58 protein-coding genes and 2 pseudogenes (2 of these 60 cut by a window edge) are annotated in these 57,671 nt (G+C 47.1%); 30 read left to right on the top strand and 30 right to left on the bottom strand.

The window, feature by feature from the left end; translation table 11 throughout:
• From NQX30_00845 to NQX30_00830, 4 genes are all read right to left on the bottom strand, one after another.
• On the bottom strand, positions 1–1,328 hold the 5' portion of the coding sequence (locus tag NQX30_00845) for a hypothetical protein (GenBank protein MDM5146936.1). 565 nt of this gene lie to the left of the window's left edge; the window shows 1,328 of its 1,893 coding nt (coding positions 1–1,328); its start codon is at positions 1,326–1,328; the stop codon falls past the left edge of the window.
• Positions 1,329–1,347: 19 nt separating this feature from the next.
• Positions 1,348–2,001, bottom strand: a complete 654-nt coding sequence (locus NQX30_00840) for a 2OG-Fe(II) oxygenase (GenBank protein MDM5146935.1) — start codon at positions 1,999–2,001, stop codon at positions 1,348–1,350.
• Between the two features lie 15 nt (positions 2,002–2,016).
• The gene (locus NQX30_00835; protein ID MDM5146934.1) at positions 2,017–2,952 is read right to left on the bottom strand and encodes a mitochondrial fission ELM1 family protein; all 936 of its coding nucleotides are present in this window, start codon (positions 2,950–2,952) and stop codon (positions 2,017–2,019) included.
• Positions 2,953–3,294: 342 nt separating this feature from the next.
• Positions 3,295–4,857 (bottom strand): dihydrolipoyllysine-residue acetyltransferase, encoded by a 1,563-nt coding sequence (locus NQX30_00830; protein MDM5146933.1) that lies wholly within the window; start codon positions 4,855–4,857, stop codon positions 3,295–3,297.
• Between the two features lie 379 nt (positions 4,858–5,236).
• On the opposite strand from NQX30_00830, the gene NQX30_00825 reads away from it, so the two are divergent.
• Entirely contained in the window at positions 5,237–6,265 is a 1,029-nt protein-coding gene (locus NQX30_00825) for a thioredoxin fold domain-containing protein (protein ID MDM5146932.1), read from the top strand.
• Between the two features lie 118 nt (positions 6,266–6,383).
• Here NQX30_00825 and nadC read toward each other — a convergent pair whose 3' ends face one another.
• The 6 genes from nadC to NQX30_00795 all read right to left on the bottom strand — a co-directional run bounded on the left by nadC (position 6,384) and on the right by NQX30_00795 (position 14,302).
• Entirely contained in the window at positions 6,384–7,220 is an 837-nt protein-coding gene (nadC, locus tag NQX30_00820; GenBank protein MDM5146931.1) for a carboxylating nicotinate-nucleotide diphosphorylase, read from the bottom strand.
• Positions 7,207–8,058, bottom strand: a complete 852-nt coding sequence (locus tag NQX30_00815; GenBank protein ID MDM5146930.1) for an aminotransferase class IV — start codon at positions 8,056–8,058, stop codon at positions 7,207–7,209. Before NQX30_00815 ends, nadC begins: the two co-directional genes overlap by 14 nt.
• Positions 8,033–9,187: a D-alanyl-D-alanine carboxypeptidase gene (locus NQX30_00810; GenBank protein ID MDM5146929.1), complete on the bottom strand. Its 1,155-nt coding sequence runs from the start codon at positions 9,185–9,187 to the stop codon at positions 8,033–8,035. Before NQX30_00810 ends, NQX30_00815 begins: the two co-directional genes overlap by 26 nt.
• A 235-nt stretch (positions 9,188–9,422) precedes the next feature.
• Positions 9,423–12,074, bottom strand: coding sequence for a DNA polymerase I (polA, locus tag NQX30_00805; GenBank protein MDM5146928.1), 2,652 nt, complete (start codon positions 12,072–12,074; stop codon positions 9,423–9,425).
• Positions 12,075–12,274: 200 nt separating this feature from the next.
• The gene (locus NQX30_00800) at positions 12,275–13,489 is read right to left on the bottom strand and encodes an IscS subfamily cysteine desulfurase (GenBank protein MDM5146927.1); all 1,215 of its coding nucleotides are present in this window, start codon (positions 13,487–13,489) and stop codon (positions 12,275–12,277) included.
• Positions 13,490–13,573: 84 nt separating this feature from the next.
• The gene (locus tag NQX30_00795; protein MDM5146926.1) at positions 13,574–14,302 is read right to left on the bottom strand and encodes a GNAT family N-acetyltransferase; all 729 of its coding nucleotides are present in this window, start codon (positions 14,300–14,302) and stop codon (positions 13,574–13,576) included.
• A 238-nt stretch (positions 14,303–14,540) separates the two neighbouring features.
• Between NQX30_00795 and ubiA the strand changes: the two genes are divergently transcribed.
• The 4 genes from ubiA to NQX30_00775 are packed head-to-tail and all read left to right on the top strand — an operon-like array spanning position 14,541 to position 17,063.
• Entirely contained in the window at positions 14,541–15,392 is an 852-nt protein-coding gene (gene ubiA / locus NQX30_00790) for a 4-hydroxybenzoate octaprenyltransferase (GenBank protein MDM5146925.1), read from the top strand.
• 10 nt (positions 15,393–15,402) lie between these two features.
• On the top strand, positions 15,403–15,957 hold the full coding sequence (ampD, locus tag NQX30_00785) for a 1,6-anhydro-N-acetylmuramyl-L-alanine amidase AmpD (protein MDM5146924.1): 555 nt from the start codon (positions 15,403–15,405) through the stop codon (positions 15,955–15,957).
• Positions 15,941–16,591: an alpha/beta fold hydrolase gene (locus tag NQX30_00780; protein MDM5146923.1), complete on the top strand. Its 651-nt coding sequence runs from the start codon at positions 15,941–15,943 to the stop codon at positions 16,589–16,591. The genes ampD and NQX30_00780 overlap by 17 nt, the downstream gene beginning before the upstream one ends.
• A gap of 10 nt (positions 16,592–16,601) precedes the next feature.
• Positions 16,602–17,063 (top strand): peroxiredoxin, encoded by a 462-nt coding sequence (locus NQX30_00775; protein MDM5146922.1) that lies wholly within the window; start codon positions 16,602–16,604, stop codon positions 17,061–17,063.
• 197 nt (positions 17,064–17,260) lie between these two features.
• Here the strand turns inward: NQX30_00775 and pssA are convergent, their stop codons facing one another.
• The 3 genes from pssA to ilvC form a co-directional block, all read right to left on the bottom strand.
• Positions 17,261–18,013, bottom strand: a complete 753-nt coding sequence (pssA, locus tag NQX30_00770) for a CDP-diacylglycerol--serine O-phosphatidyltransferase (protein ID MDM5146921.1) — start codon at positions 18,011–18,013, stop codon at positions 17,261–17,263.
• On the bottom strand, positions 18,010–18,630 hold the full coding sequence (locus NQX30_00765; protein ID MDM5146920.1) for a phosphatidylserine decarboxylase: 621 nt from the start codon (positions 18,628–18,630) through the stop codon (positions 18,010–18,012). The genes pssA and NQX30_00765 overlap by 4 nt, the downstream gene beginning before the upstream one ends.
• Positions 18,631–18,705: 75 nt before the next feature.
• On the bottom strand, positions 18,706–19,722 hold the full coding sequence (ilvC, locus tag NQX30_00760) for a ketol-acid reductoisomerase (GenBank protein ID MDM5146919.1): 1,017 nt from the start codon (positions 19,720–19,722) through the stop codon (positions 18,706–18,708).
• Between the two features lie 82 nt (positions 19,723–19,804).
• Between ilvC and NQX30_00755 the strand changes: the two genes are divergently transcribed.
• The 3 genes from NQX30_00755 to NQX30_00745 all read left to right on the top strand — a co-directional run bounded on the left by NQX30_00755 (position 19,805) and on the right by NQX30_00745 (position 22,655).
• Positions 19,805–21,118: a Xaa-Pro peptidase family protein gene (locus NQX30_00755; GenBank protein ID MDM5146918.1), complete on the top strand. Its 1,314-nt coding sequence runs from the start codon at positions 19,805–19,807 to the stop codon at positions 21,116–21,118.
• 90 nt (positions 21,119–21,208) lie between these two features.
• Positions 21,209–21,712 (top strand): GNAT family N-acetyltransferase, encoded by a 504-nt coding sequence (locus NQX30_00750; protein ID MDM5146917.1) that lies wholly within the window; start codon positions 21,209–21,211, stop codon positions 21,710–21,712.
• 1 nt (position 21,713) lies between these two features.
• Entirely contained in the window at positions 21,714–22,655 is a 942-nt protein-coding gene (locus tag NQX30_00745) for an L-threonylcarbamoyladenylate synthase (GenBank protein ID MDM5146916.1), read from the top strand.
• Positions 22,656–22,697: 42 nt separating this feature from the next.
• Here NQX30_00745 and NQX30_00740 read toward each other — a convergent pair whose 3' ends face one another.
• Positions 22,698–22,865 carry a hypothetical protein gene (locus NQX30_00740; protein ID MDM5146915.1) on the bottom strand — a complete coding sequence of 56 codons (168 nt, stop codon included), beginning with the start codon at positions 22,863–22,865 and terminating at the stop codon, positions 22,698–22,700.
• 284 nt (positions 22,866–23,149) lie between these two features.
• Here NQX30_00740 and coaBC point away from each other — a divergent pair, with 284 nt between their 5' ends.
• The 9 genes from coaBC (at position 23,150) to NQX30_00695 (ending at position 35,070) form a co-directional block, all read left to right on the top strand.
• Entirely contained in the window at positions 23,150–24,355 is a 1,206-nt protein-coding gene (coaBC, locus tag NQX30_00735) for a bifunctional phosphopantothenoylcysteine decarboxylase/phosphopantothenate--cysteine ligase CoaBC (GenBank protein ID MDM5146914.1), read from the top strand.
• On the top strand, positions 24,352–24,624 hold the full coding sequence (locus NQX30_00730) for an oxidative damage protection protein (GenBank protein MDM5146913.1): 273 nt from the start codon (positions 24,352–24,354) through the stop codon (positions 24,622–24,624). Before coaBC ends, NQX30_00730 begins: the two co-directional genes overlap by 4 nt.
• On the top strand, positions 24,621–25,040 hold the full coding sequence (locus NQX30_00725; GenBank protein MDM5146912.1) for an OsmC family protein: 420 nt from the start codon (positions 24,621–24,623) through the stop codon (positions 25,038–25,040). The genes NQX30_00730 and NQX30_00725 overlap by 4 nt, the downstream gene beginning before the upstream one ends.
• A 139-nt stretch (positions 25,041–25,179) precedes the next feature.
• Positions 25,180–26,853 carry a formate--tetrahydrofolate ligase gene (locus tag NQX30_00720; protein MDM5146911.1) on the top strand — a complete coding sequence of 558 codons (1,674 nt, stop codon included), beginning with the start codon at positions 25,180–25,182 and terminating at the stop codon, positions 26,851–26,853.
• Entirely contained in the window at positions 26,822–27,412 is a 591-nt protein-coding gene (locus NQX30_00715) for a 5-formyltetrahydrofolate cyclo-ligase (protein MDM5146910.1), read from the top strand. Before NQX30_00720 ends, NQX30_00715 begins: the two co-directional genes overlap by 32 nt.
• Before the next feature lie 5 nt (positions 27,413–27,417).
• Entirely contained in the window at positions 27,418–28,749 is a 1,332-nt protein-coding gene (dnaA, locus tag NQX30_00710; protein ID MDM5146909.1) for a chromosomal replication initiator protein DnaA, read from the top strand.
• 235 nt (positions 28,750–28,984) lie between these two features.
• Positions 28,985–30,121 carry a DNA polymerase III subunit beta gene (dnaN, locus tag NQX30_00705; GenBank protein MDM5146908.1) on the top strand — a complete coding sequence of 379 codons (1,137 nt, stop codon included), beginning with the start codon at positions 28,985–28,987 and terminating at the stop codon, positions 30,119–30,121.
• Between the two features lie 16 nt (positions 30,122–30,137).
• Positions 30,138–32,567, top strand: coding sequence for a DNA topoisomerase (ATP-hydrolyzing) subunit B (gene gyrB, locus NQX30_00700; protein MDM5146907.1), 2,430 nt, complete (start codon positions 30,138–30,140; stop codon positions 32,565–32,567).
• 10 nt (positions 32,568–32,577) lie between these two features.
• Positions 32,578–35,070 carry a DNA topoisomerase III gene (locus NQX30_00695; GenBank protein MDM5146906.1) on the top strand — a complete coding sequence of 831 codons (2,493 nt, stop codon included), beginning with the start codon at positions 32,578–32,580 and terminating at the stop codon, positions 35,068–35,070.
• Positions 35,071–35,173: 103 nt separating this feature from the next.
• Here the strand turns inward: NQX30_00695 and NQX30_00690 are convergent, their stop codons facing one another.
• The 5 genes from NQX30_00690 to NQX30_00670 all read right to left on the bottom strand — a co-directional run bounded on the left by NQX30_00690 (position 35,174) and on the right by NQX30_00670 (position 40,915).
• Complete coding sequence (locus NQX30_00690; protein MDM5146905.1) at positions 35,174–36,274, bottom strand: ABC transporter ATP-binding protein; 1,101 nt, start codon at positions 36,272–36,274, stop codon at positions 35,174–35,176.
• A gap of 41 nt (positions 36,275–36,315) precedes the next feature.
• Complete coding sequence (gene accC / locus NQX30_00685; protein MDM5146904.1) at positions 36,316–37,659, bottom strand: acetyl-CoA carboxylase biotin carboxylase subunit; 1,344 nt, start codon at positions 37,657–37,659, stop codon at positions 36,316–36,318.
• Between the two features lies 1 nt (position 37,660).
• Positions 37,661–38,110 (bottom strand): acetyl-CoA carboxylase biotin carboxyl carrier protein, encoded by a 450-nt coding sequence (gene accB, locus NQX30_00680; protein MDM5146903.1) that lies wholly within the window; start codon positions 38,108–38,110, stop codon positions 37,661–37,663.
• A 129-nt stretch (positions 38,111–38,239) separates the two neighbouring features.
• A complete protein-coding gene (locus tag NQX30_00675; protein MDM5146902.1) occupies positions 38,240–38,776 on the bottom strand; it encodes a TlpA family protein disulfide reductase in 537 nt (178 codons plus the stop codon).
• Between the two features lie 12 nt (positions 38,777–38,788).
• Positions 38,789–40,915 carry a V-type H(+)-translocating pyrophosphatase gene (locus tag NQX30_00670; protein MDM5146901.1) on the bottom strand — a complete coding sequence of 709 codons (2,127 nt, stop codon included), beginning with the start codon at positions 40,913–40,915 and terminating at the stop codon, positions 38,789–38,791.
• A gap of 567 nt (positions 40,916–41,482) precedes the next feature.
• Between NQX30_00670 and groES the strand changes: the two genes are divergently transcribed.
• Both groES and groL read left to right on the top strand, forming a co-directional pair.
• The gene (gene groES / locus NQX30_00665) at positions 41,483–41,797 is read left to right on the top strand and encodes a co-chaperone GroES (GenBank protein MDM5146900.1); all 315 of its coding nucleotides are present in this window, start codon (positions 41,483–41,485) and stop codon (positions 41,795–41,797) included.
• A gap of 44 nt (positions 41,798–41,841) precedes the next feature.
• Positions 41,842–43,464 carry a chaperonin GroEL gene (groL, locus tag NQX30_00660; GenBank protein ID MDM5146899.1) on the top strand — a complete coding sequence of 541 codons (1,623 nt, stop codon included), beginning with the start codon at positions 41,842–41,844 and terminating at the stop codon, positions 43,462–43,464.
• A gap of 266 nt (positions 43,465–43,730) precedes the next feature.
• On the opposite strand, the gene soxB is transcribed toward groL, so the two are convergent.
• From soxB to NQX30_00610, 10 genes are all read right to left on the bottom strand, one after another.
• Entirely contained in the window at positions 43,731–45,482 is a 1,752-nt protein-coding gene (gene soxB, locus NQX30_00655; GenBank protein ID MDM5146898.1) for a thiosulfohydrolase SoxB, read from the bottom strand.
• Complete coding sequence (locus tag NQX30_00650) at positions 45,479–45,802, bottom strand: hypothetical protein (GenBank protein MDM5146897.1); 324 nt, start codon at positions 45,800–45,802, stop codon at positions 45,479–45,481. The genes soxB and NQX30_00650 overlap by 4 nt, the downstream gene beginning before the upstream one ends.
• Before the next feature lie 45 nt (positions 45,803–45,847).
• Positions 45,848–45,982, bottom strand: a complete 135-nt coding sequence (locus tag NQX30_00645) for a hypothetical protein (GenBank protein MDM5146896.1) — start codon at positions 45,980–45,982, stop codon at positions 45,848–45,850.
• A gap of 49 nt (positions 45,983–46,031) precedes the next feature.
• A complete protein-coding gene (locus NQX30_00640) occupies positions 46,032–46,340 on the bottom strand; it encodes a hypothetical protein (protein MDM5146895.1) in 309 nt (102 codons plus the stop codon).
• The gene (gene soxA, locus NQX30_00635; protein ID MDM5146894.1) at positions 46,337–47,182 is read right to left on the bottom strand and encodes a sulfur oxidation c-type cytochrome SoxA; all 846 of its coding nucleotides are present in this window, start codon (positions 47,180–47,182) and stop codon (positions 46,337–46,339) included. The genes NQX30_00640 and soxA overlap by 4 nt, the downstream gene beginning before the upstream one ends.
• Positions 47,179–47,475, bottom strand: coding sequence for a thiosulfate oxidation carrier complex protein SoxZ (soxZ, locus tag NQX30_00630; GenBank protein ID MDM5146893.1), 297 nt, complete (start codon positions 47,473–47,475; stop codon positions 47,179–47,181). Before soxZ ends, soxA begins: the two co-directional genes overlap by 4 nt.
• 28 nt (positions 47,476–47,503) lie before the next feature.
• A complete protein-coding gene (gene soxY, locus NQX30_00625) occupies positions 47,504–47,950 on the bottom strand; it encodes a thiosulfate oxidation carrier protein SoxY (protein ID MDM5146892.1) in 447 nt (148 codons plus the stop codon).
• Between the two features lie 13 nt (positions 47,951–47,963).
• A complete protein-coding gene (gene soxX / locus NQX30_00620; GenBank protein ID MDM5146891.1) occupies positions 47,964–48,320 on the bottom strand; it encodes a sulfur oxidation c-type cytochrome SoxX in 357 nt (118 codons plus the stop codon).
• Between the two features lie 186 nt (positions 48,321–48,506).
• Entirely contained in the window at positions 48,507–48,992 is a 486-nt protein-coding gene (locus tag NQX30_00615) for a YbaK/EbsC family protein (protein MDM5146890.1), read from the bottom strand.
• Positions 48,989–49,453, bottom strand: a complete 465-nt coding sequence (locus NQX30_00610) for a CBS domain-containing protein (protein ID MDM5146889.1) — start codon at positions 49,451–49,453, stop codon at positions 48,989–48,991. The genes NQX30_00615 and NQX30_00610 overlap by 4 nt, the downstream gene beginning before the upstream one ends.
• Before the next feature lie 154 nt (positions 49,454–49,607).
• Between NQX30_00610 and ruvB the strand changes: the two are divergent.
• The 11 genes and pseudogenes from ruvB to NQX30_00555 all read left to right on the top strand — a co-directional run bounded on the left by ruvB (position 49,608) and on the right by NQX30_00555 (position 56,882).
• Positions 49,608–50,582, top strand: a pseudogene (ruvB, locus tag NQX30_00605) (Holliday junction branch migration DNA helicase RuvB).
• Positions 50,564–50,986 (top strand): tol-pal system-associated acyl-CoA thioesterase, encoded by a 423-nt coding sequence (gene ybgC / locus NQX30_00600; GenBank protein MDM5146888.1) that lies wholly within the window; start codon positions 50,564–50,566, stop codon positions 50,984–50,986. The pseudogene ruvB and the gene ybgC overlap by 19 nt, the downstream one beginning before the upstream one ends.
• A complete protein-coding gene (gene tolQ, locus NQX30_00595) occupies positions 50,983–51,648 on the top strand; it encodes a protein TolQ (protein ID MDM5146887.1) in 666 nt (221 codons plus the stop codon). Before ybgC ends, tolQ begins: the two co-directional genes overlap by 4 nt.
• Positions 51,645–52,073: a biopolymer transporter ExbD gene (locus NQX30_00590; protein MDM5146886.1), complete on the top strand. Its 429-nt coding sequence runs from the start codon at positions 51,645–51,647 to the stop codon at positions 52,071–52,073. Before tolQ ends, NQX30_00590 begins: the two co-directional genes overlap by 4 nt.
• Before the next feature lie 3 nt (positions 52,074–52,076).
• Positions 52,077–52,889 (top strand): cell envelope integrity protein TolA, encoded by an 813-nt coding sequence (locus tag NQX30_00585; GenBank protein ID MDM5146885.1) that lies wholly within the window; start codon positions 52,077–52,079, stop codon positions 52,887–52,889.
• Between the two features lie 18 nt (positions 52,890–52,907).
• Positions 52,908–54,203 carry a Tol-Pal system protein TolB gene (locus NQX30_00580; protein MDM5146884.1) on the top strand — a complete coding sequence of 432 codons (1,296 nt, stop codon included), beginning with the start codon at positions 52,908–52,910 and terminating at the stop codon, positions 54,201–54,203.
• Between the two features lie 30 nt (positions 54,204–54,233).
• Complete coding sequence (gene pal / locus NQX30_00575; GenBank protein MDM5146883.1) at positions 54,234–54,785, top strand: peptidoglycan-associated lipoprotein Pal; 552 nt, start codon at positions 54,234–54,236, stop codon at positions 54,783–54,785.
• Positions 54,730–55,578, top strand: coding sequence for a tol-pal system protein YbgF (gene ybgF / locus NQX30_00570; protein ID MDM5146882.1), 849 nt, complete (start codon positions 54,730–54,732; stop codon positions 55,576–55,578). Before pal ends, ybgF begins: the two co-directional genes overlap by 56 nt.
• Positions 55,579–55,580: 2 nt before the next feature.
• On the top strand, positions 55,581–56,147 hold the full coding sequence (rsmD, locus tag NQX30_00565; protein MDM5146881.1) for a 16S rRNA (guanine(966)-N(2))-methyltransferase RsmD: 567 nt from the start codon (positions 55,581–55,583) through the stop codon (positions 56,145–56,147).
• Positions 56,144–56,619 (top strand): annotated as a pseudogene (gene coaD, locus NQX30_00560) (pantetheine-phosphate adenylyltransferase). The gene rsmD and the pseudogene coaD overlap by 4 nt, the downstream one beginning before the upstream one ends.
• A gap of 11 nt (positions 56,620–56,630) precedes the next feature.
• Entirely contained in the window at positions 56,631–56,882 is a 252-nt protein-coding gene (locus tag NQX30_00555) for a YfhL family 4Fe-4S dicluster ferredoxin (protein ID MDM5146880.1), read from the top strand.
• A gap of 4 nt (positions 56,883–56,886) precedes the next feature.
• Here the strand turns inward: NQX30_00555 and lysA are convergent, their stop codons facing one another.
• Positions 56,887–57,671, bottom strand: partial view of a diaminopimelate decarboxylase gene (gene lysA, locus NQX30_00550; GenBank protein MDM5146879.1) — the 3' portion only. 523 nt of this gene lie beyond the right edge of the window; 785 of the gene's 1,308 nt are visible here — the last part of the coding sequence; its start codon lies off the right edge, out of view; its stop codon occupies positions 56,887–56,889.

Raw genomic sequence — 57,671 nt, 5'->3', positions numbered from 1 at the left:
CGAGTATGATTGCGCGGCAGATTGCCTAAAGCTTCGCGGGCGATTTCATTACCGTCAGCATCATAGGCAACGGTAATAATAGGCAAAGAGGTTTGCGCCGTAGACATCGGCGTGGGCAAACACTCACTAACGAATTCATCTGGCGGCAAAATCGGTGCAGGCAAGATAAAACCTTTACCCAAGTGTGCGGTCAAACGGCGAATGTTCTCATCGTGCTGCAAGTCATTGCGCTCTACATTGGGATGATTAATACGACTCCGACCCGCTTTAATAATTTCATAACGTGGACGCACAAACCACTTGCCAGCTTGAATTTCCAATTGCTGTGGCCAGCGCGCGTTAGGTAGCAAAGATGACACGTCTACAGCACAGCTAGCAAAGGGAGCAATTTCTTCGTCCAGCCAAGCAATATTGTTATCACCCATCAGATTTAACCCGATTTCACTTGCAGCAATCGGAACGGGATGCGAATTTTGCACCCACAGCAACACCTTTTCATCCGCCATGGGCGCAGGCAACCCAGCGTACAAATCCGCCGGCCAAGCGTTAGCATCATGCGTACAACTAACTTCTTCTTCGCCGCCGCCCGTATCAATTACATACTTGACGATATCGTGCCCGGCACCATTAACCACTGAAATAAATAATTGTCCACAAAAATCGGACAACCCATGCTCAGCACGCAATTGGCGACTATCAATCACCACGGTTTGATTAGCGTGTTGCAGCGGCACTTCAAAATCCAGCAACACGTCACCGCTACCTGCAAACAAGCGACACCATAAAAATGTACCTTTTGCACCATAGCCTCCCCAATAGTTGGCGGTGACCAGCCGCGAATGTTTACCCGCTTCATCACGAAAGAAAGCAAAATTGGTGGCGAAATTAAGTTTGTCTAAATAATTGCGTTTGTTGGTGAGCAATCGCCCAGGAATGCGCATCTCGTCCAGCGTCACCGTAACGCAACCGGCAGGCAACAGCCCGCTGATTTGATCTAACAGCAACCCGGCGTCAAAAACCGGCATAAACAATACATCTATATCCGCGTGCGCAAGCTCGGTAACTGGACGATGGTCATGCCCCAGCGTTTGTTCATTAAGTAAAAACGTGTCACGGACGAAACAATCAGTAAAATCATCGGTTCGCAAGCCGTGCAATGCGGAAAAAGCCGTTAACTGCCCCAGTGGGTCATAGACGGCAGCTCGCCGAGCTGTGCGAATTTTTTTCAAAATAGCGGCTCCACCAGTAACCGCCAAAGGATGACCAAGCGCCTTAAAATAAGAAAATCCGCCGGATTGATTGCTAAACGTTTGGATGGGCAATGCCATTATTGTTTTACCAGTCGAATCAAGTCTTTTTTTGCAGCCTAAAAAAACGGCTTACTTTTTTGAGTGCGGCACTAACAGTATGACGCTGGCGTTCGCGGCGTAGGTAGCGCTCATCCCGCACCCAGTTAAGTTGAATGGCACGACGCCGACCAGAAAAACTTTTGTGTCCGTGCCAAGCATTATCAGCGCAAGCAAAAGCCAGCATCGTTCCTTGTGACGGCGGTGTCTCTGCAAAATAATCTTCAATATCATCAGGTCCGTTGAGTAATCGCAAACGACCACCGTCGGATTCCCACGGACCATTCATATAAATCAATATGGTAATAAGCTTGCCTTTTGAATCTAGATGAATTTTGCCATCGGTGGAACGACACTGACCACGCACAGTAATCATGGTTTCACGATCACCAAGTTCCATACCAAATTTTTCGCCTATTAAAGTCGCCAAGCGCGCCCCTCGTAATTCCTCCAACAAACCTGAAAAAGCATCACCACAGTGCAACGTAGCCGCGGGAAAAGAACCCGGTGATTGAATGTCAGGAAAATCGCGGTTAACCACATCCTTCTGTGCCGCTGCAATAAAACCTGGAACAATGAGATGCGGAAAAGGAGATTTTTGCACCGAAGTTTGCTGCAAAACATCCCAATCTATAGCGCTGACGACGGCGTTCATATGAAAATAATTATATCATCCGCGTTGGCACCACTCATGATAGCGGCGCAAAACAAAGTCAGCCGCACGCGCAGTTTCGTTGAATGCGGGCGAACTCCATTCATCAAACCGTTTTTCCCATAAGCGGGCATAACCATTATCAATAAGCAGGTGATGAAACCGATGAAATTTAGCGGCAGTGACGCATATAAATTTTTTCCGCAGCGGAAAAATATAAGTCGGCTTGCCCGCGGTGCAAGCTTCACTAAGCATGTTAACTGAGTCACCGGTCACTACAAAACGGTCGGCAACGGCCAACATGTCGGTATAAGGATTGTCACCGTTGCCGTTGAAAAAAAAATGCTTGCTACCAGCAAAAGCCGTATCAAAAATTGCGGTGTTTTGTTTTCCGGTACGACGGGAAACACTCACCAACAACCCGCTGTCGCCAGCTGTTTCTTTAATTTCTGCCGCCAGTTGTCGGCAATCTTCTGGAGTAAAATTAAAAGCGCGGTTGCTGCCGCCAATAAGTACAGCGGTACGCGGCTCTGGCACTGCCGCAAATATTTTTTCGGCAGCGTGGCGACGATGTACCAGAGTATTAGCACAAAAACCGCCAACGGAACCAATAATCGGCAGCACATTGTCACCAGTTAAATTGTCATGTAATCCGCAGACAACAGCGTCAAAAGCGTTAGCCTTCGGTGGACGCTGGATGTACACAGTAAAGGCGCCATGTCGGCGTTTAGCCGCTAATGCCGGAACAACAGCAGCACGACCGCAGGCAATCACTACGTCGGGTCTATCCTTATCGGGCAACGACGCTGATAAAAACAACCGCGGCCACAATCGAGACGAAACCGTTATTGTGGTTATTGCCGTTTGTGGATGGCGGGCGGCAATGGCATTGCCAAGTCCTGCCGTTTGTGCGCGAAAACCAGCACCACCGCTGTCCATCAGCCATATGCGCACAGCGAAAGTGCTATTTATCGGCGGTACGGGTCAGGAGAGTCAACTCGGCAGTTAGCGTTCAACTTAGAATTCTGGTTGCCGTGTGCTGACACTCCGCCGGCACCTTTGAGAAAGCATGTCAAATACATTTAATTAGAAAACCCCACGAGCTGGTGGTTTTTTGTTTGCTTTCGGTTAGCTGGTTAATCTGCATAGAAGATTTTTCCGAACTGGTTCATAACTATAACATGGCACTACGGTTGCGTACGTAGTCACGAATTTGTCTCCATAATTGATTTTAATAACGCTCCATTGAGTTGTATGACTGATGGTTGCGACAACACCTCCCGTCCACCTTGTTGTTTACAGTGCCAGTCGCCGAATATCACTCAATAACTCAGAATAATACATGATAAAGCGAGCACCATCAGCACCATCTATAACCCGGTGATCATATGACAATGACAATGGTAGCATCAAGCGCGGTACAAACGCCTTGCCGTCCCAATGCGGGCGTGTGGCGGCGCGTGACACCCCCAAAATTGCTACCTCTGGCAAATTCAGTATCGGAGTAAAAAACAAACCACCAATACCACCCAGTGACGAAATGGTAAAACAACCGCCTTGCATTTCTTCAGCTTTAATTTTTCCTTCACGGGCACGAGCGCTGATTTCTGCCAACTCACGGGCAATATCAGCGAGCCCTTTTTTATCAGCATTGCGCAACACCGGCACCAGCAAACCGCTGGGAGTGTCTACCGCCACGCCAATATTGAAATATTTTTTGTACACCAAACATTTTTCATCTTCGTGCAGAGAAGCGTTGAAATGCGGGAATTGTTTAAGTGCCATGACTGCCGCGCGAATAAAAAAGGCCAGCGGTGTCATACGATAGCCCTCTTTTTTTGCTTCCTCGGCAAGCGATTGGCGGAAATCTTCCATGTCGGTAATGTCGGCTTCAATAAACTGTGTTACGTGCGGCGCAACTACCCAATTACGGTGCAGATAGCTGGAGGATAACTGGCGAATACGCGACAGTGGGTGCAACTCAATATCGCCAAATTGCGAGAAATCAATCGGTGGCACTTTAGGTAAGCCGCGACCACTGCTTTCGTCACCACTTTTTAGTACTGCTTTTACGTAAGCTTGTACATCACTTTTGAGAATACGCCCACGCGGACCGCTGCCTTTAATTTTACTCAAATCCGCGCTCAACTCACGCGCAAAACGGCGAACAGAAGGGCTGGCGTGAGGCTTACTGCTGATTGCAGGCTCCACTACCGGCGGTAGAGGCGCATTGCGCAATTCCGGAACAGGCCCCGATGGTGCCGGTGATATGGGCGGCTCTTCAGCTACTTGCAGAGCAATAATAGGCGCATCGGTGACGGTAACGCGAGCAATTAAGTCACCCATGTTGATCTTGATTCCGGTTTTAACTAGCACTTCTTGCACTATGCCAGCAAAAGGCGCCGGCACCTCCATGGTTGCTTTGTCCGATTCTAAGGTAAGCAACGGAGCCTCTGCGACAATGGCATCGCCCGGCTGCACTAATACTTCAATAATCGCTACATCATTAAAATCACCAATATCCGGCACTCGCACTTCCATTACTTCTCCTGATGTTGATGCGGCGGGCGGCGGCGATACAGGAACTACAGACTCCCCCACGGGACTTTTCGTTTCCGAGCTTGACGTGGCAGCATCTTCCAAATCAACAATGTGGGAGCCCATACTAACTTTGTCACCTGCTTTCACATGCACAGCGGCAATTCGCCCAGCAACTGGAGACGGCACCTCCATAGTAGCTTTGTCCGATTCCAAGGTAAGCAGTGAGGTTTCAACAGCAACGGTATCGCCCGGTTGCACTAACACTTCAATAACGGCTATATCTTGAAAATCGCCGATGTCGGGAACAGTTATTTTCATTTTTTATGATTTTACTAACTTTCAAGATAAAAAACGTAGCCAATAAATTTTTCTGCGCACAGACACTGTAACAGAAACGATGTTATTTAAGCTGCAAAATATTTTAATGCGATTATCTTTAATATCTAAAATTGAAACAGATTTTTTATATTATAGACAGCTATGGCAGTTAACAAATACAACACCTTACTGGATATTCAAAAACAGCTAAAAACTGCGCCATAAGGCAAGAAGCAATAATACAAAACATCGTCACTTTTTACTTTATATTTGAGTCAACATAATTTTTATGCCACGTTGAAAACGTGTATATTTATTTTTTCTCCTAATCAAAAAAATCAAATATCAATGATAAGCAATATCGGCAAGCAAAATTAAAATGAACGCCCATAATTTTTTATCTCTGCAACGGCTGTTTGCCGTTATAGCTCTGTTCACCGTTACGATAGGAGGTCACGCCGACGGACGTATCATAGGAACAAAAAATTACGATATTCCTAATTGGTTTAAAGACAGTTTTTTGGACATTAACGAAGACTCCGCTGAAGCAGCACTAGCAGGACGTCATTTGTTGGTATTTTTTCATCTAAAAGATTGTCCTTATTGTGCCAAAATGCTAGAAGACTCATTTGCTGATGGTGCCGCCAATCAAATTTTTAGCCGCTCTCATTTTGACATCGTGGACATTAACATTCGTGGTGCTCGAGAAGTGACTATCAACGGCAATACCATGACTGAAAAAAAGTACGCCCGTTATGCAAACGTACAATACACTCCTACTTTGTTATTTATGGCCGCCAACGGCAATACCGTACTGGAAATTAACGGCTACCGTTCGCCGCCGGCACTAAGGCAAGCGCTAGAATACGTCCACAACGGCGCCTACAAAACCATGTCCTATAACGATTACCGTGTACGCGACACAAGCGAACCGGTGTACCATTTACGTGATGACCCACTCTTTACCAAAAACGATGATTTATCTGTCCGTCATCATCCGCTCATGGTATTAGTAGAAGATAATAATTGTCATGGCTGTAACTGGCTACACGATAATATTTTGAATCTTGTTGACGTGCGAGAACAGATGCAACAACTAACGGTGGCGCGGGTGGATGCGTTATCGGATGCGCCACTCATCACACCATCAGGAAAAAAGACGACGGCCCGACAATTTGCAGCAGATTTAAATTTACATTACCGCCCTGGCGTTGTTTTTTTTGATGAAATGGGTGCGGAAATTTTTCGTATCACTGGTTTGTTAAATCATTATCATTTCCGCGAGGCGGTACGCTACGTGACCATCGGCGGGCGCAAAGCTTACCCAACTTATAGCGCTTATCTACGCGAACGTCGCCGCGAATTATTGGAAGCCGGTGAAAACGTAGATTATTCTATCCCCAACTAATCAATATTTTATTTCGTTTATTACGAAGCACTATTTTGAAAACATAGATTTTTAATGTAAAACAAGATAACAATCCATATTTTGGAAAAACAGTGTCTTCAAAATAACTCGCCATTAATTAGTTAATCAGAAAAGAAAAATCAACGGCCTGCACATTTTTAGTAAGCGCGCCGACAGAAATTCGATGCACGCCCGTAGCAGCTATAGCGGCAAGTTTATCTTCTGTGACATTGCCAGAAGCTTCCAGTTCGGCTTGTCCACTACACCGCTGCACGGCATCTTTCAGCAACGGCAAAGAAAAATTATCTAACAACACACGGCGCGCACCCGCCGCTAAGGCGATGTCCAAATCAGCAAGCGAACGAACTTCAATTTGAATATTTTTTATATCCGTCAGCGTGCACGCTTTTGTCAGCGCCGCTTTTATGCCGCCTGCCGCAGCGATATGATTTTCTTTGATGAGAATTTCGTCAAACAAGCCCATGCGATGATTAGTACCACTGCCTACTCGCACCGCATATTTTTGTGCCACCCGTAGGCCGGGCAATGTTTTTCGGGTATCGGTAATGACAACATCGCCCACAAGCGCCTGCCAGCGATGAGTGAGAGTTGCTGTCGCTGACAACGTTTGAACAAAATTAAGCGCACTACGTTCCGCCGCTAGCAAGGCACGAATTTGTGCCTGCACTTCGCACACAACGATATCCGATGACAGCTGCTCCCCGTCTTGTAGCCGCCAGTCAAAAATGGCTTTATCATCTAATTGACAAAAACACGCCTCAAACCACGACTGCCCGCAAAACACGGCTTCTTGGCGGGCATAAAGCACACCACAACGCCGCTCATTCTCCAGTGCCAACGGAGCGCTAATATCACCGCTACCCACATCTTCTTTCAATGCCGCCACCACATCTACTGTGACTTGTTCGCTCAAAGAAATATCAAAAGCCCCCATTTTCAATATGCCGTCGCAACGCCGCATACACTTTTTGAAAAACCGCACCCGGTTTTCCACTCCCAATAGCGACTCCGTCTAATTCTGTCACCGGTAGCACTTCGCGAGTAGAAGACGTAATCCAAACTTCGGGCGCTACCGCCAATTCAGCGCGCGTGACGTCTCGCTCCACTACCTCAATATCCAGACTGCGCGCAATCTCCAGTACAACGTCGCGAGTAATACCGCGCAAAATACGTTCATCAGCAACCGGTGTGACAACATGATTTTTATCTTGTACGACAATAATATTACAGGCGGCCGCTTCAGTGACTACACCGTCGCGCACAAATATTGTTTCTTCATAACCGCCAGCAGTCGCTTCTTCAGAGACAAGCACAGCACCCAACAACGATATGGATTTAATATCACCGCGCTGCCAACGAAAATCTTTTTCACTTCTGCAACAAACGCCGTTTTGAATTTTTTCCGCTGCTACCGGCGCTAGCGGCGTGGCCATCATAAACACCGTAGGCGAAGGAGCAGGGCGGGGAAAAAAGTGTTTTCTTGTTGCCGCTGCACCACGGGTAATCTGGATATACAATGCTAGATAGTCGCTGTCAGCACGGGAAATAAGCTCTTGTACGGACTGCTCTAATAACTCCGTTTTGGCTTCAATTCCGGTTTTTTTTAAGCTCCGCGCCAGCCGCTCCATGTGCCGCTCCCAGTAAAACGGCTTGCCCGCATATACGGGCACCACTTCATACACACCATCACCAAAAAGAAAACCGCGATCTAAAACCGATACTCGTGCGTCTTTCAGATGCTCAATTTCACCATTCAGATAACACAAAGTCATGATCTTTATCCCCTGAAAAATAACTTTTGGCAATATCAGCCCACCGTTTGAACCGTCCTACCGCTGCCACATCTGTTACCGCCGCCACAGTGACGGTACCCACCACCGCATTATCCACACTAATTTCAATAAAGCCCACCACCATGTCTTTATTGATAGGAGCAATTAGCGGAGTAACCGGATGAAATAAAGCTTTCACTTTCTGCCCACGCTCTATGGTCATTAGTACCGGAACGGTCGGCTTTGCTGTAACCATTTTCTCAACTCCCTCTGCCACAGGTAATTTGCGCGTTTTTTTGTCGTCAAAAGGGCGCTCTTGTTTGAAATGGTTGAATCCATATGCTAACAACTTGCTGCTGGCAATTTCACGCTTACGGATGGATGCAGTTTTCATTACCACTGAAATTAAGCGCTGTCCGTTGCGCACTGCAGATGCTGCCAGACAATAACCGGCCGCCTTGGTATAACCGGTTTTAACGCCGTCAGCGCCAGCAAAACTATCAAGCAGTCCGTTGCGATTTTCTTGGCGAATGTTGTTGTAGGTGTACTCCGGCTCGGCGTACATTTTATAAAAGTCCGGAAAATCCAACACAGTGCGACGCACCAGCAATGCCATATCTCGTGCAGAAGAATAATGCTGCTCGTCCGGCAAACCCGTAGCGTTGACAAAATGACTATTTTTCAACTCTAACTTTTCCGCCTGCTCATTCATCCACTGTGCGAAAGCAGCTTCATCACCGACAAGCGATTCTGCCAAGGCAATGGAAGCATCATTACCAGATTGAATAATGATACCTCTCAATAATTCTTCAATGCGCACATCAGTGTCTACCTCTAAAAACATCTTTGAACCCGCAACACTTTGTGCCCAAGCATTACGTGATACTCGTACCTGTTGCTGCAATTCGGCACGTCCTTCGGAAATTGCCTTAAAGCCCGCATACGCGGTCATGATTTTGGTTAAGGACGCTGGTGGCAACCGCAAGTCGGGATTTTTTTCGGCCAGCACAACTCCCGTATCGGCATCCATTAAGATATACGATTCCGATTCAATTTCTGGCAATGGCGGTGCCGCAGCTGCTGGAAATGACAAACACAATAATAGGGTAATTAATTTTTTACGAATCATTTATAGTTTTCCATCTAGTATGGGAGTTAACGGTAAGTTGACCAAATAATAAGAGGTGCATTTTAACATTGTGTTTGGTAGCGCAGGAATGTGATCGATAGATTAGCGAGAAAACGACTTAATCAACGGCATGTTGCAATAGGCCTCTAAAATTCGTAACTGCATTATCTTTTTATCTTTTCACTCGTTTATTTAACATTATCTGTGGCATTTTCTGATGTCACACACAACGTCTTTAATGTGCAATATCCCAATTTTTACCAGCGCTAATACTCACTTTCAATGGTACGCGCAGTTCAACAACACCGCACATAATTGATGGTAGTTTTTCTAACACTTCATCCACTTCTGTCTTTGGCGCTTCCAGCACCAATTCATCGTGCACTTGCAAAATTATGCGCGTTTGCATATTGTTGCCGTGCAACCACTGGTGGGTTGCTAACATCGCAAGTTTGATAATGTCAGCAGCACTGCCTTGCATGGGAGCGTTGATGGCGGCACGCTCCGCCGCCTGCCTGTCAACGCCGGCAAGTGTCGGAATACGGCGACCAAACAAAGTTTCTACAAAGCCTTGTTCCATCGCGCAGGCACGAGTTTGCGCCATAAATTTTGCTACTTGCGGATAACGGCTGAAATAACGGTCTATGTAGTGTTGAGCCTGCTCGCGTGTAGCATCTATGCTGCGCGACAAACCAAATGCCGACATGCCATAGATGAGCCCAAAATTAATTGCTTTGGCAGCGCGCCGCTGCTCACCGCTAACCGCATTTTCGGCAATGCCAAAAATTTCCGCTGCCGTGCGCCGATGAATGTCAGCATCAGCGGCAAACGCATCAATTAATGCGGCATCATTGGCGATATGCGCCATGATTCGCAATTCAATTTGTGAATAATCAGCGCTAATGATGAGTGCGCCCGGCGATGCCACAAATGCCTGACGGATACGCCGCCCCTCTGCTGTGCGAATGGGAATATTTTGCAGATTAGGTGTTGAGGAAGATACTCGTCCGGTAATCACCCAAGTCTGATTGAAATCGGTATGTACTCGTTTAGTATTTGGATTAATCATGCGCGGTAGTTTTTCGGCATATGTGCCGGTAAGTTTGGCCAGCCCGCGATATTCCAGCACAATCCGCGCCAACGGATAATCCGCCGCTAATTTTTCCAACGTCACTTGGTTGGTGGAACGCGCCTTACCGCCCGTGGTTTTACGCAAAGGCAAAGCCTTAAGTTTGTCGAACAACAACGTCTCTAGTTGACGCGGTGAATTAAGGTTGAATGGTTCGCCGGCAGCACGATGCGCTTCTGTTTCTAATTCTTTCATGCGCGCCCGCATAGCGTTGGCAAAATTGTTGAGCGCCGCCTCATCAAGCCGCACACCAGCACGCTCTACCTCCATCAGCACGCCGATGAGTGGCCGGTCAATATTTTTATACACATCCGCTTGGTTGCCGGTTAAGCCGTCAATAATTGGCTTACGTAATTTCCAAGTGACTTCGGCATCTTCGGCGGCATAGCGGCTGGCAGTTTCAATATCGGTTTGGGAAAAATGCTTAAGTGTTTTGCCATCCACTACATCACGGTAACTAACGGTTTTAATATCCAAGTAATGAGCAGCCAGTGCGTCCATATTCGTTGCCTTGTCCGGCGATAGCACATAAGCGGCAACTTTGGTGTCTTCCACCACGCCACACACTTGCAAATTGTAATTAGCCAAAACATGCAAATCGTACTTTGCGTTGTGAAAAATTTTTACTGTGTTTTTGTCTTCAAGTAACGGTTTTAATATTGCCAGTGTCGTTTTAATGGCCAATTGCGTGCTGTCGCTTCCCAGCTCAACACGATGCGCCAGCGGCACATACGCGGCACGGTTATCGTCCAATGCCAGCGAAAACCCCACCAATGTGGCCTGCATAACTGGTGAGCCATCAGTTTCGGTATCTAATGCTACAGCCCGATTGCGACGTGCCGCATCTACCCATGCTTGCAATTCGGTAATTGTCGTAATTGTTTTCACAACGGCACGAGCACTAAGTGTTGTCGTTTCCGTCAGCGCCGCAAAGTGGCGAAATTCATATTGTGTACACAATTCCCGCCAACGTGTCGCGTCAGGAGGGCGTGGTGATAGAGAATCGGCTCGGCTCGGTAACGGCACATCAGTCTTGAGCGTGACTAACCGTCGTGCCAAATCCAATGTGCCATCAGTAATAGCCGTTCGCAGATTATCACCAACAACACCTTTAATTTCATCAGCGTGGGAGATAAGATTATCCAGTGAACTATAGATGTTAAGCCACTTAGCCGCCGTTTTGGCGCCGACCTTGGTAACGCCACGAATGTTGTCCGATGAATCGCCCGTGAGCGCCAAATAATCGGCCATTTGCTCTGGCAATACGCCAAATTTCTCCCGCACACCATCACTATCGTACGACTTATCTTTGAATCCGTCAAAAAGGCTTACTTTTTCATTTACTAGTTGCATGAGATCTTTGTCGGCGGAAGCGATGACAACTTCCATACCAGCAGCCTGTCCTTGCAAGACAAGGGTAGCAATAACATCATCCGCTTCTACACCGGTTTCGCACAGCAGCGGCCAACCCAGCGCCGCAATAAAATGTTTGGATGGTTCTATTTGCGTTCGCAAATCAGGATTGAGCGGCGGCCGATTAGCTTTGTAATCACTGCTCATCTTGTGGCGAAACGTTTTGCCCGCCGCATCCATGACACAAGCAACGCGCTGCGCCGGCCAATCTCGCTGCAATTTATCCAGCATGTTCACCAAGCCGTAAATGGCACCGGTTGGCACGCCTTCTTTGGTACGAAAGTCTCCCATGGCGTGAAATGCACGAAATAAATAGCCCGTGGCATCAACAATGAGCAGGCGCATGAGCGAATTATGCCCGCTTTCATGCGAAAAAAAATTCATCGTACCATCACAAGTTATTCGGTATCTGGTAACGAAAGATACCTTTTGTACGTCCGGTAAAATACAAACAGGACTACGACATACAGGATGCCGCAGAGAAACCGTAGTCGATTACCGCGACTACCTTTACGAGTGACGGACGATCAAACTCATACGGAAAATTAGTGCGCCGCCCATTCCACAGTGTCAAGATCAATACCTTCTTTGTGCATTTCCCACAATGGTGACAAATCACGCAACCGCTGAATTTTGTCGTGCAACAAATCAATCAAAAAATCCACTTCTTCTTCGGTGGTAAAACGTCCGATAGTAAAGCGAATAGATGAATGGGCAAGTTCGTCGTTTCGCCCCAACGCCCGCAACACGTAAGACGGCTCTAGAGATGCTGAAGTGCAGGCAGAACCACTGGAAACGGCTACGTCTTTAATTGCCATAATCAATGATTCTCCTTCAACAAAATTAAATGATACGTTGAGATTGTGTGCAACCCGATGTTCCAGATCACCATTGACATAAATTTCTTCCATGCTTTCCACGCCCTGCAACAGCTTATTACGCAACGCCAACACACGGGCGTTTTCGGCCTCAAATTCTTCTTCTGCCAAACGAAAAGCCTCGCCCATGCCCACTAGTTGATGTGTTGGCAAAGTGCCAGAACGCATGCCACGCTCATGACCGCCGCCGTGTATTTGCGCTACTAAACGTACTCGCGGTTTGCGCCGCACGTACAGCGCGCCGACACCTTTAGGACCGTACACTTTGTGCGCACACAGTGATAATAAATCAATATTGGCGTCATTGACATTCATTTTAATTTTGCCCGGAGCTTGCGCCGCATCCACGTGAAAAACAATACCTCGTTCACGACAAATTTTTCCGATTTCGGCGATAGGCTGAATAACACCGATTTCATTGTTCACCCACATAACGGAAATAAGAGTAGTATCTTCTCGAATCACCGCTTTAAGTTTATTTAAATCTAACAGGCCGTTTGTCTCCGGCTCTAGGTAAGTCGCCTCAAACCCTTCCCGCTCTAGTTCGCGTACCGTGTCCAGCACCGCCTTATGTTCGGTTTTTAATGTAATAACGTGTTTGCCTTTTTTGTGATTGAAATGAGCACTCCCCTTAATAGCAAGATTGTTAGATTCGGTTGCTCCTGAAGTCCAAACAATTTCTCGTGAATCAGCGCCGATAAGCGTGGCGACCTGTTTGCGAGCGGTTTCAACGGCTTCTTCGGCTTCCCAACCAAAAGCATGTGACCGAGAGGCTGGATTACCAAAATTTCCTTCGGTTGTAAGGCATTGCATCATTTTTTCGGCAACACGAGAATCAACAGGCGTAGTCGCAGAATAATCAAAATAAATAGGGGTTTTCATGTTTTATACTCCAGTACGGTGGAATTTACGGCAGAAAATAATCATATCACATTCACCATCCATAAGCGTGTTTTGCCCGCCAAATTAAACGGTTTTGCTAACCGCCCATGCGTCATGCGCCGGCAACGACCATTTGACCAATGGCAAATTGCATTCCGTCAACGAAATTTCACCCAAGGGTGCTTCCAACCATTGTTCCATGTTTTGCTGCGCCACCAACCAATCCACGTCCAATAAGGCAAACCACGCTGTATCACGATTTTTGCCTTTGACGACAGTACATTGACGAAACACACCTTCAAAAGCCAATCCCAATCGCAACGCTGCCTGTCGTGAGCGCACATTAAGTGCGTTACATTTCCATTCCAATCGCCGGTATCCGAGCGCAAAAGCGTTTTTTATCAACAAAAATACCGCTTCGGTATTAGCGCGACCACGCTGGCGTGCCGTGGCGTGCCATATGTGCCCGATTTCTATGCTGCGCGCCGCCGGCTGAATGCGCAAGTAACTTACTATTCCCGCCACTTGCTCATCATCATGATGACGTACCGCATAAAACATCGGGTCTTTACCGCTGGACAGCTCCACATAATGACACCGCATCTCTTTGGCGCTAGCAAAAGAACCATACGGCAAAAAATACCACACCTTTTCGCGAGTGACATCACCGTGTGACACGTCGTACAAACGTTCAAATAACGCACCATCATTGGTCAGAGGCTCAAGCGTGATGTATTTTCCCCTTAGTATGGTAGGTGCGGGAGCGGATGGCGGCGGCGACGTAACAACGACACTGTTGAGTTGATATGTCATTCTAGAAAAAAGCCCTCTCTCTCCGCACGAATGAGAGAAACATGCACAGTAAAAGCATTTTTTTCATAATACAAAAGTCCATAATGAAAAGAAGACGGCGATGCTTGGCAAACAAGACTTTATATCATGCGCGGCACAGTTGATGCAAAGCACCCACCGCAAAGCGGGTACAATGCGTTGCCTGTTTATGCCATACTAGTAATGACACATTTTCTTGCAATATTATTTCCCAATCGCCATGTTACGACTGTTGGATTATCTATCACTTGCTCGCTTTGACAAACCGATTGGCTCACTGCTACTACTGTGGCCGACTCTGTGGGGACTATGGCTCGCGGCAGAAGGCTGGCCAGGCTCACGCTGGCTGGTGATTTTTGTTACCGGCGTCTTCGCCATGCGCGCCTTTGGTTGCGCCGTCAACGACATTGTTGACCGAAAACTGGATGCGCAAGTGGCGCGTACCCGCACTCGACCATTGGCAGCAAGGCGTATTAGCGTAGCGGAAGCAGCAATGGTCGCCGCATTTTTTTTACTCATCGCGGCGGCGTTATTTTTACAATTACCCGCTATTGCTCAATTGTGGGCTCTGGCTGGACTAGCACTGGCGGCGGCGTATCCGCTGGCCAAACGAATATTTGCTGTGCCGCAAATGGTCTTGGGTGCGGCTTTTAGTTTCGGCATCCCCATCGCTTATGCCGCCGTGCGTGGAGAATCACCACCACTGCAAGCGTGGCTGTTTGTGGTCGCTAATTGGCTTTGGGTACTCGCTTATGACACCATTTACGCTATGTGTGACCGCGACGATGACATTAAAGCCGGGGCCAAGAGTAGCGCGGTATGGCTAGATAACAATGATGTCACGGCAATAAGTTTATTGTATGCAGCGGCGGTGCTGTGGCTGTCCTTTCTTGGTGTCTGGTATGTGCTGGGTACGGCTTATCAAGTGGCGTTAATCGCTGCCATGTCGTTGGTTTTTCGCTTTTGGCAGTTATATCGTACCCGCCAACCCGCTGCTTGCTTGTCAGCTTTTCGCGCCAATCATTGGTTTGGTGCTTTTGTTTTTGCTGGGTTAGCGGCGGCTTTTGCATAATTATTCCATTATGAATTTAGATAACAACGGCTGGATGAGCGACACCGTTCATTTGTACAGCCCCAATCAAGACGATCGTTCCGATAAAGCTGTTCGCTTGCTGGTAGTGCACGGTATTTCGCTACCTCCGGGAATGTTTGATGGTGATGCTATTGAACATTTGTTCAGAAACACTTTGGACTGTGACTCTCATCCGTTTTACAATACCTTACGAAATTTGCGAGTCTCAGCACATTTTTTGTTGCGGCGAGACGGACAATTAACACAATTTGTATCTTGCAACCGCCGCGCTTGGCATGCTGGTGAATCGTGTTGGCGCGGGAAAACAAAAGTTAATGATTTTTCCATCGGCGTAGAATTGGAAGGCACTGATGACATTCCTTACGAAACCGTGCAATATACAAAGTTGACCACACTCATTCAGTCTCTTGCCGCCTGCTACACACCATTAGCGGTAGCCGGGCACGAACATATTGCTCCCAAACGAAAAACCGATCCCGGTCCAGCATTTGATTGGGAAAAATTATTCAAACTAATAGGAACCCATTGTGACGGACGCCCTTGAATACAACCCGCCGAAACCTATAGGCAGCTTAATTTTGCTGCACGGATTAGGCTCCAACGGTGCCGATTTGCATCCTCTAGCACAGCAACTGGCGGGTGGACGCTTGCGCGTAATATCTCCAACCGCTCCAACACGGGCGATAACCGTCAACGGCGGCTGGCAAATGCCGGCTTGGTACGACATTGTCGGTGCCGACTTAGCGTCGCGACAAGATGCCGTCGGAGCACGTGAAGCAACCGCCTTTATAGAAAATCTACTAGCCGTAGAAAAAAGCCGTGGCGTAGAGTCGCACCGCCTATTTCTTGCCGGTTTTTCGCAAGGTGCCGCCATATCGCTGTATGCAGGGTTACGTCATACCGAATCACTAGGTGGCGTAGCGGCACTATCCGGCTATCTACTGTTGGAAAAAACACTGGAAAAAGATGCAGCAGCGGCCAATCGAAAATTACCGATTTTTCAAGCACACGGAACGCTTGATCCAGTGGTGTTGCCGAAGTGGGCGACGCAGTGCCGAGACTGGCTGATAGCTGGCGGCTGGCCGATAACTTATAAAGAATACCCTATCGCACACGCCATTTCGTCTGAAGAATTGCAAGATTTAAACGAGTGGCTTAATATTCGCCTACTTGATTGAGGAAAAACTTATGAATATTGGCAACGCCGTTGATGATTTTACTTTAGCTAGCACTGGCGGAGACTTTCAATTATCTGCCCTGCGTGGCGGGAGTGTCGTGCTATTTTTTTACCCACGCGATGACACCCCGGGATGTACGATTGAAGGCAACGAATTTTCAACGCTATTACCAAAATTTGCTGCAGCTAACGCCACAGTGTTGGGTATCTCACGCGATACGTTAAAAAAGCACGAAAAATTTCGCGCTAAATACGCCTACAGCCACCACCTGTTAGCCGACCCTGATGAAACGATATGCAATCAATTTGACGTAATGAAAAATAAAACAATGTACGGCAAACCCGTTCGAGGCATCGTGCGCAGTACTTTCGTGATCGACAAAGAAGGTCGGTTAGCGCATGAATGGCGCAATATCAAATCTATTGAAAATCACGCTGCTACAGTATTGACGGCAGTGCTGGAAATGCGTTGATTTTGACGTCTTTCTTGTTTGATCAAAAATAACTTTCGCGTTTTTTTACGCCGATATCAAACACTAATGGCTAGTGGGAAAAACCACTTTTCACTTTTTCTAGACAGTAATAATTTCTTTGTTTTTATTTATCGCATTCACCGCAATCAAATTTAAACCTCCGTTAAATGTAAGTTTACAACAGCCTTATTGAGCATTCATTCTCGGCGCGGCGGATGAGTGGCTTGCTTGCGAATTAATTTTTTCCAAAACAAAATACCGTAGCCGGAAGCAAAATAACCACCTAGCAAAACAGACAATACTTCCATTAAATTATCGGCAATCTGGTACACGCCGGCGGCGGCGAGAAAGAAAAATACCACATAACGAAAAGGAATACGTTTTTTTATATTGACATCTTTAAAACTGTAAAACAACACACCGCTTACCATTGTTCCGGCAAGCAATATTGCCAACACCGCTGTCCCCACACTTACGATGTAATCAACCCCGTAGACAGCATCAATGGTAGCCACGACCGACACCGACAATATCGCTGCCGCCGGCGACGGAAAGCCAATAAAAAACCGTTTGTCGCCGCCACTTTGAACGTTAAATCGTGCCAATCGCAAAGCCGTCGCTGCGCAATAGCAAAACGCCGCACCCAAACCAATTTTCCCCAACGCCATCAAAGACCATTGATACATAATCAACGCTGGCGCCACACCAAAAGAAATAACGTCTGCTAGCGAATCATATTCTGCACCAAAGGAGCTTTGAGTTCCGGTCCAACGCGCCACACGTCCGTCACAAGCGTCTAGTACTGCCGCCACCACCACGGCCAGTGCTGCCGCCTGCCAGTTTCCCTGCACAGCTTGTAAAATAGCAAAAAAGCCGGCAAATAGCGCCGCCGTCGTAAACGCATTGGGCAACAAATATACTGCATGCCGCGGTCGACGAATAGCGCTCACGCCACTGTTGCCATGCAGGTAATGCCTGCTTTCACACTATCACCCAACGCCACCAACGGCACGCAATGCGGCGGCAAATATAAATCTGCACGGGAACCAAAACGGATAAAACCGTAACGTTGTCCCGCTTTAACGGTATCGCCGGTCTTCAAATAACACAGCACGCGACGCGCTAACAAGCCCGCTACCTGCACACAAACAACGCGTCCATGAGGGCTGTTAATTTCAATCAGATGTCGCTCATTATTGTGAGACGCTTTATCTAATGCGGCGTTAAAAAAACTGCCCGCAAAGCGTTCGGATTGCAAAATAATACCTGCTACCGGACTACGGTTGGAATGTACATTAAACACACTCATAAATACGCTAATTTTGACCGCCGGCGAACCGTCAATAGGAGATTTTTCCTTGCCCACAAAAACAACGTGTCCGTCGGCAGGCGAAAGAATTGCATCATTGTCCGCGTTGATATGACGCGCAGGTTCTCGAAAAAATTGGATAATTACAATTGACGGCAGCCACAAAGGCCAAGACGCCCATCCCCATATCCAAAAACACGCAACAGCCAGCGCGACTACGCCGCTAACAATCCATCTACCCTCTGGTGCAATCGTCATGCCACGTTCCGACGGCACTTCACAAACCGCTGGAATAAAAATACAGTTAATGCCGCTTTCGCGGCAAACAGCGAATTAATTTTTATCTCGGTCAACAAGACGGTTTTGGCTAATCCACGGCATCATCGCGCGCAAGCGCTCGCCCACTTGCTCTACTGGTTGAGCAGCAGTGCGGCGGCGAGTGGCTTTGAGTGTCGGGCTGTTGGCGCGACATTCGGTAATAAACTCACGAGCAAAAGAACCGTTTTGAATTTCGGTCAAAATCTTTTTCATTTCCGCTTTGGCTTGCTCATTGACAATGCGTGGGCCACGGCTAATCGCACCGTATTCCGCCGTGTTAGAAATGGAATATTGCATGTTGGCAATGCCCCCCTCGTATAACAAATCAACAATTAACTTAAGTTCGTGCAAACATTCAAAATATGCCATTTCCGGAGCATAGCCAGCCTCGTTCAACGTTTCAAAGCCAGCCTCTAGTAGCGACACCATACCGCCGCACAAAACGACTTGCTCACCAAACAAATCCGTTTCAGTTTCATCGCGAAAGGTAGTCTCAATCACGCCTGCTCGTGTACCACCGATAGCGGCAGCGTAAGCAAGTGCGATGTCGCGCCCGTTACCGCTTTTATCCTGTGCCATAGCGATAAGACAGGGCACACCACCGCCACCAACGTAAGTGGAGCGCACTAAGTGCCCGGGACCTTTCGGTGCTATCATAATAACGTCTAAATCTTCACGCGGCTCTATCTGGTTATAGTGAATGTTGAAGCCGTGCGCAAAAGCCAGCGCGGCACCTTCTTTGATAACGCCGTGTATGTGCTCACGATACATATCTCCCTGCAGTTCATCAGGCATGAGAAGCATTACTACATCGGCAGCAGCGGCGGCAGCTGAAATTTCCGCTACTTCCAATCCCGCAGCTTTTGCTTTTTTCCATGATGCACCATCTTTACGCAAGCCGACAACAACAGAAATACCGCTTTCTTTCAAATTGTTAGCGTGTGCGTGCCCCTGCGAACCGTAGCCGATAACGGCAACTTTCTTCTGTGCCAACAGTTCTAAATTGGCGTCTTTTTGGTAATATATATTCATGCAATTTACCTTTCTAAAAAAAGATATTAAAGCCGCAATAATATCATTAACCGACTTAGATGAACGGTAAGGAATTACGTTCATGACTGAAATAACAGCTCGGCACCAAGCAAAAATAGGCGCTCGCCAAAAGCCTACCATTCCTTATGATTACGATTCCGCTCTCAACATGCACTTGCTGGGGCCGGGAGAGCCCGCCTTATCGGAATGGCAAGCGCTGGGTCTACCGCTACCAAATATGGATACCGTACGTGCCTATCGCCTACAGCGGGTGCAGCAAATGCTGCGGGAGCGAAATTTGACGGCGATATTGCTATTTGATCCGCTCAACATTCGCTATGCCACCGATTCCACCAACATGCAATTGTGGACAATGCATGATGCCGCTCGTTATTGCTTTGTCGCCGCAGAAGGACCCGTCATTGTTTTTGATTATCATGAATGCGAACATCTTTCAACACATAATCCACTAATTGACGAGGTACGGCCGGCACGCTCTTGGTTTTATTTTTCTTCCGGTGCCGCCGTTGACCGCCATGCCCGTGAATGGGCGGCAGAAATTGCCGATTTGATGCGCGGCACCGGTGGCATGCGGTTAGCAGTTGACCGTATCAATCCGGAAGGGGCGTCACATTTAAGCCAATTTGACGTAAAAATCGTCAACGGTGAAGAGCTTATGGAAAACGCTCGCCTAATCAAGTGTCCCGATGAAATTGCTGCGATGCGTTGTGCTAACGCTGCCTGCGATTCCGCTATTAATGTCATGCGCGAACATGTCCAGCCGGGCGTCAGCGAAAACCGACTGTGGTCATATTTACACGCCGAAAATATCGCCCGTGGTGGAGAATGGATTGAAACACGCGTTTTATCAGCAGGACCACGTACCAATCCGTGGTTTCAAGAAAGTTCCTCTCGGCCCGTGCAAGCCAGAGAGATGTTAGCGTTTGACACCGATCTAATCGGTCCTTATGGAGTTTGCGTAGATATTTCCCGCACTTGGCTAGTTGGCGCAGACAACCCTTCGCCAGCGCAAAAAGATCTTTACGAACGTGCTTTGGAACAGGTACAAAACAACATTTCTCTACTGCGTCCCGGCATAAGCTGGGAAGAGTTGGTAAAACGCGCGCTAGTGTATCCGCATGAGACTTATCGCCATTATTCAGTGCTGTACCACGGGGTAGGGTTATGTGACGAATATCCTGCCGTACCTTATCCACACCAATGGGAAGATGAGGTTCTTGAAGACGGCGTGAAAGACGGCATGGTGATATGTGTAGAAAGCTACATTGGTCGGCGTGACGGTGGCGAAGGCGTTAAATATGAAGAGCAAGTCCTAATTACCCAAACCGGCGTGGAACGATTGTCAACTTACCCCGTAGACCTAGTCATTTGCTAACCATTAGCGCAATGCTGAAAAAAGCCATCTTTCTGTGAAAATAAGTCAGACCGCGATAGTCGTTACCAACAGTACGTTAAAATTAATAGCATGTCCCACACCTTAATCATACGCGATGCCATCACTGCCGACGCCGCTACTTGTGCTGCAATTTATGAACATTACGTGTTGCACACCACCAACACGTTTCAGGAAAAGCCTTTGCCCCCATCACATTTTTCTTATCTTATTGAAAAAGCTGATATTGTCTCGCCATTTTTAGCTGCTGCTGAAGGAGATGACGTTGTTGGTTATGCTTACGCCGATATCTGGCGCACTCGATGTGCCTTCCGTTATACGGTGGAAGTAAGTGCGTACGTGCAAGCCACACGACTAGGCGAAGGAATCGGCGGGAAGCTTTTGAGCGGCTTACTTCAAGCGTTGGCAGCAAGCGATGTTCGCTTAGCGGTAGCGGTCATTGCATTGCCTAACTCGGCCAGCGTGAGAATGCATGAAAAGTTTGATTTTGTCCACAGCGGCACACTGTCCGGTGCCGGCTGGAAGTTTGGTGCTCCACATGATGTGGGTTTTTGGTCCAAAAAATTGCACGACTAAAATGCCCGTTATCGGCACGAAAATTGAAACAGGTGCGGCACAGTTATGTGCAGGAAAGCTTGTCGCTTTTGCCACAGAAACGGTATACGGCTTGGGCGCAGATGCTCAAAATCCGGAAGCGGTGGAACGACTGTATGCGCTCAAAAAACGCCCCCGCAACCATCCGGTAATTATTCATTTAGCAGACTTTTCCGCAGCTTCGCTGTGGGCAGCAGAAATTCCACAAGTAGCAAAAAAATTAGCGGCCGCTTTTATGCCGGGTCCGCTCACGCTGCTACTACCCGCAGGTCCAGCGGCAGCACATACCACCGGTGGTGGTAAAACTGTCGCTTTACGTGTGCCAGCACATCCGCAAGCGCAACAATTACTCGCCGTTTTTGGTGGCGGCGTAGCAGCACCATCCGCCAACCGTTTTGGGCGGCTCAGTCCAACCACCGCTGCTCATGTACGAGAAGAGTTTTCCACTGTAGAAGATTTGTATATTTTAGACGGTGGCAGTTGTACGGTGGGAATCGAATCAACTATCGTCAGTTGCCTTAATGAACGTTTGTCTATCATGCGTCCCGGCATGTTGTCCGCTGATGACATTACTACTGCCGCGAACGGTGAATTATTGCCACCGTCTGGCTTTTTACGAGTTCCAGGAGGATTACCTTGCCACTACGCTCCAAACACACCTCTGTTGCTTGCCCCCGATGTGGCCTGGCAGCGCCCTCCCGCAAAAACAATTGCCGCATTGTCACGCCACCGTCCAGACGCCGTGCCCAAACCATTGTGGCGGCAGGCGACAGACAATATTGATGATTATGCACACCGGCTGTACGCACTATTACGCGAATTAGATGCCATGCAAGCTGACATTATCTGGGTGGAATCACCACCGCCACAATGGACAGCCGTAACCGATCGTCTCAAACGAGCGGCGATGCGGCAACCGAATTAAAAGCAATTCGGCATTGACTTTTATAATTTCCTTATAACAACCTCAATTGTCCCCCGATGGTGGACGAAACAGATCGCAGCACAATTCTTGGCGACGCGGCAAATTCAACCCATAGCGATGCCGCGCCGCAGTAGAGCGTGTAGCAATAAGATCTGCCAATACTCCACGCCCCTTGGCGGGGAAAAAATTCGGGATTGTAATCTCGCGCACCTGTGACATAACCCTTTGCACTCGGAGCGGTAGATGCTAATGAAGCCCATCTTCAAAGACATTTTTACTTCGTGTGGCCGCCGCAACACCACATAACCGGCATGCTGTGCGCCAGCAGTAGCGGCGGCAAAAAGCAATTATTCTATTTCGCTGTCGGTTACAGCCGGAATGATTGGCGCCATCAACACCGTCAGCGGTTGAACTCTTCTTTTTTCGTTCTCTACGATATTTTACTCTCTCTTTTATATTCTGTCATCTTGATGTGCAATGCTACAATTTAAATTATGGGAACCATAATCTTAGGCGTCTGCGGTAGCATTGCCTGCTACAAAGCGGCGGCATTAACTCGGCTCCTGACGGCACAAGGTGATGAAGTGCAAGTCATTATGACTCCAGCGGCAACACGTTTTGTCGGCACCGCCTCTTTTCGCGCATTAAGCGGGCGGGCCGTTGCCACAGATGAATGGAATGCACCACTATCCGCAGATGGTATGGACCATATCCATCTTTCTCGTTCGGCCACAGCACTACTGATAGCACCTGCTAGCGCTGATTTTTTAGCTAAAGCCGCCGCTGGTATTGCCGATAACAGTTTACTTTCAACTTTTTTAGCCGCAGACATTCCACGCCTAGTCGCGCCGGCAATGAATCAACAAATGTGGCGGGCCGCGGCTACTCAGCGCAATATCCAACAACTCCTAGCGGACGGCGTTACTGTCATCGGACCAAATAGCGGCGTACAAGCCTGTGGTGAAAACGGCGAAGGAAGAATGTCAGAACCCGAAAATATTATTCAACAATTGAAAAATCGATTAACTCGACCTCTGAACGGTCTGCGCTTTGTTATCAGCGCCGGAGCCACGGTGGAATACTTGGATGATATGAGAATTATCAGCAATATGAGCAGTGGGCGCATGGGTTTTTGCATTGCCGAAGCCGCCCACCAGGCAGGCGCGGAGGTCGTTATTCTTGCTGGACAAACTACCGCACCACCACCACCGTTACCTCTGCGACGCGCACTAAGCGGCAAAGAAATGCTCGCCGCTGCCATTGAGGAATGCCGTCGTGCGGACGTCTTCATCTCCGTAGCGGCGGTGGCGGACTTTCGTCCCTCTACGCCCAAACGAGGGAAAATTGCCCACAAAGAAGGCGTATTAATATTACAACTCAACCCGACAACCGACATCCTCAGCGCTATTACCGAACAATACCCACGATTATTTGCCGTCGGCTTCGCCGCCCAAAGCGGTAATGCCACCACCCGCGCCACAGCCGCCCGCAAAAAACGACAGCAAAAAAAATTATCCGTCATTGCCGCCAACGCACTCAGCGATGCAGGCAAAAATGACAGTGAACTACTGATTATTTCTTCCGCAGGGGAAATTTCGTTACCGCGCCAACCCAAGCCCCAAGCAGCTCAAGCATTAATCGCCCATATTGCCGAACAATTGGTTTCACATGAAACATCCCAGGAGAAAATCATCCCATGAGCAAAACCGTTTTTTGTATTAAATTAAAAAAAGAAGCTGAAGCAATGGTCGCGCCTCCCTATCCGGGCGAACTCGGACAACGCCTGCTTAGCAATGTTTCCGCCGAAGCATGGCGGCATTGGTTAGAGCACCAAAAAATGCTAGTCAATGAATACCGCCTTAACATGGCCGACCGCCGCGCCCGCGAATATCTTGCCGAGCAAACAGAAAGACACTTTTTTGGCGATGGTGCGGAAACCGCATCCGGCTACGTTCCTCCCGCCAAATGAACCTTACTTTACGTTGGCTAGAAAACGTTGCTTTTGAAGTTGCAAATACTAACGGCAACCAAATTATTTTTGATGGGCCTCCCGAACACGGCGGGAAAAATTGCGGGATGCGCCCGATGGAAGGAATGTTATCAGCCGCTGCGGCTTGTAGTGCTTTTGATGTGGTACACATTCTCAAAAAAATGCAGCAAGAGCCACTGTCACTTCAAATTAATATTGAAGCTGAACGAACAGACGCTGTTCCCAATGTATTTACCTGTATTTCCTTACATTTTGTCTTAGTCGGCGACCACTTAAAGCCGGCGTCAGTCGCTCGCGCGGTGCAGTTAAGTGTTGAAAAATATTGTTCCGCATTGGCCATGCTTAATAAAACTGCCGCCGTCAATCATACGTGGCGCATCTCAAAAACGCCTTAATAAAATTAATATCGCAACTTGTTAATAGGCCTCTTCTAATTCCTAATAAATTGTCAATTAACAAAAATCATAGCGAGCACAAAGCTCTCTGGAACGCTTTCAAATATAATAGCAGTCTGTATCAGGAGAAAGGAACCTTATGCCCACCGATATTGATATTGCCAGACAGGCAACTATGCGGCCCATTATTGAACTAGCCGCCGAACGCTTTGATCTACCCGCCACTGAAATGGAACCGTTTGGCCACTACAAGGCCAAGCTTTCTCTTGATTTGCTGAGGACTCACGCCGAAAAACCTGACGGTAAATTAATTCTTGTCACCGCCATCACCCCCACCCCTGCCGGTGAGGGAAAAACAACGACTTCCGTCGGTCTCACAGACGCGCTCAACCATATTGGAAAAAACGCTGCCGTCGCTCTACGAGAACCCTCGCTCGGCCCTGTTTTTGGAATGAAAGGCGGTGCCGCCGGTGGTGGTTATGCGCAAGTTGTCCCCATGGAAGATATTAACCTTCATTTCACCGGCGATTTTTCCGCTATTTCGCTGGCACATAATTTGCTTGCAGCAATTATCGACAACCACCTGCATCACGGCAACGCCAAACGCCTAGACAGTCGTCGCATACTCTGGCGGCGGGTAGTAGATATGAATGACCGAGCTCTGCGCCAATTAGTAGTTGGCTTGGGCGGCCCTGGTAATGGTTTTCCTCGCAGTGATGGTTTTGATATCGTGGTGGCGTCTGAAATTATGGCAATTTTGTGCCTTTCCGAGTCGTTAACCGACCTCAAACGACGCATTGCGCAAATCACGGTCGGTCTTGACACCGATAAAACACCGGTCACCGCTGACGAACTGGGTGTCGCCGGTGCCATGACCGCCTTGCTCAAAAATGCACTATCGCCTAATATGGTGCAGACGTTAGAAAATAATCCTGCTTTTGTACATGGTGGTCCTTTCGCTAATATTGCCCACGGATGTAATTCTGTTTTAGCTACCCGCATGGCACTCAAAATGGCTGATTATGTTGTCACCGAAGCAGGCTTTGGCGCAGACTTAGGCGCAGAAAAATTTGTGGACATTAAATGCCGCAAAAGCGGGCTAGCCGCTGATGCCGCTGTACTAGTTGCCACTCTGCGCGCCGTCAAATATCACGGCGGCATAACCCGTGATGACTTGAACAAGGAAAATACGCAGGCGGTTCGTGACGGCTTTGAAAATGTCCGCCGTCATTTGCGCAACATCCGTACCCATTACGGCTTACCGGTTGTTATCGCACTTAACCACTTCACCCACGACACGGATGACGAAATTGCGACGTTCCGCTCTCTCTGTGAGGAAGAAGGGGCAGATATGAGCATCTGCTACCATTGGGCAAATGGTGGCAAGGGCGCCGTTGAACTGGCAGAAAAAGTAGCCGCCTTAGCTAATAGCGACGTTAAAATGAATAATCTGTATGATGACTCTTTGCCTCTTAAGCAAAAAGCAGAAGCGGTTACACATAAAATTTATGGCGCTGACGCAGTGAGTTCTGACCCTAAAGTGTCGGCAGACTTGGAACAATGGCAAGAAACCCACGGACATTTTCCAATTTGTATCGCCAAAACACAGTATGCTTTTACTAACAATCCACTCAACCGCGGTATTCCCAAAGATGGTTACAGTTTTCATGTATCGGGCGCTCGTTTGAATACGGGTGCCGAATTTATTGTGCTACTCGGTGGCAATATTATGACTATGCCTGGACTACCAAAAACACCCGCTGCTTGCGCTATTGACGTGGATGATGACGGCAACATTAGCGGCCTCTTCTAATCCATCTCGGCTTAGCCGACAAAAAAGTGTCTTGCGCAAGCGAATATTGGCTACGCGTCACAAAATGGGTACTCCCTTACGAGAGAAAGCTTCTCGGCGTATTTGTTCGCAAATTGCCGCGTTACCTGCATTTCAACAAGCTACCGTTATCGCTGCTTTTGCGCCGATGGAAGAAGAGGTCAATATATGGCCATTGCTGACAGACTGCTGGAAAAATAACAAGCAGCTTTTTTTTCCTCGAGTAACCGGAAAACGACAATTGCAGTTTCATCAAGTACTCGCCCGACACGAATTACAAATCGGATTCAAGGGTATTGCTGAGCCTTATCCACATTCAGTTGTTATACAAAAATCGCAACTCTTTGATTTTGCTATTATCCCAGCTGTTGCGGTAGACGCCGCACATTACCGTCTCGGTTATGGTGGCGGTTTTTATGATACATTTATGTTTGGTCTCTCCTCAACATTCTCCTGCGCTCCCGTGTTTTCATGTCAGAAAGTGTCTTGTGTGCCTGCAGAGTCTCATGATAGACCAGTTTTTTTTGTTTTTTCAGAATAATATTTATGGAAAATTTTTGGTCATCTTGTGTTTCCCAGTTACGTCTCCAGTTTGGTGACACGGTTTTTGACGCTTTTATTTCTCCGACTCAGGCGAAAATGACGGACAATACCCACTTACTGTTGCAGGCACCAAACGAAGCTACTGTGCGCTGGTTATCTGAAAACATTAAGCCGTCAGTTCGAGAAATGGCACAACAACATTTTGGCAAAGACATCCAAATAGATTTTCAGACCGATATGGCTCAATCCATTTCAAAACCGGCATCAAAAACATCGCCTTCAGCGCGTACTAAAACGCAGGTAGACCGTACAACTAATCTGCGCGCCGATCTCACTTTTGACTCTTTTGTGCCTGGTCGGGCAAACGAAATTGCCTTAGTTGCCGGACGCGCTATCAGCAGTGGCACGGTAGACCACATGAGCCCGCTGTTACTTCTTTATGGCCGCACAGGACTTGGCAAAACTCATTTAGCACAGGCTATTGCCAACCACTATTTATCTTTGCATCCTACGCGTAAAGTGCGTTATGTAATGGCACGTGACTTTATGACCGATGTTATTAACGCTTGCCGTTTAAATCAGCATGCCCAGTTTAAACGTCGTTACGATGGTCTAGACTTACTAATTGTGGACGATATTCAATATATCGGCGGTAATATGGAACGCACTCAGGAAGAATTTTTCTTTCTTTTCAACAAATTACACGATGAAAATAAAATTATCATTATCACTAGCGACCGCGCTCCTTCACAAATTCGTGATTTACCGGAGCGTTTAACTTCTCGTCTGCGTTGTGGTTTACCCACACATTTAGCTCCCCCTGAGCTGGAATTACGTGAAGCTATTTTGCATAAAAAAGCGTTGGCCCGGGGTGTTAAATTGGACGAAAAAGTTACCCGTTTTGTTGCTGAACGAATAAAATCCAACGTACGTGAACTGGAAGGTGCGTTACATCGCATTTTAGCTGCCTGCACATTTTCTGGCAAGCCGCCTTCTTTAGAAATTTGCCACGAAGCACTAACCGATTTATTAGAATCCGCAAAAGAAACAGTTAACGTAGATATCATAAAAAAGAAAGTAGCTGATTTTTTCCGCTTACGTGTATCTGATTTATCTTCTCGTAGCCGTCACCGTTCAATAGCACAACCACGTCACTTTGCTATCTACCTCTGCCGACAACTAACTAACCTTAGTCTGCCAGAAATTGGCGCTCAGTTCGGCGATAGAGAACATACTACTGTATTACATTCCTGCCGTAAAATAGAAAAAGAACTTAAAGCCAATTCAAAAACCCAAGAAGAAATACAAATCTTAGAAATGCTCATTAAATCTTAATGCTTGATAACATGTATAAAACCCTTTCACAGTATAAACATAACTCTGTGCAATTTAATAACCAAAATTATTCTATCAATAATCACACACCTGTTATACACAGCTTTATACATAAGATAATAAAGCTCAACTCCTTTTATTTCAATGAAGGATAATAGTTTTTATGTTTTTATACAGGGTACATCATCATTAACATTTAATTAATATTAATATTTAATAAGAAGGAGAAGTCGTTGTGAAAATTACAACAAATCAAAGTTCGTTGTTACACTGTCTAGATAAAGTTAGTGGGGTTACCCAAGGAACTGTAATTAACCCGATTTTTGCTAACGTTTTATTACAGGCAGCCGGCTCATCCCTTAGCATGACCGCGATAGATCAAGAAATGCAAATTATGTCATCTTGTAATGTGGAGACAGATGCTGAGTTCGGCATAACCGTACCCGCTAAAAAACTCCAAGATATCATTAGAAAATTAGAAAAAGGGATGGAAGTTAGTTTGGTATTTGAAGAAGAAAAAAACGATGGTGGAGAAAAACAGCTTCTTATGCAACTGACTGCTGGGCGCGGTAAATATAAATTACAAACTTTATCAGCAGAAAATTTTCCGTTAATGGGAAAAAGTACAGATATTAAACCGTTGCTCAACGTGCAAGCAAAAACGTTATTAGAATCGCTTCGGCAAGTACATTATGCTTCTGCTCAACAATCCCACCGCACCAATCTTAATGGAGTGTTTTTAGAAAGCTCTATTGATGGTTTGCGGTTTGTAGCAACGGATGGGCATCGCTTAGCAATGAAAGTTCTGACGCCGGAAAAGATGGCAGATGATGCTCAACTGATATTACCAAGAAAAAGTGTTAACGAGCTTATTCGTAATTTGTCAGCAGAAGGAGAAAACGAAATAAAAATTGAAGCAGGCAATCGGGTAGTACGGTTTTGTGGTGACACATTTGAGTTGACGTCTAATATTATTATGGAGACTTTTCCTGACTATCGTTCGGTTATTCCTCGTAATAATGACAAAATAGCCTTAGTGGAACGGAGGTCTTTTTTAGCCAGCCTGCAACGAGTCTCTGTGTTGGCTGAGGAACGTGGCGCAACTGTTATCGTATCGCTTTCCCCCGAAGGGATGAAACTAGAGTGTGTAAATAAAGAGAATGAAAGCGCGGTAGAAGAGACTGACGCTAAATATGAAAATGATGCAATTAAATTATGTTTTAATATTAATTTTCTATTGGATATATTGTCCGCTGTGGAGGAAGATGTTTTTAAAATGCGTCTTTTAGAGGAATCAAGTAGTGTATTAATAGAACCAGCTGGTGACGGTGAGCCATCTTTTCAGTATGTTGTAATGCCAGTACGTATGTAATTTATTTGGATAACTAATGAGTAAAAAAAACGCAGCAGATTATGATTCTTCTCAAATAAAGGTTCTTAAGGGACTGGAGGCCGTCCGCAAGCGACCGGGGATGTATATCGGTGATACCAGTGACGGGACTGGTCTACACCATATGGTATTTGAAGTTCTGGACAATGCGGTAGATGAAGCATTAGCTGGTTATTGCGACAAAATAGAAGTAGTGGTGCACCCTGGTAATGCAGTGACGATAACTGACAATGGTCGTGGTATTCCAGTGGATATGCACCCAACGGAAAAACGTCCGACAGCAGAGGTAGTAATGACGGAATTACACGCTGGCGGAAAATTTGAAAATAATGCCTATAAAGTGTCTGGCGGTTTGCATGGAGTAGGGGTGTCGGTGGTTAACGCACTCTCAGAAAAATTATCTTTAACTATCTGGCGTGAAAATCGTATTCATCAAATATCATTTACGCGAGGAGCGCTTGCTACTCCATTTACGAAAGGCGGAGAGGTACGTAATAAACGTGGTACCGAAGTGAATTTTCTTCCCGATCAAGAAGTGTTTGGGGATATTACGCTACATTGGGAAATTTTAGCGCGACGCTTGCGTGAATTGGCTTTTCTTAATGCTAATTTAGAAATTGTGCTGACTGATGAGCGTAGCCAGCGTAGTGAAGTTTTTAAATTTGAAGGAGGTGTTCGTGCGTATGTGGATTTTATGAATCAAAATCGTACACCATTACACAAAAAAATGTTTTATTATTGTGGTCAACGGCAAAACGTAGATTTGGAAATTGCATTGCAATGGAATGACAGTTATCAGGAAAATGTTATTTGTTATACCAACAATATTCCGCAAAAAGATGGTGGTAGTCATCTTACCGGGTTACGTTCGGCAATGACGCGGACACTCAAAACGCACATAGATAACAGTGAGCTTGGCAAAAAAGCTAAAATTGACGTTAGCGGTGATGATATGCGAGAAGGACTGGCTTGCGTTTTATCTATAAAAATACCGGACCCAAAATTTTCATCTCAGACTAAAGAAAAATTAGTGTCGTCAGAAGTCCGACCCGTAGTGGAAGATATCATTGCCGATCATCTGATGATGTTTTTGCAAGAAAACCCAGCGGACGCTAAGGCGGTATGCGGTAAAATTTTACAGGCAGCACAGGCGCGAGAGGCGGCACGTAAGGCGCGGGAAATGACGAGGCGAAAAAATGCCTTCGAATCAGCAGGGCTGCCAGGCAAGTTGGCCGATTGTCAAGAACGTGATCCAGCGAAGAGTGAACTTTTTCTTGTTGAGGGAGATTCAGCAGGTGGTTCGGCTAAACAAGGGAGAGACCGAGGCATGCAGGCGGTGTTGCCGTTGCGGGGGAAAATATTAAATGTAGAAAAAGCTAATACGGGAAAGATTTTATCTTCACAAGAAATTATGGCGCTGTACACCGCTATTGGTGGTATCAATAGCGCTGGCGACGATGTGGAAGTGGATAAGGTGCGTTACCGCCGCATTATCATCATGACAGACGCGGATGTAGACGGTGCCCACATCAGCACATTGCTGTTGACATTCTTTTTTCGCCGCATGCGTGCTTTGGTGGAAGCGGGTTGTATATATTTAGCGCAGCCGCCGCTGTATAAAGCCAAGCACAAAAAAAGAGAGCGGTTTCTGCTGGATGAAGAAGAAATGAATGCTTATTTATCCAAATTAGCACTCGAGCAAGCATCATTGCGGCGGGATGACGGACAGACTCTATCGCCTTTGGAGTTCGCCACAAAAGCTAAATTGTGGTGGGATGCCAAGAATATTATTGCAGTGCATAGCCGCACTATAGACGAAGGAGTGTTAAGTGCGATATTGTGTTTAACAGAACCGTTGAGCTTAGAAGACAAAGAAAAAACGCATCGTTCTTGCGACATGCTCACAGCGTTGCTCGGTGAACAGGACGCAGAATCTGGGGCGGTGCTGCGGGTATCGTATGATGACACGCACGATTCGTGGCGTATTGAAGGTGAGCGGCGTGAACACGGCAATATTCGCATTTTCTATATTGACAAGCGTTTTTTGGAGCATCCCGACTACAACCGATTGCTGATTATTGCGAATACGTTGGCGCCGTTTATGAGCGCGCCCGGACATGTGGTGTTGGATGACAAAGAAGACATTATTGAACAGCGGGTAGAAAATTTCCCGGAAGCGGTCAACTGGCTGGTTAATCGCGCCAAAGCAGGGCTTTATATTCAGCGTTTTAAGGGATTGGGAGAAATGAATCCAGAACAATTGTGGGATACCACGATGAATCCGCAGACTCGGCGTTTGTTAAAAGTAAAAGTGAAAGATGCTGAGGAAGCTGACCGTATTTTTTCCATGTTAATGGGAGATTTAGTGGAGCCGAGAAAGAAATTTATCGGTGAACGGGCACGTTATGTTGCCAACTTAGATATCTAAAAAGGCGGAAATGAGCAAAACATTAATAATTGCCGAGAAACCGTCGGTGGCGGGTGATATTGCCCGTGCCCTAGGCGGCATGACACGACAAAAAGATTTTTATGAAAACGAAAGTTATGTAGTGAGTTCCGCTGTGGGACATTTGTTGGAATTGGTGGCACCAGAAAAGTTTGAAGTCAAGCGTGGTAAGTGGAGTTTGCCTAATTTGCCAGTACTGCCCGATTATTTTGATCTGGCGCCAATAAAGACAGGCGCCGCTCGGCTACAAGTGATAAAAAAATTGTATAAGCGCGCTGATGTTACCGAAATCGTCAATGCTTGCGATGCCGGACGTGAGGGAGAGCTTATTTTTTACAATTTAATGCGCCACCTCAACGGCAAGCATAACAAAAAGCCGGTGCGTCGACTATGGCTGAGTTCCATGACGCCGACGGCAATTCGTGCGGGTTTTGACAAATTGCAAGATGATGCCGATATGGTGCCGCTACAGCGAGCGGCAGTATGCCGTTCAGAAGCAGATTGGCTAGTGGGCATTAACTCCACGCGGGCAATGACGGCATTGCATTCGGTTGGCGGTGGTTTTATGCTTACTACGGTTGGGCGGGTGCAGACGCCGACGTTGGCAATTATTGTCGAGCGCGAGCAACAAAGAGTGGCTTTTGAGTCGCGCGATTATTGGGAGGTTAATGCGCAATTTAGTGTTGCCGCTGGGGAGTATGAGGGACGGTGGCTTAATGTCGGACCCCCTCAAGCTGGTAAAGACGATGAAAAACGGCTAGAGCGTATTTTTGATGGCGAACGAGCACAACAAATTGTCGCTGAGTGCGAAGGCGGTAGTGGAAAAATTGTTGAGAAGAAAAAGCCTTCTTCCGAATCTCCACCGGCACTATTTGATTTAACGTCGTTGCAGCGAGAGGCTAACGCTCGTTTTGGGTTATCGGCACGGGCAACACTGGGGGCGGCGCAAGCGCTGTATGAGCGCCATAAAATGATTACTTATCCGCGGACTGATTCCAAGGTGCTGCCGAGTGATTATCCGGCGGTCGTCAATAAAACCCTGCAATCGTTGAGTACCGAGGCAGAAACCGGGGTGTTTGCGCAAAAGATTTTAGATAAACAATGGGTTAACGGCGGAAACAAGCGAATTTTTAATGATGCTAAAGTATCTGATCATTTCGCTATTGTGCCGACCGGTGTGTTGCCCAAAGATTCTCTCAAAGATATAGAGCGCAAAGTATATCAGGCGATTTTGCGGCGATTTTTGTCGGTATTTTATCCACCGACGCGTTATGAAGTTACTGAGCGGCGCACTACGGTAGGCACTCATGTGTTTGAAACGAAAGGGCGAATTTTATTGGATTCTGGCTGGCGCGAAGCAGCTGGTCAATTGCCAAAAGACGCTATTATCACGGCGGTAACGGCCGAAGAGACGGCAACGGTGGTAGGTATTGAATCTGAGAAAAAGCGCACGGTGCCACCACCACGTTATAGTGAGGCGACACTGCTGTCGGCAATGGAAGGCGCGGGTAAATTTGTAGAAGATGAAGAATTGCGTGAGGCCATGCGCGAGCGTGGTATTGGCACGCCGGCTACGCGGGCAGCAATTATTGAGGGTCTAGTGCGTGAGCGGTATTTAATACGTGATGGACGTGAATTGGTTCCCACCCCGAAAGCTCAGTCGCTGTTGCGGTTGTTGCGGGCACTCAAGGTGGAAGATTTGACGTTACCAGCAATGACCGGCGATTGGGAGTATAAATTACGCCGCATGGAGCGTGCTGACTTTGATCATGAACAGTTTATGAAAGAGATACGAAAATTGACAACACGCATAGTTGACGCCGCCAAAGCTTGCGGCGAAGTGGAAAAATTAGCAGGAGATTATGCTACTCTGCAATCGCCATGTCCCTCTTGTGGCGGTACTGTGCGTGAAAGTCATCGACGATTTTCATGCCAGTCGTGTGAATTTTTTCTATGGAAAGCGGTGGCGGGACGCGAATTTTCTGTTGCCGAGGTTGAAGAGTTATTATCCAAGCGAGAAACCGTAGAGCTGGAAGGGTTTCGTAGCAAGATGGGACGCGAATTTTCTGCGCCCATGTTTTTGCGTAAAGATGATGATGGCAATTGGAAGGCCATTTTTGACTTTGACAATAATGGAGGCAAAGAGTTAACCGCTGCTGATTTGCAAGATAAAGAAACGGTGGGCGCTTGTCCTAAATGCACTGCTTCCGTGCGTGATGTGGGAGTTTATGTGTGCAAACGCAAGGTTGATGATGGTACTTGTGATTTTTCTTTTCCGCGGCGTATTTTGCAACGGGAATTGTTGCCAGCAGAAATGCAAAAATTGTTAGCTGACGGGCAGACTGATTTTTTGGATGGCTTTATTTCAAAAAAGAATCGTCGACCATTCAAAGCACGGCTAAAAATTAACAAAGAAGACAAAAGCGGTGCATTAACTTTTGATTTCCCGCCGCGAGCCGCTAAAAAAACAGCAGCCAAGAAATAATAACTGGAAATATTGCTTCTGATAAACGCAATACTTCGTAATTAATATTGTCGTTTTTTCTAGAAAATATAAATTTCTCACGTATTTTTGACGGTGTAAAAAACTAATTTGCTGGACAATCCAATGCCCGACAGTCTGTTGCCGCCCAGCTTAAAGGCACCGTTTTTCCTACCTGCATGTCGGTATGGTGGCTTTTATTTGGCACTTTGACAATAAAATCTTCCACTCCGAGCAATGATAAACGTACCCGAATATGATCACCCATATAAATAAGCTCGCGGATTACCCCGTCAAAGTGATTTTCTACTGTCGCTTCAGGTTTGCCAATTTGCACTCGCTCCGGACGCAAAGATAATATTGTTGCTTCGTTATTTTCTGCCCGCACCCGTAAAGCAGTAACGTCAGCTTGACCGCCGCCAATCCGTACTCGGCAAAGTTCGTTATCCAAACCCGCTTCTACAGTACCGACAAAACGGTTGTTTTCTCCGATAAATTGGGCGACAAAAGCATTTTCAGGTTTTTCGTACAGCGTGTTTGGCGCAGCCAGTTGTTGAATAACGCCTTCATTAAAAACGGCAATACGATTAGACATCGTTAGTGCTTCCCCTTGATCGTGAGTTACGTACACCACTGTCACGCCCAGTTCTTCGTGAATATGTTTGAGCTCAAACTGCATTTGTTCACGTAAATTTTTGTCCAAAGCTCCCAGCGGTTCATCCATCAAAACCAGAGATGGGTCAAATACGAGTGCTCGCGCTACTGCTACGCGTTGCTGCTGTCCGCCCGACAATTGCGCTGGTCGGCGGTTTTCGAAGCCACTCAATCGCACCATGTCTAATGTTCGTGCTACTTTGCGTGTGATTTCATCTGGTGACAGTTTGCGCACTTCTAGAGGAAAAGCGAGATTTTCTTGCACTGTCATGTGTGGAAAAAGCGCATAATTTTGAAACACCATGCCGATACCGCGTTTGTGTGGCGGTATGGAGCTGATGGGCTGATTATTAATGTAAATTTCTCCGCTTGTGAGCGTTTCGAATCCGGCCAGCATCATCAAGCTGGTAGTTTTACCTGAGCCCGACGGGCCAAGTAGCGTTAAAAATTCGCCTTTGGCAATGGATAAACTCAGGCCTTCAACAATCAGTGTCTTGCCATCATAAGACTTTTGTACTTGGTCAAAAACAATGTGTGCGTTTTCTTCAGTCATTTTAAGTATTGTAACCGACCTTAATAGGGAATTCCCATCGGCTATTTTTGTTGCTGTAGTCGCTCTTCTAAGTAGCGAATGCCAAAATCACTAGCAGCAAATTTTTCATCTGCCAATAGCATATTGTGCAATTCTAAATTGGTGGAAATTCCGTCTACTATGTATTCACGGATAGCGCTTTTCATTCGCGCAATGGCGTGGGAACGATCTTCACCATGAGTAACTAACTTGGCCAGTAAAGAATCATAAAATGGCGACATCACATAACCGCGATAAGCGTGCGAATCCACCCGTACGCCGGTTCCGCCGGGCGGATGATATTCATTTATTCGCCCCGGTGACGGGGTGAATGTGTGTGGATCTTCGGCGTTGACGCGGCATTCCAAGGCGTGGCCGCGAAATTCAATATTTTTTTGCCGCAACCGCAGCGGTATCCCAGAAGCAATGTAAATTTGCTCACGTACGATATCTACGCCAGTAATCATTTCCGTTACCGGGTGCTCTACTTGTAAGCGGGTGTTCATTTCAATAAAAAAGAAATCGTTACCGTCATACAAGAATTCAAAAGTGCCGGCACTAGTATATTTTATTTTGCGGCAGGCAGCGGCGCAATCTTCACAAATTGCCCGCAAGCGTTTCGGGGAGATATTAGGGGCTGGTGCTTCCTCAATCACTTTTTGATTGCGCCGCTGCAAGGAACAGTCGCGGGTGCCTAAATGTACGGCATCTTTACCGTCGCCGAGTATTTGCACTTCAACATGCCGCGGATTATCCAAAAATCGTTCCGCATAAAGTGTGTCATTGCCAAAAGCGGTTTGCGCCTCTCGTTGCAGTATGGGTATGATGTTTTTCAGACTCAATTCATTGTGTACCACGCGCATTCCACGTCCACCACCGCCCGCCGCTGCCTTGACTACCAATGGAAAGCCCACTGCCGTCGCCATACGGACGGCTTCGTCTTGTTGTTGCGGCAAGGCATCTCCGGAACCGGGTACTGTTTTGATGCCGAGTTTTTGCATTGTCTTTTTGGCCGCGATTTTGTCTCCCATCAAGCGAATTGTTTGCGCGTCTGGACCAATAAAAACGAAACCACTTTTTTGTACCTGATCGGCGAATTCGGCGTTTTCGGACAGCAATCCGTAGCCCGGGTGAATGGCTTCGGCGTTAGTAATTTCAGCAGCGGCAATGATGGCGGCCTTGTTGAGGTAGCTTTTCGTTGCCGGAGCTGGTCCTACGCAAACGGCCTCATCAGCGAGACGCACGTATTTGGCGTCGCGATCTGCTTCGGAGTAAATTACTACTGTCTGCACCCCCATTTCGCGGCAGGCGCGCTGCACTCGTAGCGCAATTTCTCCCCGATTGGCGATGACAATTTTTTTTAGCAAGTTATTCAATAATAAACAACGAATCGCCGTATGACACGGGACCACCGCTTTCCGCGAGAATGCTTATTACTTTACCCGACACCGTTGCTGGAATTTCATTCATCAATTTCATCGCTTCAATAATACACAGGGTTTCTCCCGCCTCCACCGTCTGTCCAACACGGACGAACGGCGACATCTCCGGTGACGGAGCACGATAAAATGTGCCGACCATCGGTGATGTGATGGTTGTGCCTTTGACAGGCTCCTCAGCGGCGGGGGTTACTGGTTTGGCGGGTACCGCATCGTTGTCAGAAGGCACGACAACAGCGGGAGTGGGAGCAACTGGAAACAGCGGGGCAGCTCCTTTTGCCAAGCGTAATTTGTCATCCCCTTCGCTAATTTCCAATTCCGTTACCACGGTGGAGCCTTCAAACAGCTCCAGTATGGTTTTAAGTTTTCTTAAGTCCACAAAATTCTCCGAAATCGCCAAATACTGACAATTTTCGTTATCTTACAACAAAAATCTATGAACAAGCAACAATTTATGAAAAAAATAATTTTTGCTGGGTAACAAGCTATTTTCCAATAAGCGATAAAATCAAACGCTTTCAATAAACGTTAAAATTTCTTCTACTGAATGGAATTCTCCCAATTTGGAGGCTTTTATATTTCCTTTATTATCCAACAAAACGGTATAAGGAATAATGCCGGTTTTATTATCATTATTTTGAAAAAAATAGAAAATATCAAAAGATGAAGTAAAAATATCGTAAGTTACCGGTTTTTCGCTGATAAACTTTTTTACTAATGTGGTTTGATCAACGGCAATGCCGACAAAAGGCACATTCGCTATGTTTGCTGCCTTGTCCAATAGAGGCATTTCCTGCCGACACGGAGTACACCATGTCGCCCAGAAATTTACTAAGCGTAATGCCGGTGCCGAAGCTCCTAATGTGGTTTTACTGCCGTTTAGTGTAGCAAGCGGTGCTTTAAGAATATCAAAGGTTGTTTCAGCAGGCCTGTGACTATGGTCATCGTGATGGCCGCCGTGATGACTATGATGAAGCGCACCAAGCACAGCAAATGACAACCCAGCGGTAAAACAGATCCCAGCCAGCAGATTTTTTCCTGTCATTGTCGTTCGTGATTACAGTAGTGGCACGATGAGTAGAGCGACAATGTTGATTATTTTAATCAGTGGGTTAACCGCCGGACCGGCGGTATCTTTGTAGGGGTCACCTACTGTGTCGCCGGTTATTGATGCTTTATGCGCTTCCGAGCCTTTGCCACCATGGTTACCGTCTTCAATATATTTTTTAGCGTTATCCCAAGCACCGCCACCAGCAGTCATGGAAATGGCCACAAAAATGCCAGTAACAATCGTTCCAATGAGCAACCCACCCAAGGCAATGGGACCTAATACCAAACCCACTATCACAGGCACTACTACTGGCAACAAGGATGGCACCAGCATTTCACGAATAGCTGCTTGGGTTAGCAGGTCGACGGCACGGGAATAATCTGGTTTTGCCGTGCTTTCCATGATGCCGGGAATTTCCTTGAACTGTCGGCGCACTTCTTGCACTACGGCGGCGGCGGCGCGTCCCACTGCTTCCATTGCCATGGCGCTGAATAAAAACGGAATTAAGCCACCGATGAACAAACCAATGATAACTTTTGGGTCTCCTAGCAAAAACTGTACGTCAGAATAATTTTCGCTGGTTTCCAAAGCGCTGGTGTAATCGGCAAAAAGTACCAGCGCAGCCAATCCCGCCGAACCAATGGCGTAACCTTTGGTTACTGCTTTAGTGGTATTGCCAACCGCGTCTAGCGGATCGGTTACCTGTCGCACTTCATCGGGCATTTCGGCCATTTCGGCAATACCACCGGCGTTATCGGTGATGGGACCGAATGCATCCAACGCCACAATAATACCTGTCATGGAGAGCATGGAGGTGGCAGCAATGGCGATACCATAAAGACCAGAGTAGGCTACGTCTTCAACGTGGGTCAACTCGTATGACACATAGATAGCTGAGCAGACAGCTAAAATTGGTGGCCAGCAAGATTTCATGGAAACCGCCAGTCCAGCAATGATATTTGTTGCATGACCCGTTTCAGAGGCGGCAGCAATGCCGCGCACTGGCGCAAAAGCTGTGTCAGTGTAATACTGGGTAATTGCTACCATTGCTGCCGTTAGTAACAAACCTACAATAGCACAGGAATACAATGGTGCGAAAGACAGCATTTCGCTTTGTGCTGCCACAAAAGAAGTGACTGGCACATAAAGCACGGCCGCTGTGCTGCCGGCGATGACCAAGCCGCGGTAAAGCACATTCATTAAGGGGCTGCCGGCGTTAACTTTTTTGAGCACGCTGTCAATGATAATAACAAGAGGCTTAAAAGGACCAAAACTGCGATTAGACGCAACAAATAAGCAACCGATAATGGAGGCGGCAATGGAGGCGCCTCCCAGCATCAGTGGATACATTACTGCGCTTTCGTCACCACTACTGCCATAAGCCAGCGCACCCAACAGCATGGTAGCAATTACGGTTACAGCATAGGTTTCAAATAAATCAGCAGCCATACCAGCACAGTCGCCTACATTATCGCCTACATTGTCGGCGATAACAGCCGGGTTGCGTGGGTCGTCTTCGGGTATACCAGCTTCTACTTTACCGACGAGGTCGGCGCCGACATCAGCTCCTTTAGTAAAAATGCCACCGCCCAGCCGAGCAAAAATGGAAATCAACGAACCACCAAAACCCAAACCGACAAGCGGGTGTACGATATCTTTTAATGCAGTGCCGCCGTCTAAACCATTTGCACGTAACATAGCATAATAACCGGCGCAACCGAGAAGGCCTAGCCCCACAACGAGCAAGCCAGTGACGGCGCCGCCGCTGAAAGCTACGGTTAACGCTTGATCTATGCCAGTACGTGCCGCTTCGGCAGTGCGAACGTTGGCACGAACAGATACGTTCATGCCAATATATCCCGCCGCTGCAGAAAACACCGCGCCAATGCCAAAGCCGACGGCGGTATCCCAACCCAGCGCAGCACCGACGATTATAAATAACGCCACGCCGACAATACCGATGGTGCGGTACTGGCGATTAAGGTATGCTTGTGCGCCTTCTTGCACGGCACCGGCAATGGAACGCATGCGTTCGTCGCCGTCTGGTAGGCTGAAAATCCATTTGACCGACAAAGCGCCGTAAATAATCGCGGCAATACCGCATAAGATAGTGAGATATAACATGGTTGTCATAAGGAAATTCTCCACAAATAAAAAACAAGCGTCTTTGCGCTTAAAAACAATCTTTTTTACTGATTGCTGTTGAAAAAAGCTGATTTTACCAAAAATTCAGTGGTGCCCTGCGGCATTGTGTCTTTGTTTTCGGCACGGTTGGATGAATTTTATAGAAGAGGCACCATTCATCCTATTCGTACGACAGTTTGTCAAGTTTGTGTGACGAGATGAATTTAAATATCAAGGAAACTAAAGATTTTACTGGGAACGGTATTTTTTCGTCTTTTTGCAACGCTTAAGATTAGGCTACCGAATTAAATAAATCTGTCGACAATAACAGTTACCATTACTAATCAACGTGTAGTGGTGAGGAAAGGCTTTTTGTGATTGCGATACGGAATTCATTTTTTTACTCAGTTTAAGACGGCAATTGTTGGTTGTCTCAAAAGGATAGGTTATGGAACAATAGGAGGGCTTGAAAAACAACAGTAGCATCCCTATAATACGTTTTATTAGCACTCGTGTAAGAGAAGTGCTAACAAAAAAAATGATAAGCATTATTTCAAAACAAAAAGGAGCCTTTTTATGAGCAAGACAAGAATTCGTCCTCTGCATGATCGCCTGTTGGTGCGTCGCATTGAGGAAGAGCGCAAAACTGCAAGCGGAATTGTTATTCCCGATGCGGCAGCAGAAAAACCCGACCAAGGAGAAATTCTTGCTGTTGGTAATGGAAAAATTCTAGAAGACGGTAGTAAGCGTCCGCTGGATGTTGCCGTTGGTGATCGTGTGCTGTTTGGCAAATATGCCGGCACCGCCGCCAAAGTTGACGGCGAAGAATTGTTGGTCATGCGTGAAGATGACGTGATGGCTGTTATTGAAGTGTCCAAAGGCAAGAAATAATTGTTGCCTTTGCCTATTAAAAAATTATAAGGAGAACCTAAAACATGGCTGCAAAAGAGATTAAATTTTCCGAAGAGGCGCGGCGCAATATTCTAAAAGGCGTGGAAACGCTTTCCCAAGCAGTCCGCGTGACGTTGGGACCCAAAGGACGCAACGTTGTTATTGAGCGTTCGTTTGGTGCGCCAACCATTACCAAAGACGGTGTGTCAGTTGCTAAAGAAATTGAGCTGGAAGACAAGCTAGAAAATATGGGTGCACAAATGGTTAAAGAAGTCGCTTCTAAGACTTCCGACGTTGCCGGCGATGGCACTACCACAGCTACCGTGCTGGCCCATGCAATGGTGCGAGAAGGCATGAAATATGTGGCGGCGGGCATGAATCCAATGGATCTGAAGCGCGGCATTGATAGTGCTGTGTCAACCGTTACTGACAATCTCAAGAAAATCTCCAAAGATTGTCGCACCCGCACAGAAATTGCGCAGGTTGCTTCTATTTCGGCCAATGCTGACAATAAAGTAGGAGAAATTATTGCTGAAGCGATGGACAAAGTCGGCAAAGAAGGTGTTATTACTGTTGAAGATGGTTCGGCACTAGAAAACGAATTGTCAGTGGTAGAAGGCATGCAGTTTGACCGTGGTTACAGCTCACCTTATTTCATCAATACGCCAGAACGGCAAATGGCTGTGCTGGACAATCCATTAATTTTAGTACACGACAAAAAAATCTCTGCTATCCGCGACATTTTGCCGGTTCTGGAGCAGGCTGCCAAAACAGGTCGGCCATTGTTGATTATTGCTGAAGAGGTGGACGGCGAAGCGTTGGCCACTCTAGTAGTGAACAACATGCGTGGTACCATCAAGGTTTGTGCCGTCAAAGCCCCTGGCTTTGGTGATCGTCGCAAGGCTATGCTGGAAGATATTGCTATTCTTACCAAAGGACGCGTGATTTCCGAAGAAGTTGGCTTATCTTTAGAAAAAGCAACGCTGGAAGATATGGGTCAAGCTAAGCGCGTGGAAGTTGGTAAAGAGGAAACCACTATTATTGACGGAAAAGGTGGCAAAAAAGACATTACTGCTCGCGTGGAATCCATTCGCCAGCAGATTGAAGATACGTCAAGCGACTATGACCGCGAGAAATTGCAAGAGCGCGTTGCCAAGTTGTCTGGTGGCGTGGCAGTTATCAAAGTTGGCGCCGCGACCGAGGTGGAGATGAAAGAAAAGAAAGCGCGTGTAGAAGATGCTTTGCATGCTACTCGTGCTGCGGTGGAAGAAGGCATTGTTCCTGGCGGTGGTGTGGCATTAATTCGCTGTCAGAGCGCCGTTGCTAAAATCAAAGGCGACAATGATGACCAAGCTGCCGGAGTGCGTATTGTTTTGCGTGCTTTAGAAGCGCCGTTGGGTGCTATTGTCAACAACGCTGGCGAAGAATCGTCGGTGGTGGTGAATGAAGTGCGTGCAGGTAGTGGTAACCATGGTTACAATGCTGCCGCTGGCAAATATGGCGATATGGTGAGGATGGGAATTATTGACCCAACCAAGGTCACTCGTTCGGCATTGCAAAATGCTTCGTCTATTGCCGGTTTGTTACTAACCACCGATTGCTCGGTGGTGGAATTGCCAAAGAAGGAAACCCCACCGCCGCCAATGCCCGGCGGTATGGATATGTAGGCATCAAGCTTATTTTTCCTTTGATAGGACCCACGCATTTGTGTGCGTGGGTCTTTTTTATGGTATTTTGGGCACAAATTCGGAGAAAATCAAAAAAACAATGATATGTGCGTTGAAAGTTTCTGCTATTGTTGTGCTCTTACTGAAATTGCGGTTTAGCAAAAAATTAACCGTGCCTAATACCATTCGGTATTTTTAGCCATCCAATTGTGGGAAACCAGCAAGTAACAGACGATGTTATTTTCGGCGGGTGTTTTTCGGTGGCGCTATGTTACCAGCAAATTTTTCGGGTAATCGGCAATACCGGAATTGTTGGCAACGCCTTTAAGTTTGGGCAAATTTACTTTTTTCACACTGATAGTTTTTTGTGTGCGTAGATAGCTGGCCATAATTTCCCACATTGGCGGACCGTCGGATGGATTGGCGGTTGACCAGCCAGCTACGGTATAGCGTTTGTTAGCTTCAATGGATTTGCCGGAATCTAGACGCATGTCGGCAATGCGTGTGCCAAATGTCGATGTCGGCTCTAGTGTGTAGTCCATACCGCCTACCCGCACCATGTCACCGCCTTGCTGATAGTAAGGATCAGGATGATATAAGTTATCGGCGACGCTTTCTAAAATAGTTTTGAGTTCCTCGCCGTGCATTTCACGAACGTAAGTTTCGGGATATGTTGTTGCGGTAACATTCATTACATCTTCCATGCGCACGGCATCGCCTGCTAGCACACTCGGTCCCCAGCGGAAACCCGGCGACAGAGCGATTTGTGCGTCATAATGTGACCGGAGTGAGTCTAAAATTACTTGGTCCATGGTGCCGTTAAAGTTACCACGTCGGTACAGTGTTTCATCCGCTATCGCTAACTTTTCTCCTAGTGCGGCGGCGTATGGTGTGCGTACGGTTTCAATATGTGCCGCCATCGTTCTATCCGTTGGCAAGGCATTTGCGAACACGGGTAACAAATGATAATGAAAATCGCTTATGCCATTGCTGTCAAAAGCGATGTCTAAACAGCCAACAAATTTGCCGCTACAGCCGCTATTGAATACCATCGTATTGTCGATACGTCTTGGTTGGCAAAATATATCGTGCGTATGCCCTCCCAATATGAAATCAATCCCACGCACATCAGCGGCAATTTGTGCGTCTAAATCAGCTCCGTTGTGTGAAAGTAGTACCACGGCATCGGGTTTTTCATTAGCACGAATGTGCTCAACTTGCGTTTGTAGCTCAGTGCGGCGCACTCCAAATGTCCAGTCTGGAATAAAACGTTGTGGATTGGCAATCGGAGTGTATGGAAAAGCCTGTCCGATAACGGCAATACGGCGTCCGCCAAGTTCGCGCATCACCCACGGTTGAAACGCTAAGCCGCTGTCTTCGTCATAAGCCTCGGCGCCTTCAAATAAAGCATCTTCTTTGACGAATACATTTTGTGCTAAGAAAACGCCGTTGAATTCTTTAATTCGCGTCCGCAGCGTTTCAGCTGGATAGGTAAATTCCCAGTGACCAGTTATAACGTCTATACCAAGCAGGTTAGCAGCTTCCACCATGTCGGCGCCCATTGTATAAAGCGCAGTTGCTGAGCCGTGCCACATGTCGCCACTGTCTAGAAGCATTGTTTTGTCAGTGCCATAAGATTCGCGCAGTTGCCGAATCAAATGCGCCAAGTGTGCCAGGCCACCTGCTTTTCCATAGCGTGCGGCCAATTCTTCCATGCCTAAATAGGTGGTCGCATGCGCTAGTGGGCTACCGGAGGCAATGTTGTAATATTTTAGAAATGCGTCACCCACCAAATGTGGAGGTTTGCCGCGTGCGCTGTGTAACCCTAGATTGACATGCGGCTCGCGAAAGTAGATCGGTGAAAGTTGTGCGTGAATGTCGCAGGTATGCAACAATCGCACATCACCATAAGTCGCCACATCATACAAGTCACTGTGACCTTCTCCCCGTGCCGTTGGTAGCATACCCACCGCGCCAGCTGCCGCTAGCAGTTGCAAAAATTCCCGTCGTGAACTCAATGCACGCGCTCGTTGTGGTTATGACCTGATGAATGCTCGCCGTAGTCTCGCAGTTCATCATAACGGTTAATCTGCGCGACGGAAAGAATGTTTTTTGTGCGTAAGTAATACATTAAATGTGTAAGACGTAGCTTACCTTGCAAATCGGCAATTTGTAAAACCAGCTCGGCTAGAGATTTTTCATTAGCCGCGGTAGTTGAAAAGAGTATATCCAACGCTATTTCTTTAGTGATAAGAGGTTGACCTAGTGCTTGAGCCCCTTCCGTCATTTGTGCCCCCCAGCAGTTGTATTTCTTTTTCTTGTGCCGGCGAAAGCGCAAGACGCTCGGTAAGCGCCAAAATATGGCGCGGGCCAGGATAATGATTTAATTCCGCTCCAGCGCAAAACCCATGCCGTTGCCAGATGAATAGTCTTCAATTGCTTTGTTGGACAGTGCTTTAATGTCGCGTTGCTGCCATTCAGAATAAAGTGATTCGGCAACGGCAACGGAGGAAAGCAAACAAACGGTAACGACAGTCGGGTAGCGCGAAAAAACATCATTTACGGGTTTATTGAGGAACAGCCAACTTCCAAACGATTTTTGCTTTTTCCGCCTGTTCAATAGCCAGTTCCGCTTCCCGTTTGGCGCGGGCGGCGAGTTTCTGAGCTTCTTCCAACTTGCCGGCGGCTAACGCTTCGGTTGCGCCTTTAATGCGCTTGGCTGTATAACGCCATTCAAAGTCTACACTTGCTGCTTGTTGACGGAGAGTTTCAGCTTCTTCAATGAGCGCGCCAATTTCTGCTTCATTTGCCGCTTGAGCGGGTGCGATAAGAAGTAAAAAGATTGCCGTCGTTACTGTTTTTTTCAGTATTGTCATTTTCTTACTCCTGGGCCATTAACGGGTAAGCCGTTGCTCATGAAAGTCATAAAATATTCCACATTGCGATACGGCGATGATTGTGCTTTGAAATGCTTGGCTCCCTGATCGCGGTGACAAGCGCGAATGCGTTTGTGCAATGTGGCGATGTGGTCCCACTTCAGGCGAAAATTCGGCCAGTGTGTAACTTCGCCCAATGCCGGATGCAATACTTCGGTGCGTACCTTTGTTCCTGCCCCTTGCACGTGACAAGTGGCGCAAGAGTTATTGAGATAGCCGCGCTTGGAATAATAAAAGCGTTTGCCTTCTTCGTATGCCGCTAGAGCCGCCTCGCTTTGAACTTTAATATCAAAACGCGCTCCCCGCGACACGTGAGCCATATATGCGGAAAGTGCCGTGATACCGCCACGTTCCCATTTTAGTGCCGTTTCGCCGTTCGTTTCGCGACATTGGTTTATTGCCCATTCCAAAGTGACCACCTCTCCGGCATTGTCGTCAAAATAGGGATAGTTGTGCCGTACTTTGCCGTCACCAAAACAGTCGGGATAGCCCTTGCCGTTGGCAAACGGTGTGTGATAAAGTGCTTCGCCTTTTTCAATGGCTTCTTCGTAAGGTGGAAACTCTTCAATCTGTTCCCATTGTTCTCGAGCCTGTTGGTCAATAGCGTATACGCCATTGACAAAATCATCAAGCGGCACGTCGGGAAAATGTGTTTGGAAATATTTAACAAAAGCCGCGCGGTCTTTTTCTGGTTGATCTTGTGGTGCGGCAGATGCCACCGGCATCCCTGTTGCTAATGCCACCGCCAACACTGCCGCTTTTAGTCTATTAATAGCGGTCATTTAACTGTCGCCTTAGTGCTAACTTCCTCGCCTTTGTTGTCTTTCCAGTGCAATATAATTTCATCACCGCTACTACCCTGATAATAAAACTTCAAGTAAGGGTTTTTGGAAACCGCAGGTCCCAAATTAGCAGTAAAAATAATTTCATCGTCAACTGTCGCCGTTAGCTGTTCAATATAGTGGGCGGGAATAATTTTGCCTTCTTTGTCTTTTACCTGTCCTGATGCCATTGGGTGTTTGGCGATGAGTTTGACTTCCACCGCATTATCTTTTATTTTTGCTTTGACTTTCATTATATTCTCCTCGTTTAGTGCGCAATCATTAACCGCCGCAACCGCCGATGGTTACTTTGACTTCTTTAACTGCGCCGATAAGCTTGCCGTCTGCTGTTTGCACAATAGCGTGCACTTTGGAACCTTTGCCCATTTTGATTCGGGTAGAAATGTTAGCGACAGACTTGGTACTCATATCAAAGGAACTAACTAAGGGTGCCGGATTTTCCTCTACAAAAATAGCGATATTTTTGACTGGGCCGTCGTATTTGACTGATATGGGCACTACGGCGCCGTTTTCGGCAATTTCGGGAGCTTTAAAAAGCACCGCATCACTAACGGCATAATCTTCAGTGCCGTAGAGAGCTTTGATGCTTTCTTGCATTTTTGTGCTCTTGAAAGCTTGTGTTGGCCACGCCGCCAAAGCTTTTTGTGGCAACACAGCCAAAACTCCAGCCATCCATGCGCCGGCTTGTAAAAATAATCGTCGTTGCATAATTATTCTCCTGTCACAGGGTGTAGAGATAGTCAATAACTTTTTCAATTTCTTCATCAGTTAAGATGCCATGCTTGCCAAATGGAGGCATTGCCGAAATGGGATTGGCTACGGTGGGGTCGTATAGTCGCGCTCGCAAATCATTGCGATTGGGGAAACGCGCTTTTATGGCAACGAGCGGTGGTCCCATGTTGCCTGGTGATTCGCCGTCAGCGATGGCATGACAGGCGAGGCAATTGCCGACGCCACTAGTACCGCGTCGTTGAAAAGCAATTTTTTTGCCTTCGGCAACGTTATCTGCCAGCACAGGTATTGCTAGTGAAGACAAGAGCATCGGCAATGTAAACATTACCGCGAGTGTTTTTTTCATAGGATATTTCCTCTAATCTCTTTCCACATTTATCTTATCACAAGCCGAAGTTTTTGGAGGAAATGTTTGCATAACACCAAGAATATCAAGGAATGCCGTGTCTGAGTAATTTTAGTTTCAAGAATTATTCAGAGTGTGAAGACAACGGTGGCACAGGCACTTGACATCAGTGGTCAGGTCGTTGGCTTAATCTTCCGCAATATCCGCCACAACAGCGCCGGCAGCTTTTGCTAATTCATCGGCTGCCGCCGGAAATACGGCATATGCTGACCCCGCCGCTGCCCACACAACGGCGTAACGGCGTAATTTTTCATCAAACACTACTGGAAACGCTGTTAGATGTCCCAGCGGCGGCACGCCGCCAATTTCAAAACCGGAGTGTTGTTTAACAAATGCAGCGTCAGCTTTAGTAACCGTGCCGCCTACTGTTTTTGCCAATTTATCTGGCGCTACGCGATTTACGCCCGACAATACCGCTAGTACCGGGCTGTCATCGGTTACACGACGAAACATCAAGGATTTGGCGATTTCACCGACAGTACATTCCAGTGCTTCTGCTGCCTGTGCCGCAGTGGCCGTATTGTCTTGCAATGCTCGTATCTGGGTGTGTAACCCAGCATTAAGCAGAGCTTTGCGCACACGCTCTATGCGCTCAGCGCGCGGTGTTGTCACTCGTTATCGTTTTCTTGTTCTGGCCAATTGCGGATGTACTCTTTGAGCAGGCGATTTTCATAATTAATTTGTTTGGCAAGGCTACGGGCTACATCGTAAAACGACACAATGTCGGTCAAACTGCCGTCTTGTACCACTGGTAGATAGCGAATGTGATTATCAATCATCAAGCTGCGTAGTTGCTCCACACTATCATCGGGTGTGGCACAGGAAGAATGTTCTTTGTCTATGATGTCGCCGCACAATGTGCAGGAACCAGATTCGTAACCTTTTTCGTGCAGCGTGTTGAGCACTTCGCGAAAAGTTACCATGCCGACAAATTGATCTCCGTCGTACACCACTACCGAGCCAGTGTCGTTTGTTACCATGATATCAACGGCTTTAGTGACGAGATCTTCGACAGAAACCGACAATATCTGCCCTGCTCGTTTTTTTGTTTTTATAATGTCTTTGACTTGCATGAACTACTCCTGATTGTTGTCAAATTTGGATAAGAATATCATATCATCAATAAAGTGTCATAAAACCGCTGGCGCAATGTGGGAAAATACTAATGTGTCCGCCAAGCCGCCCGCTGCTACCTCTCCGTCCTTCGTTCCGCCCGAATCTTTCCCCGACGCTGCCCTACGTCCGACCTCGCTTAACGAATATGTCGGTCAACCGTCAACTAAACGGCAACTGGAAGTTTTTATTGCGGCGGCCAAAAAACGCGACGAAGCATTAGACCATGTGTTGTTGTTTGGGCCGCCGGGGCTTGGCAAAACAACGTTGGCAATGATTATTGCCGCCGAATCGGGTGGTACGTTGCATTCTACTACCGGCCCAGCGTTAGAGCGTGCCGGTGACATAGCTGCTTTGATGACTTCTCTTACCGCCGGCGACACGCTGTTTATTGATGAAATTCACCGCATGCATCCAGCTATTGAGGAAACCATGTATTCGGCACTGGAAGATTTTCGTTTGGACATTATTATCGGTGAAGGTCCTACGGCGCGTTCTGTGCGACTGGATTTGCCGCGGTTTACGTTAATTGGTGCTACCACCCGTCCAGGGCGGTTGACGGCACCTCTACGTGATCGTTTTGGCATCGTTTGTGGTTTGGAATATTACAATGATGACGATATGCGTGCCATTGTTCACCGTAGCGCTAGCCTTCTTAATATCAAATTTAAAGATGACGGTGTTGATGAAATAGCTCGTCGTGCCCGCCGTACCCCGCGCATTGCTAACCGTCTGTTGCGCCGTACCCGAGATTTTGCTGAAGTGGAAGGTGACGGTATTATTGACGGCAAAACGGCAGCGGCGGCTCTGACTATGCTAGACGTGGATAACGCTGGGTTGGACAGCATGGATAAGCGTTATTTGGATGCGTTGCTTAACAAATTTGGTGGTGGTCCCGTTGGTGTGGACACTTTGGCAATGGCTATCGGCGAGACGGCGGACACGCTGGAATCATTTATTGAGCCTTATTTAATCAAAGAAGGGTTTTTGGCGCGTTCACCGCGTGGGCGCGTGGCACTACCGGCAGCAGCAAAACATTTTGGATTGCCGGTAGCAAATATCCCGAAATTATGGGAAAAACCAGAGTAACGATGGATTTGTTTATCCTGCCGGTGCGTGTCTATTATGAGGATACTGACGCCGGCGGAGTGGTATATCATGCCGCCTATGTGCGCTTTTTTGAGCGCGCCCGAACCGAATATTTACGTCAACTGGGTTTTGAATTGCGTCGCCTAGCGGCAGAGGAAAGCGTTTTGTTTGTGGTGCGGACAATGACACTGGATTTTTGTCGGCCAGCATTTTTGGATGATATGTTGCAAGTAAGTGCGACCATTTCTACCTGTGGCGGAGCTTCTGTGGATTTTACGCAAACTGCTGTCCGCGCTGCCGATGGCGAAACGGTTGCTTCGGCAGCTGTGCGCGTGGTGTGCGTAAAAAATGGCAGAGCGACTCCCCTACCAGTAACGCTTGCTGATAAAATTAAATTATTATGAATGATGTTGGGTTTTTATCGCTTATTCTCAAAGCTAGTCCGGTGGCACAGTTTGTGCTGCTTATTCTATTTGTGCTGCTGTATTTGACGGTTTGGAAAATTTTACGCAAGCGATTGGGTTTGCGTCATTACGAGGAAGATAGTGATTTGTTTGAAGACGATTTCTGGCACGATGGTGATTTGGACACTATTGAAAATCGTGCCAGAGCTGGCGATTACGGCAAGCAGGGACTGTCAAAAGTTTTCATTGCCGGTCAGGAAGAATTCAAAAAAGCCTGTGAAACCAGTGGTGAAAATGTTGAATTAATATTGGAAGGAGTACGGAGAGCAATGCTCACATCCATCCAACACGAAAATGTTTACTTAGGACGGCACATGCAATTTCTTGCTACAGTTGCTGGCGTATCGCCGTATATCGGTCTACTGGGAACGGTGTGGGGGATTATCAACGCTTTTCATTCCCTGACTCAAACGTCACAAGCTACGATAGCGTTGGTGGCACCGGGCATTGCCGAAGCGCTAGTAGCAACGGCGATGGGGCTTTTGGCGGCTATTCCGGCACTCATCGCTTACAATTATTTTGCTCAGCGACTGGAACAAATGGAAGCGCGATTTGAAAATTTTTCCAATCAATATCTCAACATTTTGCAGCGCACCCTGTGAGCAAACGCCTCGCCCCCATCAGCAATATCAATGTCGTTCCGTATTTGGACGTCATGCTGGTGTTGCTGGTGATTTTTATGATTACGACGCCGCTATTCAATCAAGGCGTAGTGGAATTGCCGTCGGTGGGTGATGCGCCATTGAGTGAGCAAAAGCCGGAAGCGGTTGAAATTATTTATTCAGAAGCGACAGTTAATCCGTATCGCATTATTGACCGCGCCAACGACGAAGAAACGGCTCAGCTTAACATCACCGAATTATTAGATTTATTGAACCAAAAAAAATTATTGCATCCCGACAAACCAATTATCATATCAGCGGCAGAAAAATTGGAATATAAAAATGTAATGGCGCTTTTGGGTAAGTTGCAGCACGAGGGCTTTAACCAAGTGGGGCTGGTGGCTAAAAACAGCGACGGCAATTAGGCAATGCAACTCTGGCGGGACGTAGCTGCCGACCGGGAGGAAGAAGGCAAAATTACAACGGCCGTTCAGTCGTTGGTGCTCATCGGATTGTTTTTTTTTCTGTTTTTTGTTCAGTTCAGCTGGCATTTTTCGTTGCCACAATCGGTGATACAGGTTTCTCTGGTGCCAACGCCGATAGCACAACCGCTTCGGCAGAAACCTACGATTGAAGCGGAGCCACAGCCCGAGCCGGAACCCAAAATTGAACCGCAGCCACAGAAACCTACAGAAGCCGATATTGCCTTAGAAAAAAAGCGGGAAGAAGAATTAAAGCGTAAAGAAGAAGAGGAGAAAGATCGGCGAAAGAAAGAAGAAGAGCAGCAACGAAAGGAAAAAAAGCGGGAAGAAGAATTAAAGCGCAAAAAGAAAGAAGAGGAGAAAGATCGGCGTAAAAAGGAAGAAGAGCAACGGAAGGAAGAAGAGAGAAAGCGGCAGGCTGAAGCAACGCAAAAAAAAGCTGAGTTGTCAGCACGTAGGGAAGAATTGGAAAATCTTAGCAATATATATGTAGGTCGCATTATCAGCAGTATAGAGCCGTACCTCATCACGCCGGCGTCGGCACAAGATGTTGATAATTTGGTGGTGGTGGTGGAAGTGCTTTTAGATTCTGGCGGAGAATTATTGGGGATTCCGATGGTGGTGGAAAGTAGTGGTCTGCCACAGTATGATGAAGAAGCTGTGCGAGCAGTTATGAAAGCTGCACCGCTCCCACTCCCCAAAGAGCGAGAGTTGTTGGAAGAGTTTAAAAAATTGCGCCTGCATATTAGCCCTGAATGAGACGGTTATAATAATGGCATGACTTTGTTGCCGTGTGCTCGCCATTTTTGGCTGTTGGTTGCTTTATTTGTTTTATCATCACCTGCTCGTGCTTTAGATTTGCGGCTGACCAGCGGTGACTGGCGTCCCATCAATATTTTTGTGGAAAAATTTGCCGGAGAAGAAACGCTAGCGGGACAGCCGCTGTCCGGCGTAATTCATGATGATCTCTCCCACACAGGACTGTTTCGCAGTTATTCGCGGACAGTCAGTAGTTACGGTGGTGTGGATACTGCCCGCTTGGTTGATGTTCGCAACCGCGGTGGGGAATATTTGCTAACTGGACAGGTACGCAAAGACGGTGCGGCAGAGCTGCTTTTCTTTGAGCTGCATGATGCACTCACCGAAAAAAGCCTAGGCGCATTCAGTATCAATTTTGACGCACAAACGCAGCGCACGGCAGCACATCAAGTTGGTAATTGGGTATTTGAATCCATTACCCGCAAGCCCGGTATTTTTCATACCAAAGTGGCTTATGTTCGGAGAGCCGCTGACGGCAGCAACGCTTTGCGCGTCGCTGACTATGACGGTCATAATGCGCAGACCATACTGACCAGCGACAACAATATTATTTCTCCCACGTGGACGCCGGACGGTAACGAATTACTGTATGTGTCATTTGAGCGGCGCAAGCCGGTGGTTTACCGTCAGTCTTTGCTGAACGGCGAACGGCGAGTGGTAGCCAATTTTCGTGGTAGCAACAGTGCTCCGGCGATGTCGCCTGATGGCAGACGAATTGCTGCTGCGCTCACCGAACATGGTGGATTGCAACAGATTTATTTGCTGGGTGGTAATAGCAAGCAACAAATGCGTCCCGAATTAGAATCCGGTATTATCAATACTGAACCTACTTTTTCGCCCGATGGCAAGCGCATCGCATTCACTTCGGATGAGGGAGGAAGCCCGCAAATATACGAATACAGTCTGGATAGCGGCCTAACGCGACGACTAACTTTTGGTGGTCGAGAGGCGGTTTCACCTGATTATGACTCTGCTGGTGCACGAATGGTTTATGTGCAGCGACAAAAAGGTGCCAACAATATTGCGCTGCTGGATTTGTCATCGGGAAATACGGTAGTGTTGACCGACATTCAACAGGCGGCGGCACCTACATTTTCTCCCAATGACGTGATGGTACTGTTTAATGACGAAAAGAAAAGAGGTAGTTTATCTATTGTGTCGGTTAATGGTAAAGTATTGTCTGGATGGGGCGTTAAAGAAACAGGAAAAATAATTAATCCTGTTTGGGGGCCTATAAAGTCCAAATGGTATTGATTCAATATTAGAAAATTGAAAGGATTTAACATGAAAGGGCGGGTGTTAGCAAGCACTATTTTGATGGCTTTTTTAGCCATTTCCGGCTGTGCGCAAAAAGCAAATTATTCGGGTGACATCAAAGACGAACAGGCTGAGGTTGACGTGGTAGATATTACCTCAACGAGTGGCGTGAGCGATGATAAGACACCGGGATTTACCTCTCAACCTGACGCCATTGATGATGAGCGCAAAGGTGACGGCCTGCTCAAAGAACGGCTGATCTTTTTTGATTATGATAAGTCTGCAATCAAAGAGCATTACTTGCACATTATTAGCGCGCATGCTGATTTTTTGGTTCGTAATCCTTCCATGGGAATTATTTTAGAGGGTAACACCGATAACCGTGGTAGCAACGAGTACAACCTTGCGCTTGGCCAGCGGCGAGCCGACGCGACGCGGGATATTATGCTTTCAAGCGGAGTCTCTCCCTCCCAAATAGAAACACTAAGTTTTGGCGAAGAAGAGCCGCGCGCACAAGGCGAAAATGAAGAAGCGTGGGCCAAAAACAGACGTGTTAGCATTCGTTACAACGACGAATAAACACCACTTTTTCTTTTTTAACGTTGCCGCCACTTTGTTGGCGGCAACGTTTTTGTCATCGCCGGCTCAAGCACAAATTTTTAACGATAATGTCGCGCGTAAGCAGGCAGTTGAAAACGGCAAACAAATAGAGAGCTTGCTCGGTGTGGTCCGATCTTTGGATACACAAGTTAAAAATATTCGCACCCAGCTGGTGTCTATATCAAAAAAACAGCAAGACACGGAACAGCGGCTACGCAGTCTTTCCGGAGAAATAGAAGAGTTGCGCGCCACCAATGACGGTGAGTCGGTTAATACATTGAAAATTCGATCTCAACAGTTATCGGTTGACCAAGAACAGCTTTCGGGGCGTACTAATGCATTGGAAGCGCAGTTAGCAAAAATAACGCAACAGTTTCAAGAAATCAGTCAGTATGTAGACATTCCTGAAGAAAAAGAGTTATATGCTGCTGCATTTAACGCTTTTCAGGAAGAAAACTACGAAAAAGCTGTTAGAGGTTTTCAGCGGATGTTGCAATACTATCCTGACGGTCAATTCAACGCCAATGCCGGTTATTGGATGGGGCAGGCATTTATGTCGTTAGGGAAATACCAAGAAGCCGTCAATACGGCACGCGATACAATTGCGTTGCACGGAGACAGTGACAAGGTGCCGGATGCAATGTTGACTTTAGCTCGCGCCTTGCGTAATTTGAGTGAAAAAGAGCAAAGTGTGCAGGTATTGGAACAATTGATTGACAGTCACCCTACTACGTTGGCAGCGGATAAGGCACGGCAATTGCTGGTGCAGTAGCCATGTCTGCTGCATTTCGCTCACCTGCCGTTTTTCGTATTATCGGCGGCAAATGGCGCGGAAGAAAAATTCATTTTCATTCCTCATCTTCCTTACGTTCCAGCGGCAGCCGCGTTCGTGAATCACTATTCAACTGCTTGGGTCAGCGGTTGGACAATCTTAATTGTCTAGACTTGTTTGCCGGTGGTGGCGCGCTGGGGTTGGAAGCGGCTTCCCGAGGCGCACAGACGATTACTTTTGTGGAAAAAAATATTACTACAGCAAATGCAATTCGGTGCACGGTAAATTTATTAAATGCGGGCAATGTGCAAGTGCGCCGAGCTGACGCTTTTACTTTTTTGTCGGAGGCAAAGGAATTTTTTGATGTCATTTTTTTGGACCCGCCATTTTCTGATTATGTTGATGATAAACAATGGCAACATTTGTTAGAAAAAGTGGCACCACGACTCAACGCCGGCGGCACTGTGTACTGTGAGAGTGACCGGCATATCGTACCACAAGCCGGTTGGGCTGTGAAAACGCGGAAACAAGCCGGCGCTGTATGCTGGCAACTGCTTTCTCAGGTATGATTCGCGCGGTTTTCCCAGGCTCTTTTGATCCCATTACGTTGGGGCATGAAGCGTTAGTTTGGCGTTCATCGGGGGTGTTTGATGAGGTTATTGTTGCCGTCGCCGCGGGGGTGCACAAAAAACAATTTTTTCGTTGGAAGAGCGGTTACAAATGGCGCGACAATCATTTGCTTCCGTTGATAACATTCAAACGCTATCATTTGACGGGTTACTCGCTGATTTTTTGCGCCGACAAAACAGTCGCATTATCTTGCGTGGATTGCGTGCAATTTCTGACTTTGAATTTGAATCGCAGTTGTCGCATATCAACAAGATGTTGGATGGCAATTTAGAGACGTTGTTTTTGCCGCCCAGCCATGAATATATTCATCTTTCTTCAACAATAGTGCGTGAAGTTGCCCAGTTGGGTGGGGATGTGCGTAAATTTGTGTCGCCTCATGTGGCTGAGGCATTGCTCAAAAAAATTTCCTAAAATAAACGCAGATGGCACTAAAAATTACTGACGAGTGCATCAATTGTGATGTGTGTGAGCCGGTTTGCCCTAATCAAGCGATTTATATGGGAGAGGAGATTTATGAAATTAATTCACTCCGTTGCACTGAATGTGTTGGACATTTCGATGAGCCACAGTGTGCCTTGCGTTGTCCTGTGGATTGTATTCCCAAAGATCCAGCGCATCCAGAAACGCAAAATGCATTACTTAAAAAACATATTCGTCTGACAAGCGAAAAATAATTGTTTAATCTACGAAAGCGATACATTCATCGCGAAACAAGTCGTTGATAAGTTCGCGTTTTCGCACAAGTTCAACTTTATCACCGCTTACCAGCACTTCACAGGGGCGTGGATGGCTATTGTAATTTGACATCATCGCCGCTCCGTAAGCACCGACATCGCGTACCGCTAGCACGTCTCCTGTCACCGCGGTCAAAGTGCAATTGCGACCGAGTATGTCGGCGCTTTCGCAAATTGGGCCGGCTACATCACCGGTTAGTGGTGGAGTTGTAGTATTTTTGACCATTTCAATACGGTGCATGGCATCATACAACATCGGTCGCAAAAAGTCGTTCATACCCGCATCCACAAGCCAGAAATATTTATCGCCAGCCGGTTTCATATATTCTACCGTAGTTAGCAATACGCCGGCTGTTGCCGTAATTGAGCGCCCCGGCTCCATCCAGACTGGAGTGTCAGAAAAAAAATCGGCAAGGGTCGCATCATAAGCGGCAAGTGATATATCAAGTGTGGAACCGTTGTCATAATCCACAGCAAAGCCACCTCCCATGTCCATGTGTTGCACGGTGATGCCTGCTATTCGTGCCTGTTTGACTAATTCAACCATTGCTTGTGCAGCACTTATGTATACTGCTTCGCGGCAGATTTGAGAGCCTAAATGGCAGGCAAATCCCAAAAAGTTAATGTGTGCGGAGGAGGCTGCTTGTTGTGCCATAGCCAGTGCAGTTGCCGGCGGTACACCAAATTTACTTTCCTTGACGCCGGTGGTTAAGAAACGGTGAGTGTCGC

Source organism: Candidatus Persebacteraceae bacterium Df01 (assembly GCA_030386295.1).
Classification (GTDB): Bacteria; Pseudomonadota; Gammaproteobacteria; order Tethybacterales; family Persebacteraceae; genus Doriopsillibacter; species Doriopsillibacter californiensis.
This window is presented reverse-complemented; position numbering and strand designations above follow the sequence as displayed.

Excerpts from the sequence above, each read along its gene's own strand:
- NQX30_00840 (MDM5146935.1), bottom strand. The coding sequence starts at position 2,001 with ATGAACGCCGTCGTCAGCGCTATAGATTGGGATGTTTTGCAGCAAACT.
- NQX30_00830 (MDM5146933.1), bottom strand. The coding sequence starts at position 4,857 with ATGAAAATAACTGTTCCCGACATCGGCGATTTTCAAGATATAGCCGTT.
- NQX30_00825 (MDM5146932.1), top strand. The coding sequence starts at position 5,237 with ATGAACGCCCATAATTTTTTATCTCTGCAACGGCTGTTTGCCGTTATA.
- nadC (MDM5146931.1), bottom strand. The coding sequence starts at position 7,220 with ATGGGGGCTTTTGATATTTCTTTGAGCGAACAAGTCACAGTAGATGTG.
- NQX30_00815 (MDM5146930.1), bottom strand. The coding sequence starts at position 8,058 with ATGACTTTGTGTTATCTGAATGGTGAAATTGAGCATCTGAAAGACGCA.
- NQX30_00810 (MDM5146929.1), bottom strand. The coding sequence starts at position 9,187 with ATGATTCGTAAAAAATTAATTACCCTATTATTGTGTTTGTCATTTCCA.
- polA (MDM5146928.1), bottom strand. The coding sequence starts at position 12,074 with ATGCGCCTGCTCATTGTTGATGCCACGGGCTATTTATTTCGTGCATTT.
- NQX30_00800 (MDM5146927.1), bottom strand. The coding sequence starts at position 13,489 with ATGAAAACCCCTATTTATTTTGATTATTCTGCGACTACGCCTGTTGAT.
- NQX30_00795 (MDM5146926.1), bottom strand. The coding sequence starts at position 14,302 with ATGACATATCAACTCAACAGTGTCGTTGTTACGTCGCCGCCGCCATCC.
- ubiA (MDM5146925.1), top strand. The coding sequence starts at position 14,541 with ATGTTACGACTGTTGGATTATCTATCACTTGCTCGCTTTGACAAACCG.
- ampD (MDM5146924.1), top strand. The coding sequence starts at position 15,403 with ATGAATTTAGATAACAACGGCTGGATGAGCGACACCGTTCATTTGTAC.
- NQX30_00775 (MDM5146922.1), top strand. The coding sequence starts at position 16,602 with ATGAATATTGGCAACGCCGTTGATGATTTTACTTTAGCTAGCACTGGC.
- NQX30_00765 (MDM5146920.1), bottom strand. The coding sequence starts at position 18,630 with ATGACGATTGCACCAGAGGGTAGATGGATTGTTAGCGGCGTAGTCGCG.
- ilvC (MDM5146919.1), bottom strand. The coding sequence starts at position 19,722 with ATGAATATATATTACCAAAAAGACGCCAATTTAGAACTGTTGGCACAG.
- NQX30_00755 (MDM5146918.1), top strand. The coding sequence starts at position 19,805 with ATGACTGAAATAACAGCTCGGCACCAAGCAAAAATAGGCGCTCGCCAA.
- NQX30_00750 (MDM5146917.1), top strand. The coding sequence starts at position 21,209 with ATGTCCCACACCTTAATCATACGCGATGCCATCACTGCCGACGCCGCT.
- NQX30_00745 (MDM5146916.1), top strand. The coding sequence starts at position 21,714 with ATGCCCGTTATCGGCACGAAAATTGAAACAGGTGCGGCACAGTTATGT.
- coaBC (MDM5146914.1), top strand. The coding sequence starts at position 23,150 with ATGGGAACCATAATCTTAGGCGTCTGCGGTAGCATTGCCTGCTACAAA.
- NQX30_00730 (MDM5146913.1), top strand. The coding sequence starts at position 24,352 with ATGAGCAAAACCGTTTTTTGTATTAAATTAAAAAAAGAAGCTGAAGCA.
- NQX30_00725 (MDM5146912.1), top strand. The coding sequence starts at position 24,621 with ATGAACCTTACTTTACGTTGGCTAGAAAACGTTGCTTTTGAAGTTGCA.
- NQX30_00720 (MDM5146911.1), top strand. The coding sequence starts at position 25,180 with ATGCCCACCGATATTGATATTGCCAGACAGGCAACTATGCGGCCCATT.
- NQX30_00715 (MDM5146910.1), top strand. The coding sequence starts at position 26,822 with ATGATGACGGCAACATTAGCGGCCTCTTCTAATCCATCTCGGCTTAGC.
- dnaA (MDM5146909.1), top strand. The coding sequence starts at position 27,418 with ATGGAAAATTTTTGGTCATCTTGTGTTTCCCAGTTACGTCTCCAGTTT.
- gyrB (MDM5146907.1), top strand. The coding sequence starts at position 30,138 with ATGAGTAAAAAAAACGCAGCAGATTATGATTCTTCTCAAATAAAGGTT.
- NQX30_00695 (MDM5146906.1), top strand. The coding sequence starts at position 32,578 with ATGAGCAAAACATTAATAATTGCCGAGAAACCGTCGGTGGCGGGTGAT.
- NQX30_00690 (MDM5146905.1), bottom strand. The coding sequence starts at position 36,274 with ATGACTGAAGAAAACGCACACATTGTTTTTGACCAAGTACAAAAGTCT.
- NQX30_00675 (MDM5146902.1), bottom strand. The coding sequence starts at position 38,776 with ATGACAGGAAAAAATCTGCTGGCTGGGATCTGTTTTACCGCTGGGTTG.
- NQX30_00670 (MDM5146901.1), bottom strand. The coding sequence starts at position 40,915 with ATGACAACCATGTTATATCTCACTATCTTATGCGGTATTGCCGCGATT.
- groES (MDM5146900.1), top strand. The coding sequence starts at position 41,483 with ATGAGCAAGACAAGAATTCGTCCTCTGCATGATCGCCTGTTGGTGCGT.
- groL (MDM5146899.1), top strand. The coding sequence starts at position 41,842 with ATGGCTGCAAAAGAGATTAAATTTTCCGAAGAGGCGCGGCGCAATATT.
- NQX30_00640 (MDM5146895.1), bottom strand. The coding sequence starts at position 46,340 with ATGACAATACTGAAAAAAACAGTAACGACGGCAATCTTTTTACTTCTT.
- soxA (MDM5146894.1), bottom strand. The coding sequence starts at position 47,182 with ATGACCGCTATTAATAGACTAAAAGCGGCAGTGTTGGCGGTGGCATTA.
- soxZ (MDM5146893.1), bottom strand. The coding sequence starts at position 47,475 with ATGAAAGTCAAAGCAAAAATAAAAGATAATGCGGTGGAAGTCAAACTC.
- soxY (MDM5146892.1), bottom strand. The coding sequence starts at position 47,950 with ATGCAACGACGATTATTTTTACAAGCCGGCGCATGGATGGCTGGAGTT.
- soxX (MDM5146891.1), bottom strand. The coding sequence starts at position 48,320 with ATGAAAAAAACACTCGCGGTAATGTTTACATTGCCGATGCTCTTGTCT.
- NQX30_00610 (MDM5146889.1), bottom strand. The coding sequence starts at position 49,453 with ATGCAAGTCAAAGACATTATAAAAACAAAAAAACGAGCAGGGCAGATA.
- ybgC (MDM5146888.1), top strand. The coding sequence starts at position 50,564 with ATGGGAAAAACCAGAGTAACGATGGATTTGTTTATCCTGCCGGTGCGT.
- tolQ (MDM5146887.1), top strand. The coding sequence starts at position 50,983 with ATGAATGATGTTGGGTTTTTATCGCTTATTCTCAAAGCTAGTCCGGTG.
- NQX30_00585 (MDM5146885.1), top strand. The coding sequence starts at position 52,077 with ATGCAACTCTGGCGGGACGTAGCTGCCGACCGGGAGGAAGAAGGCAAA.
- NQX30_00580 (MDM5146884.1), top strand. The coding sequence starts at position 52,908 with ATGACTTTGTTGCCGTGTGCTCGCCATTTTTGGCTGTTGGTTGCTTTA.
- pal (MDM5146883.1), top strand. The coding sequence starts at position 54,234 with ATGAAAGGGCGGGTGTTAGCAAGCACTATTTTGATGGCTTTTTTAGCC.
- ybgF (MDM5146882.1), top strand. The coding sequence starts at position 54,730 with ATGAAGAAGCGTGGGCCAAAAACAGACGTGTTAGCATTCGTTACAACG.
- rsmD (MDM5146881.1), top strand. The coding sequence starts at position 55,581 with ATGTCTGCTGCATTTCGCTCACCTGCCGTTTTTCGTATTATCGGCGGC.
- NQX30_00555 (MDM5146880.1), top strand. The coding sequence starts at position 56,631 with ATGGCACTAAAAATTACTGACGAGTGCATCAATTGTGATGTGTGTGAG.